Annotated in this window: 50 protein-coding genes and 1 tRNA gene (2 of these 51 cut by a window edge); 20 read left to right on the top strand and 31 right to left on the bottom strand. The window is 63.8% G+C overall.

Translation table 11 applies throughout. The features are described 5' to 3' along the window. Positions 1-341: the 5' portion of an acyl-CoA dehydrogenase family protein gene (locus tag UP06_RS12895; RefSeq protein WP_045002950.1), read on the bottom strand. 1438 nt of this gene lie to the left of the window's left edge; the window shows 341 of its 1779 coding nt (coding positions 1-341); it begins with the start codon at positions 339-341; its stop codon lies off the left edge, out of view. Between the two features lie 241 nt (positions 342-582). On the opposite strand from UP06_RS12895, the gene UP06_RS12890 reads away from it, so the two are divergent. Beyond that, positions 583-657, top strand: a tRNA-Gln gene (locus UP06_RS12890). 25 nt (positions 658-682) lie between these two features. Here the strand turns inward: UP06_RS12890 and UP06_RS12885 are convergent. Beyond that, on the bottom strand, positions 683-1552 hold the full coding sequence (locus tag UP06_RS12885) for an AraC family transcriptional regulator (RefSeq protein ID WP_045002949.1): 870 nt from the start codon (positions 1550-1552) through the stop codon (positions 683-685). A 101-nt stretch (positions 1553-1653) separates the two neighbouring features. On the opposite strand from UP06_RS12885, the gene UP06_RS12880 reads away from it, so the two are divergent. Further along, complete coding sequence (locus tag UP06_RS12880; protein WP_245305461.1) at positions 1654-3189, top strand: carboxylesterase/lipase family protein; 1536 nt, start codon at positions 1654-1656, stop codon at positions 3187-3189. Between the two features lie 27 nt (positions 3190-3216). On the opposite strand, the gene purB is transcribed toward UP06_RS12880, so the two are convergent. Continuing rightward, complete coding sequence (purB, locus tag UP06_RS12875; protein WP_197087209.1) at positions 3217-4611, bottom strand: adenylosuccinate lyase; 1395 nt, start codon at positions 4609-4611, stop codon at positions 3217-3219. Positions 4612-4853: 242 nt separating this feature from the next. Here purB and UP06_RS12870 point away from each other — a divergent pair, with 242 nt between their 5' ends. The 3 genes from UP06_RS12870 (at position 4854) to UP06_RS12860 (ending at position 8499) form a co-directional block, all read left to right on the top strand. Continuing rightward, positions 4854-5909 (top strand): LacI family DNA-binding transcriptional regulator, encoded by a 1056-nt coding sequence (locus tag UP06_RS12870; protein ID WP_045002947.1) that lies wholly within the window; start codon positions 4854-4856, stop codon positions 5907-5909. A 204-nt stretch (positions 5910-6113) separates the two neighbouring features. Then, positions 6114-7472 (top strand): ABC transporter substrate-binding protein, encoded by a 1359-nt coding sequence (locus tag UP06_RS12865; RefSeq protein WP_045002946.1) that lies wholly within the window; start codon positions 6114-6116, stop codon positions 7470-7472. A 94-nt stretch (positions 7473-7566) separates the two neighbouring features. Beyond that, positions 7567-8499, top strand: a complete 933-nt coding sequence (locus UP06_RS12860) for a dihydrodipicolinate synthase family protein (RefSeq protein WP_082081382.1) — start codon at positions 7567-7569, stop codon at positions 8497-8499. 76 nt (positions 8500-8575) lie between these two features. Here UP06_RS12860 and UP06_RS12855 read toward each other — a convergent pair whose 3' ends face one another. Then, positions 8576-9838 (bottom strand): ROK family protein, encoded by a 1263-nt coding sequence (locus UP06_RS12855; RefSeq protein ID WP_045002945.1) that lies wholly within the window; start codon positions 9836-9838, stop codon positions 8576-8578. Positions 9839-10092: 254 nt separating this feature from the next. On the opposite strand from UP06_RS12855, the gene UP06_RS12850 reads away from it, so the two are divergent. From UP06_RS12850 to UP06_RS12835, 4 genes are all read left to right on the top strand, one after another. Further along, complete coding sequence (locus UP06_RS12850) at positions 10093-11055, top strand: sugar-binding protein (protein ID WP_045002944.1); 963 nt, start codon at positions 10093-10095, stop codon at positions 11053-11055. 61 nt (positions 11056-11116) lie between these two features. Continuing rightward, on the top strand, positions 11117-12643 hold the full coding sequence (locus tag UP06_RS12845) for a sugar ABC transporter ATP-binding protein (RefSeq protein ID WP_045002943.1): 1527 nt from the start codon (positions 11117-11119) through the stop codon (positions 12641-12643). Further along, complete coding sequence (locus UP06_RS12840; protein ID WP_045002942.1) at positions 12640-13701, top strand: ABC transporter permease; 1062 nt, start codon at positions 12640-12642, stop codon at positions 13699-13701. The genes UP06_RS12845 and UP06_RS12840 overlap by 4 nt, the downstream gene beginning before the upstream one ends. Before the next feature lie 148 nt (positions 13702-13849). Further along, positions 13850-15199 (top strand): carbohydrate porin, encoded by a 1350-nt coding sequence (locus tag UP06_RS12835; RefSeq protein WP_045002941.1) that lies wholly within the window; start codon positions 13850-13852, stop codon positions 15197-15199. Positions 15200-15285: 86 nt separating this feature from the next. On the opposite strand, the gene UP06_RS12830 is transcribed toward UP06_RS12835, so the two are convergent. Next, positions 15286-16173 carry a VOC family protein gene (locus tag UP06_RS12830; protein WP_045002940.1) on the bottom strand — a complete coding sequence of 296 codons (888 nt, stop codon included), beginning with the start codon at positions 16171-16173 and terminating at the stop codon, positions 15286-15288. 172 nt (positions 16174-16345) lie between these two features. Between UP06_RS12830 and UP06_RS12825 the strand changes: the two genes are divergently transcribed. Next, positions 16346-17533 (top strand): CaiB/BaiF CoA transferase family protein, encoded by a 1188-nt coding sequence (locus UP06_RS12825; RefSeq protein ID WP_045002939.1) that lies wholly within the window; start codon positions 16346-16348, stop codon positions 17531-17533. A gap of 230 nt (positions 17534-17763) precedes the next feature. Here the strand turns inward: UP06_RS12825 and UP06_RS41465 are convergent, their stop codons facing one another. Next, positions 17764-17934 carry a hypothetical protein gene (locus tag UP06_RS41465; RefSeq protein WP_197087206.1) on the bottom strand — a complete coding sequence of 57 codons (171 nt, stop codon included), beginning with the start codon at positions 17932-17934 and terminating at the stop codon, positions 17764-17766. On the opposite strand from UP06_RS41465, the gene UP06_RS12820 reads away from it, so the two are divergent. Continuing rightward, a complete protein-coding gene (locus tag UP06_RS12820; RefSeq protein WP_045002938.1) occupies positions 17933-21052 on the top strand; it encodes a DEAD/DEAH box helicase in 3120 nt (1039 codons plus the stop codon). The genes UP06_RS41465 and UP06_RS12820 overlap by 2 nt on opposite strands. Positions 21053-21065: 13 nt before the next feature. Here UP06_RS12820 and UP06_RS12815 read toward each other — a convergent pair whose 3' ends face one another. The 7 genes from UP06_RS12815 to mdcA are packed head-to-tail and all read right to left on the bottom strand — an operon-like array spanning position 21066 to position 27071. Beyond that, entirely contained in the window at positions 21066-21986 is a 921-nt protein-coding gene (locus UP06_RS12815) for an acyltransferase domain-containing protein (RefSeq protein WP_050031609.1), read from the bottom strand. Next, complete coding sequence (gene mdcB / locus UP06_RS12810; RefSeq protein WP_045002937.1) at positions 21986-22834, bottom strand: triphosphoribosyl-dephospho-CoA synthase MdcB; 849 nt, start codon at positions 22832-22834, stop codon at positions 21986-21988. Before mdcB ends, UP06_RS12815 begins: the two co-directional genes overlap by 1 nt. Then, positions 22831-23466 carry a malonate decarboxylase holo-[acyl-carrier-protein] synthase gene (gene mdcG, locus UP06_RS12805; RefSeq protein WP_045002936.1) on the bottom strand — a complete coding sequence of 212 codons (636 nt, stop codon included), beginning with the start codon at positions 23464-23466 and terminating at the stop codon, positions 22831-22833. The genes mdcB and mdcG overlap by 4 nt, the downstream gene beginning before the upstream one ends. Next, a complete protein-coding gene (gene mdcE, locus UP06_RS12800; protein ID WP_045002935.1) occupies positions 23459-24199 on the bottom strand; it encodes a biotin-independent malonate decarboxylase subunit gamma in 741 nt (246 codons plus the stop codon). Before mdcE ends, mdcG begins: the two co-directional genes overlap by 8 nt. Next, positions 24186-25100: a biotin-independent malonate decarboxylase subunit beta gene (locus UP06_RS12795; RefSeq protein WP_045002934.1), complete on the bottom strand. Its 915-nt coding sequence runs from the start codon at positions 25098-25100 to the stop codon at positions 24186-24188. Before UP06_RS12795 ends, mdcE begins: the two co-directional genes overlap by 14 nt. Beyond that, positions 25097-25414, bottom strand: coding sequence for a malonate decarboxylase acyl carrier protein (mdcC, locus tag UP06_RS12790; RefSeq protein WP_045002933.1), 318 nt, complete (start codon positions 25412-25414; stop codon positions 25097-25099). The genes UP06_RS12795 and mdcC overlap by 4 nt, the downstream gene beginning before the upstream one ends. Before the next feature lie 10 nt (positions 25415-25424). Further along, positions 25425-27071, bottom strand: a complete 1647-nt coding sequence (gene mdcA / locus UP06_RS12785) for a malonate decarboxylase subunit alpha (protein WP_045002932.1) — start codon at positions 27069-27071, stop codon at positions 25425-25427. Between the two features lie 193 nt (positions 27072-27264). Here mdcA and madL point away from each other — a divergent pair, with 193 nt between their 5' ends. From madL to UP06_RS12770, 3 genes are read left to right on the top strand one after another with little or no spacing between them, the layout of a single operon-like run. After that, complete coding sequence (gene madL, locus UP06_RS12780) at positions 27265-27705, top strand: malonate transporter subunit MadL (RefSeq protein ID WP_045002931.1); 441 nt, start codon at positions 27265-27267, stop codon at positions 27703-27705. After that, positions 27702-28466: a malonate transporter subunit MadM gene (madM, locus tag UP06_RS12775; RefSeq protein ID WP_045002930.1), complete on the top strand. Its 765-nt coding sequence runs from the start codon at positions 27702-27704 to the stop codon at positions 28464-28466. Before madL ends, madM begins: the two co-directional genes overlap by 4 nt. After that, the gene (locus UP06_RS12770) at positions 28467-29159 is read left to right on the top strand and encodes a GntR family transcriptional regulator (protein ID WP_045002929.1); all 693 of its coding nucleotides are present in this window, start codon (positions 28467-28469) and stop codon (positions 29157-29159) included. A gap of 22 nt (positions 29160-29181) precedes the next feature. Here UP06_RS12770 and UP06_RS12765 read toward each other — a convergent pair whose 3' ends face one another. The 8 genes from UP06_RS12765 to UP06_RS12730 form a co-directional block, all read right to left on the bottom strand. Beyond that, the gene (locus UP06_RS12765) at positions 29182-29862 is read right to left on the bottom strand and encodes an SDR family NAD(P)-dependent oxidoreductase (protein WP_045002928.1); all 681 of its coding nucleotides are present in this window, start codon (positions 29860-29862) and stop codon (positions 29182-29184) included. A gap of 4 nt (positions 29863-29866) precedes the next feature. After that, positions 29867-31072 (bottom strand): sialidase family protein, encoded by a 1206-nt coding sequence (locus tag UP06_RS12760; RefSeq protein WP_045002927.1) that lies wholly within the window; start codon positions 31070-31072, stop codon positions 29867-29869. Continuing rightward, entirely contained in the window at positions 31069-32493 is a 1425-nt protein-coding gene (locus UP06_RS12755; protein ID WP_045002926.1) for a sodium:solute symporter family protein, read from the bottom strand. Before UP06_RS12755 ends, UP06_RS12760 begins: the two co-directional genes overlap by 4 nt. A gap of 302 nt (positions 32494-32795) precedes the next feature. After that, positions 32796-33944, bottom strand: a complete 1149-nt coding sequence (locus UP06_RS12750) for an amidohydrolase (protein ID WP_045003052.1) — start codon at positions 33942-33944, stop codon at positions 32796-32798. Between the two features lie 103 nt (positions 33945-34047). Next, positions 34048-35136 carry a mandelate racemase/muconate lactonizing enzyme family protein gene (locus tag UP06_RS12745; protein ID WP_045002925.1) on the bottom strand — a complete coding sequence of 363 codons (1089 nt, stop codon included), beginning with the start codon at positions 35134-35136 and terminating at the stop codon, positions 34048-34050. A gap of 74 nt (positions 35137-35210) precedes the next feature. Next, positions 35211-36404 carry a M20/M25/M40 family metallo-hydrolase gene (locus tag UP06_RS12740; RefSeq protein ID WP_045002924.1) on the bottom strand — a complete coding sequence of 398 codons (1194 nt, stop codon included), beginning with the start codon at positions 36402-36404 and terminating at the stop codon, positions 35211-35213. Between the two features lie 32 nt (positions 36405-36436). Continuing rightward, complete coding sequence (locus UP06_RS12735) at positions 36437-37684, bottom strand: MFS transporter (protein ID WP_045002923.1); 1248 nt, start codon at positions 37682-37684, stop codon at positions 36437-36439. Positions 37685-37772: 88 nt separating this feature from the next. Beyond that, the gene (locus UP06_RS12730) at positions 37773-38057 is read right to left on the bottom strand and encodes a hypothetical protein (protein ID WP_045002922.1); all 285 of its coding nucleotides are present in this window, start codon (positions 38055-38057) and stop codon (positions 37773-37775) included. Between the two features lie 359 nt (positions 38058-38416). On the opposite strand from UP06_RS12730, the gene UP06_RS12720 reads away from it, so the two are divergent. Continuing rightward, the gene (locus tag UP06_RS12720; RefSeq protein ID WP_045003051.1) at positions 38417-39625 is read left to right on the top strand and encodes an efflux RND transporter periplasmic adaptor subunit; all 1209 of its coding nucleotides are present in this window, start codon (positions 38417-38419) and stop codon (positions 39623-39625) included. 1 nt (position 39626) lies between these two features. Continuing rightward, on the top strand, positions 39627-42809 hold the full coding sequence (locus UP06_RS12715) for an efflux RND transporter permease subunit (protein WP_045002920.1): 3183 nt from the start codon (positions 39627-39629) through the stop codon (positions 42807-42809). Positions 42810-42950: 141 nt separating this feature from the next. Here the strand turns inward: UP06_RS12715 and UP06_RS12710 are convergent, their stop codons facing one another. The 4 genes from UP06_RS12710 to UP06_RS12695 all read right to left on the bottom strand — a co-directional run bounded on the left by UP06_RS12710 (position 42951) and on the right by UP06_RS12695 (position 45562). After that, complete coding sequence (locus UP06_RS12710) at positions 42951-44231, bottom strand: type II toxin-antitoxin system HipA family toxin (RefSeq protein WP_045003050.1); 1281 nt, start codon at positions 44229-44231, stop codon at positions 42951-42953. After that, positions 44221-44556: a helix-turn-helix transcriptional regulator gene (locus UP06_RS12705; protein ID WP_045002919.1), complete on the bottom strand. Its 336-nt coding sequence runs from the start codon at positions 44554-44556 to the stop codon at positions 44221-44223. The genes UP06_RS12710 and UP06_RS12705 overlap by 11 nt, the downstream gene beginning before the upstream one ends. 119 nt (positions 44557-44675) lie before the next feature. After that, on the bottom strand, positions 44676-44948 hold the full coding sequence (locus UP06_RS42415; protein WP_283806028.1) for an HGGxSTG domain-containing protein: 273 nt from the start codon (positions 44946-44948) through the stop codon (positions 44676-44678). Positions 44949-44971: 23 nt separating this feature from the next. Beyond that, positions 44972-45562, bottom strand: a complete 591-nt coding sequence (locus UP06_RS12695; RefSeq protein ID WP_045002917.1) for a hypothetical protein — start codon at positions 45560-45562, stop codon at positions 44972-44974. Between the two features lie 455 nt (positions 45563-46017). Here UP06_RS12695 and UP06_RS12690 point away from each other — a divergent pair, with 455 nt between their 5' ends. Continuing rightward, positions 46018-47001, top strand: coding sequence for a Bug family tripartite tricarboxylate transporter substrate binding protein (locus UP06_RS12690; RefSeq protein ID WP_045002916.1), 984 nt, complete (start codon positions 46018-46020; stop codon positions 46999-47001). 7 nt (positions 47002-47008) lie between these two features. Here the strand turns inward: UP06_RS12690 and UP06_RS12685 are convergent, their stop codons facing one another. The 4 genes from UP06_RS12685 to UP06_RS12670 form a co-directional block, all read right to left on the bottom strand. Then, entirely contained in the window at positions 47009-49549 is a 2541-nt protein-coding gene (locus UP06_RS12685; protein ID WP_045002915.1) for a branched-chain amino acid ABC transporter ATP-binding protein/permease, read from the bottom strand. Then, positions 49546-50421, bottom strand: coding sequence for a branched-chain amino acid ABC transporter permease (locus UP06_RS12680; RefSeq protein ID WP_045002914.1), 876 nt, complete (start codon positions 50419-50421; stop codon positions 49546-49548). Before UP06_RS12680 ends, UP06_RS12685 begins: the two co-directional genes overlap by 4 nt. Before the next feature lie 30 nt (positions 50422-50451). After that, positions 50452-51696: an ABC transporter substrate-binding protein gene (locus UP06_RS12675; protein WP_045002913.1), complete on the bottom strand. Its 1245-nt coding sequence runs from the start codon at positions 51694-51696 to the stop codon at positions 50452-50454. A gap of 142 nt (positions 51697-51838) precedes the next feature. Continuing rightward, positions 51839-52768, bottom strand: a complete 930-nt coding sequence (locus UP06_RS12670; protein WP_045002912.1) for an IclR family transcriptional regulator — start codon at positions 52766-52768, stop codon at positions 51839-51841. A 220-nt stretch (positions 52769-52988) separates the two neighbouring features. Between UP06_RS12670 and UP06_RS12665 the strand changes: the two genes are divergently transcribed. Genes UP06_RS12665 through UP06_RS12655 form a run of 3 tightly spaced genes read left to right on the top strand, consistent with a single transcriptional unit; the run spans position 52989 to position 55935 of the window. Next, complete coding sequence (locus UP06_RS12665; protein ID WP_045002911.1) at positions 52989-54788, top strand: thiamine pyrophosphate-binding protein; 1800 nt, start codon at positions 52989-52991, stop codon at positions 54786-54788. A gap of 47 nt (positions 54789-54835) precedes the next feature. After that, positions 54836-55540 (top strand): SDR family oxidoreductase, encoded by a 705-nt coding sequence (locus tag UP06_RS12660; protein WP_082078563.1) that lies wholly within the window; start codon positions 54836-54838, stop codon positions 55538-55540. Positions 55541-55551: 11 nt separating this feature from the next. Next, a complete protein-coding gene (locus UP06_RS12655) occupies positions 55552-55935 on the top strand; it encodes a cupin domain-containing protein (RefSeq protein WP_045002909.1) in 384 nt (127 codons plus the stop codon). A 4-nt stretch (positions 55936-55939) separates the two neighbouring features. Here the strand turns inward: UP06_RS12655 and UP06_RS12650 are convergent, their stop codons facing one another. Together UP06_RS12650 and UP06_RS12645 are read right to left on the bottom strand one after the other, a co-directional pair. Further along, positions 55940-56893, bottom strand: a complete 954-nt coding sequence (locus UP06_RS12650; RefSeq protein WP_045002908.1) for a lytic transglycosylase domain-containing protein — start codon at positions 56891-56893, stop codon at positions 55940-55942. 215 nt (positions 56894-57108) lie between these two features. Further along, a protein-coding gene (locus tag UP06_RS12645; protein WP_045002907.1) for a hypothetical protein crosses the window boundary here: on the bottom strand, positions 57109-57242 show its end. Its footprint extends 142 nt past the window's final position; only the last 134 of its 276 coding nucleotides appear in the window; its start codon lies off the right edge, out of view; the stop codon is at positions 57109-57111.

Raw genomic sequence — 57242 nt, 5'->3', positions numbered from 1 at the left:
ATTTCGGTGCAGAGCGCGTTGATCGCAATCGGCAGGCCCTGGCCGCCGAACGCTTCTGGGCCCGACACCGCGTTCCAGCCGCCGTCGGTCCAGCGCTTGTAGGCGTCGGGCCAGCCCGGTGCGGTCGTGACCTTGCCGTCGTCGAGCTTGATGCCGTGCTCGTCGCCGACCCGGTTGAGCGGCGCCAGCACGTCGGTTGCGAACTTGCCGGCCTCTTCCAGCACGGCAGTGACGATGTCGGCGTCGAAATCGCCGTAATGGCCGGCGTCCATGGCGGCCTTCAGGCCGGCGCCATGGTTGAGCGACAGCAGCATGTCAGAGATCGGCGCGCGGTAGGTCATGGCTCACTCCCGAGGACATCATTGGCGCCGTATTCCCATGAAACGGCGGAGGTCTCAACTGCCGGGAGGGACGGGAACGGACCATGGCCGGGACGACACCAGAGTGTGGCGGGAGCCGGCCCCGGCCTGTGGTATTTTGCCCCTCCAGGCGGTTGAAATGCTGCGCCGCTCCCTATAGACCGACTGCGACCAACGGGAATCTGTGGCAGCCGGTTCTTCCGCCGTTCCCCGGGTCGCCTGTTGGGGCGTAGCCAAGTGGTAAGGCAGCGGATTTTGATTCCGCCATTCGGAGGTTCGATCCCTCCCGCCCCAGCCAGAAGCTCCGCTGCATTCCATCAATATCAACGCCGCATCGGCGTCCGACGATCCTTCGACGGGTGCGGCACCTGATCAACGGGTGCGTATGATCGGGCCTCTTGTGCGACACTGCTGAGATATTTCGCCGGCGGTTTTCCAAGCGCCTTTTTGAACATCGTGATAAAGGCCGTCACCGATTCATAACCGAGATCGGCCGAAACCTGCTGCACGCTCGCACCCGAGGCCAGCTCCCGGATGGCGACGATCAAGTGCAGTTGCTGACGCCAGCGTCCGAAGGTCAGGCCGGTCTCCTTGACCACGAGACGTGCAAGACTGCTTTCGCTGAGCGCGACGCGGTTGGCCCATTCCGCCAACGTGCGACGGTCCGCGGGATTGTCCGCCAACGCTGCGGCGATGCGCTTCACACGCGGCTCGGTCGAGAGCGGCAAATGCAGCTGCTGGAGGGGCATGCGCGGCAACTCGCCGAGCAGCACGCTGATCAGGCGCTCCCTCCGCGCGCCGTCATGCTGCATGCCGTCGGATAGTTCGACGATCAATTCGCGCAGCAATGGCGAGATCGAAATGGTGCAGCACCGATCCGGCAGATCGACCAGCTCCGCCTCGATGTAGATGAAGAACAGCCGCGCATTTGTGGTGGCGCGATTGCTGTGCGCCATGCCGCTGGGAATCCAGACCGCGCAATGCGGTGGCACCATCCACAGGCCGCTCGCGACGCGACAGGTGACGCCGCCTCCGAGCGAGACCACGAGTTGTCCCTTGCGATGGCTGTGGTCCGGCACCTCTCCTTTCGACCCGTCTGAATCAACGCGCACGGCAATGACCGGCGCGGACCGGTCGTCCACGTCCAGGTCCAGCCAAGGGTAACGCAGAGGGTAGCGGAGAGGCTGTCTCATCTTTGACGGCTTTTAGCGATCGAATGCAATAACAAGTAAATTAATCGCACGCAAAAGTCGATAGATCTCGGTCAACAGGAGGTACGACCGTGCATGCCTTGATGACGAAAGCAGCCGAACTGGGCCGACAGGTTCGCACGCAAGCCGGTGAGGTGCGTGGTGAGCGCCGAGATGTCAGCGGCGTGCTGGCGTTCAAGGGCATCCCGTATGCCGCGCCACCGGTCGGGCAGTTACGCTGGTGCGCACCGCAGCCGCCGGCGCCCTGGACTGGTGTGCGCGATGCGCTGACATTTGGCGCGGGCTGTCTTTCGGCGCTCGAAAATGATCCTCGGCCGGGGCCGCGCGCTGAGGATTGCCTCACGCTCAATGTCTGGACCGCCGCGAAAGAGGCTGACGAGAAGCGGCCCGTGATGGTGTGGATTCACGGCGGCGGTTTTCAATTCGGCTCCTCCGCCAATCCCGCCACCGATGGTGGGCCATTGGCAGCGAAAGGTGTCGTAGTCGTCAGCTTCAACTATCGCCTCGGCATCTTCGGCTTTCTCGCCCATCCGGATCTCGACGCGGAAGCGCCATCGGGCAATTACGGCCTGCAAGATCAACTCGCAGCGTTACGCTGGGTCCAAGCCAATATCGCCGCCTTTGGCGGCGATCCCGACAACGTCACACTGTTCGGTGAATCCGCCGGCGCCATGGCCGTCGGTATCTTGATGGCGTCGCCGCTCGCGCATGGACTCTTTCACAAAGCCATCGGCGAAAGCGGCGCATTCTGGGATGGCCGGCACGGACCACTCCAAAATTTCGAAGAAGCTCGCGCACGCGGCGTGGCTCTCGCGCGTCAGCAAGGCGATGGGTCGATCGCAGCCTTGCGCGCCATGCCGGCCGAACAGTTGAACGCAGCCGCACCCTGGAGCTTCGAGCTCGACCACGTCACAGCGTCCTTCTCACCAAGTATCGATCATGATGTGGTGCCTGATGTGCCCGCGCAACGCTTCCTCCGCGGGGAGCAGATGCATATCCCCTTGCTGGCCGGCTGGAACAGCGCGGAGGAATTTCCTTTCATGTCGCAATCACTCCCCGCTCAATCGGCGCAAGCTTTTTGCAACTCGGCGGAGAAGATGTTCGGCAGGGAACGGCTACCTGATTTTCTTAAAATCTACCCCGCGGACACCGACGCACAAGCCAAGGCGTCTGCCGCCGCGCTCACGGGCGACATCGTGGTCGGCGAGCAGTGCTGGCAGTGGCTGCGGCTGCATCGGGCAAGCCGTCGCGCGCCGGTCTACGGCTACCACTTCAACTATACGTCGCCCTACACGCCGATTGCGTCGCACGTCACCGAGATACCCTTTGTCTTCGGCACGTTGACGCCGCAACGGGTGATCGGCAGCACCACGTCACCGAATGAGGCGGACCGCGCTCTGGCGCAGACGATCATGGGCTATTGGGTCAATTTCGCGATGCGTGGGAATCCCAACGGGCCTGGTCTGCCGTCCTGGCCGGTCTATGACGAGACAGACGTCGTGCAGATCCTCGGCACGACGGTCGAGGCCCGCCCCAATCCGCAAGCCGCCCGCTTCGGTTTCCTCGGCAGTTTCCGACAGAACGGCATTCTCCCGATGCGTTGGCGCGACGTGCCGTAGACGACAGGAGCCAGTCCGCGTCGCCCGTCAACCTGCGCGCACGAGAGACGGTGCAAGGCCGACATATGTATCCGGCGTGATGTCCTTCATTCGCTGCTTGGTCTCGGCATCGACGAATTCCGGGTCGAGCCCATCGACGAACGCATGCAGATCGGTGAGCGTAATCTTCGCGCCACGCGAGAGCGATTTGAGCGCATCGTAGGCGTTCGGGTAGCCCTTGCTGCGCAGGATCGTCTGGTAGGCCTCGGCGAGCACTTCGGGATGCGCGACGAGTGCGAGGCGGATCTTCTCGGCATTCGGCGAGACCTTCTTCATGCCCGCGCGCAGATTCTCATATCCGACGATGCAGTGCCCGAAGATCGTGCCAAAGACGCGCGCGACGGTCGAGTCTGAGAGATCGCGCTGCATCCGGGACACCGGAAGCTTCCGGCAGCAACCCTCCATGAGCCAGTTGGCAATCTGAAGATTGCCCTCCGCGTTCTCGAAGTTGATCGGATTGACCTTGTGCGGCATCGCGGACGAGCCGACTTCGCCGGCGATCGGCTTCTGCACGATCCAGTCGTCGCTGATGTAGCGCCACATGTCCTGGGTGAAATCCACCAGGATGGTGTTGATGCGCATGAGGACTGCGAAGAGCTCGGCATAGGTGTCGTGCGGCTCGATCTGCGTGGTGAGCGGATTGAACGAGAACGAGACGTGGGCACCCTTGCGCAGATACGTGCCGTCTTCGATGAACGCCTGCGCGAATTGAGGCCAATCGATATTCGGAAACGCCGCGTGCATCGCCGCGTAATTGCCGGAGGCGCCATTGAGTTTGAGCGACAGCTTCAATGCGCCAATCTGCTGGATCTGCCGGCGCAGGCGCTCCTCGAATATTGCGAACTCCTTGCCCAGCGTGGTCGGCGTGGCGGGCTGGCCGTGCGTGCGCGAAAGCATCGGCATGCGGGCGCAGTCGCTCGCGGAATTCTGGATCCACGCCACCGCGAGCCCGAGCGGCTGCATCAGCGCATCGACGGCGTCTCGCAGCATCAGCCCATAGGCGATATTGTTGACGTCTTCCGACGTGCAGCCGAAATGGATCCATTCCACGGCTCCGCCGAGGCCGATCTGGGCGAATTTCCACCGCAGCCACAGCTCGCACGATTTCACGTCATGATTGGTGGCAAGGATGCCGTTCCAGCCCTTGGTCTCGAGCTGCTTGATCGAGAGGGCGTCGTCCTGCACGAATGCATGGATGATGCCTTCGACCGCCTTGGCCTCGGCCTGGTTGAGTTGGAACGGAATGTCCGCGTGCGCGCCGAGCGCCAGGACGTAGCGCACCATGACCTCGACACGGTATTTGATGAGGCCGAATTCGCTCATGATCTGGCGCAGCGGCGCCGTGTAGCGTTCGTACCGGCCATCGACCGGCGAGATATTCATCAGCGCATCCGACATCGTGCTTGGCTTCCGTTGGTTGAACGCCATTCATCCAAAGCGTTTTGTGCGCTGCCGATTATCACGCCGCGTGTCGGCAGGCCAGCACGAGCGTGCGCTGCCGGAAATGTCGTCTTCGGGTGATTTTCGACACCCAGTGTTCACGCTAAGAGATTTTCGTTGAGGACCCGCATGGCTATCACTACCATGGCAAGGCATTGATCAAAAAGCATTCAACCGTGGCCGGGATGGTAGCTGGTTCAAAGAGAGCGCGCGGAGGAAGCGGCCGCGTCAAGCTTGAGGAGGTGGCCCGCAAGGCCAATGTCTCGACCGCGACCGTATCGCGCGCATTCAACGAGCCCGGGAAAGTCTCCGAAGAGGTCAAGCAGCGGGTCAAGGAGGCAGCACGCGCCCTGAGCTGGATTCCGAATGCTGCCGGAAGGGCGTTGGCCTCGCGCAGGACCCATATCGCAGGCGCCATCATACCGACGCTCGACAACGAAATCTTTGCCCACCAGATCAGCGGCATGCAGACCGTCTTCAGCGAACGTGGCTTCACGCTGTTCCTGGGCTGCTCGAACTATGATCCGAAAGAAGGGCTGCGGCAGGCCGACGCAATGCTTGCGCGGGGCGTGGAAGCGCTTGCGGTCGTCGGTGAAAATCATCCTCCCGAGCTGTTTGACGCGCTCAACGCGCGCGGCATTCCCTATGTCGTGACCTACTCCTACAACAAGCTGTCGTCGCACCCGTGCATCGGCTTTGACAATCGCGCCGCCTTCAATCGGATCACCAGCCATTTGTTGTCCCTGGGCCATCGTCGATTTGCCGCCATCTTTCAGCCCGACGCCAACAATGACCGCGTAAGGGAAAGGCTTGGCGGCATCAGGGACGCGCTCGCGGCCGCAGGACTGGAGATTCCCGCCCAGGATTTGATGATGGGCCCCTCGACGCTGGAATTCGGGGCGGCGAGCTTTGCGAGATTGATGGCGCAAGCGATCGACGCCCGGCCGACCGCAATTGTTTGCGGCAATGACAATCTGGCGCTCGGTGCGTTGATGGCCGCGCGGGAATGCGGCCTGGAAGCGCCCAGGGATTTTTCGATTACCGGCTTCGATGATCTTGCGATTTCATCGCGCTTTTCTCCCAGGCTCACGACGATGAAGGTCGACAACCAGCAGATCGGTATATTGGCAGCCAACGAGCTCCTCGCTGTGATCGCAGGCGAGCAAGGGCAGGTGCAGTCCCGGGAAATCGTGCCCGATCTGAAAATCCGGGAAAGCGCCGGCAAGGCAGCGGGCCGTTAGGCCCCCAATAACCGCGGCAAATTCCGTCCTTTCGATAAGCGCGCAAAGGCTCGGCAAGAGGGTCGCTTGACAGCTTGTATGTAAGCGCTTACATGGGCCCGTTTTGAAAGCCATAAAGAGCAACCGGCGGGCCCCTCGCTGGGCTGGGACGGAGAGGAAACGACAATGCGGAATAGCCTTTTGCGGTGGGTCAGAAACTGTTCGATGGCGGTTGCTCTGCTCGCGCCCATGATGGGGACGGCGAGCCCGGCAGCGGCTGAGGAGAAACTCGTCGTCTGGTGGAACAAGGGCTACTACAAAGCCGAGGAAGACGCGCTGCTCGCTGTCATCAAGAAGTTCGAGGCCAAGACCGGGGTGAAGGTCGAGCTGTCGCAATATGCGACGCAGGACATGATGCCGAAGCTGGTGGCGGCGCTCGATGCGGGCAGTCCGCCCGACGTCAGCTATGCGGACACCTACCATTTCCAGGGCGCCGGCAAATGGGCATCCGAAGGCAAGCTGGTGGATATCGGCTCCATCCTCGAGCCGATCAAGGGCGAGTTCACACCGGCTTCGCTCGAAACGGTCATGCTCTACAACGACAAGACCAAGGCGAAGGCCTACTACGCCTTCCCGTTGAAGCAGGCGACGCTGCATCTGCACTATTGGAAGGACATGCTCGAGGAGGGAGGTCTCAATGAGGCCGACATCCCGAAAGACTGGAAGGGCTTCTGGTCGTTCTGGTGCGACAAGGCGCAGCCGGCCGTGCGCAAGGCGTCCGGCAAGCGCATCTATGGCATCGGCCATCCGATGGGCGTCGACGCTACCGACAGCTTCATCTCGTTCCTGGTGTTCATGGACGCCTACAACGTCGTGCTGGTCGACGACAACGGCAAGCTGCTGGTCGACGATCCCAAGGTGAAGGCGGGCCTCGTTGCCGCCATGAAGGACTATATCGAGATCGCCGCGAAGGGCTGCACGCCGCAATCGGCGACGAGCTGGAAGGATCCCGACAACAACGTCGCCTTCCACAACAAGACGACGATCATGACCCACAATTCGACGATTTCAGTGCCCGGCAAATGGCTGGACGACGCCAACAACGAGACGCTCACTGCCGAGCAGCGGGAGGAAGCGAAGAAGAACTATTACGAGCGCATCCGCACCATGGTCTGGCCCAACAAGCCGGATGGCACGCCGGTCCACACCCGCGCGTCCGTGGTGATCGGCCTGATCTTCGAGCAGGCCAAGAACAAGGAGCGGGCCAAGGAGTTCGTCTCATTCCTGTTGCGCGACGAAAACCTCCAGCCCTATGTCGAAGGCGCGCTCGGCCGCTGGTTCCCGGTCAAGGTCGCCGGCCAGAAGTCCGCCTTCTGGGACGGCGACGTGCATCGCCGCGCCGAGCGCGACCAGTTCTTCGCCGGCGTCGGTGGTTATGAGATGAGCAAGAACTACAAGTTCACCACGCTCTACAACGAGAACGTCTGGATCAAGGCGGTGAACGCCATCGTCACCAACAAGGTGCCGGTCGAAAAGGCCGTCGACGATATGATCGCGCGCATCAAGGAAGTGGCCGGCAATTGATCGCCAGGGCGAACAGTTACGCTCACGCGTTGCAAAGACGCGTGAGCGGCAGGCTCCTGCCTGTCAACGATTTCAACGTCTCGGGAGCTGATCTGTGACTGCAACCATCAAAGGCATCATTCCCGTGATGCTGACACCGTTCACCGAAGCCGACGCGATCGACTATGCGGGCCTCGAGAACCTCATCGAATGGTACATTGCCAATGGCGCGGATGCGCTGTTTGCCGTGGCCCAGTCGAGCGAGATGCAGGCCCTCAGCCTCGATGAGCGCGTCGCGCTGGCGCGTTTCGTCGTGCGACAGGCGGCGGGCCGGGTGCCTGTGATTGCGTCCGGCCACGTCAGTGAATCGCGTGACGATCAAGTGGCCGAGCTGACCTCCATCGCCGCAACCGGCGTGGACGGATTGGTCCTGGTGACGAACCGGTTCGATCCGAGGGGGCAGGGCGGCACGGTCTTCATGGACAATCTGCGCGGCCTGCTCGATGCGCTGCCCGCCGATCTTCCGCTCGGCCTCTACGAATGTCCGGCACCGTTCCGCCGGCTGCTGTCCGACGACGAGCTGGGGTTCTGCGCCGAGAGCGGGCGTTTCGCGATTCTCAAGGACGTGTCGTGCGATCTCGAGACCGTGAAGCGCCGCGTGGCGCTGACGAAGAATTCCTCTCTCGCCATCGTCAACGCCAATGCGGCGATTGCCTTTGACGCCATCAAATACGGATCTGCTGGTTTCACCGGCGTGTTCACGAACTTTCACCCTGACCTCTACAAGTGGCTGCTGACCGACAGCACTAAACATCCGGCTCTCGCGGACGATCTCTCCGTCTACCTCGCGCTCGCGGCGATGGCTGAGCCGATGGGATATCCCAAGCTGGCGAAGCTGTACCATCAGAGGCTCGGCACGTTCTCATGCGTCCGCAGCCGGACCGTCGACTTCGACATCCGCGAGCGCTTCTGGGCGCTCGACGCGCTGCTCGACAAGATCATGCAGGGGCAGGCGAGCTTTCGCGCCAGAATTGCGGCCACGCGCTGATCGTCAGCGTCGATTCCTCAGGCTCCAGCCGGGACTTGCGCGGAGGGAGCTCCAATGAGGAGGCGGCTTCCCGTGCTCACTCGGTTGCCTCCATGTGGTTTCGGTCCACGACCCGCAGCGTCCGTCGCACCATGCCGTCGACAATGACCGCCGACCCGCTAGGACGCAGATGGATCGCCGTGGACTTGAGCAGCCATGGCAACACCGCTTGCTCCAGCCGTTCCTCATAGGCGTGGCGCATCATGTCGAATGCCTGAAGGCCGGGTCCCGCCAGGATGACATGGTGTGGGCGCAGCACGGATATCGTTGCCGCGACCGCCTCGGCAAGCGCGCGACCTGCCTGCTGGAATAGATGCTCGAGGCGCGGATCGCCGCCCAGCGCCCGCTCGCGCAGCAGAGCCATCTGCGCCTCGGACGGCTGCTGCGAGTCCGCCGGCGGCAGGTCGAGAAAGGTGCGGGCGTCGCGGTAGAGCGCATAATCGGCAAGATAGGCCTCGATGCAGCCGCGCTGGCCGCAGCGGCATTGCGGACCGTCCGGCGCCACCTTGACATGACCGATCTCGCTGCCGGCGCCCCCGCGCGCTTCACCATCGACGACGACGCCCATTCCGATGCCGTGACCGACCATGATCGTGGCTGAGAGGCCCTCCGCCAGCGCCGGCTCGGCGGCTGTGAGGGCGAGCGCAACTGCGACAGCGTCGTTCGCCACCACGACCTCGACCCCGAACGCCTCGCGTGTCGGCGTCGCCAGATCGACGTCGGTGATCGACAGCGCCGGACTCCACAGCGTCCAGCCGGTGTCTGCGTTCACGATGCCCTGCAGCGCAAGCCCGATTCCCAGCAGTTGATGGCGCGGCGTCGACGTCGCATCCAGCATTGCATTGATTTGCGCGATCACGAGATCGCGCAGTGCGGCTGCATCGAGAGCGCGCGTCGGGAGTGCAAGTCGCGACTGCGCCAAGCCGGCACCGCTGAAATCGGCGATCAGCGTCTCAATGAGGTTCATGCGCAGGGAGACCGCGATGATGCGCCCGAACTCCGGGTTCAGGGTCAGCAGCACGGCCGGCCGGCCACGGCGGCGGCCATTCAGCCCGTCCGCATCCTCTTCGTCGGGATCGTCGGACCATGAGGATGCCGCTGTCTCCGTCTCGCACAGCAATTCTTCCGCGATCAGTCTCGATGTCAGGCCGGAAACGGCGGGGAAGCTCAGTCCCGTACTTCGGGCGAGCTCCACACGCGGCAACGGCCCCTGTCGTCGCAAGACCTCGACGAGGCGGCCGCGGTTCGAACCGCGGGCCATGCTGGAAACACGTCTCGGCGGCTCAATTTGGTCAACCATGTTGCCACTTTAATTCGACAAGTGAAATTAATAAGAGCGTGTTACGGCCGTGTGATCGAAAAAGCACATTCCGGGCGCGTTGTTATCAGCCATATTTACTATCATCGTACCTCATGTACTATTTATGCTCGAAGAAGGAGCTAGTACATCCTGATTTTGGTGTTTTGCTCTGCGACATTTCTTCGCCGTGTAAATAAAATAAGGCGCAAAAGCGCTGTGAGGCCCCTCAGTGGGGCGACCAAAGGGAGGTACACATGAACGGATCAATCAAGAAATTGATAGTGCCGCTGCTCGCGACCGTCGCGCTCGCGACGACCACGGGGATGGCGCAGGCCCAGCAGAAAAAGACCATCGCGCTGGTGACCAATGCCGCGGCTGATTTCTGGGTCATCGCCGGCCGCGGGCTCGAGAAGGCTCAGAAGGAGCACCCCGAATACGATATCCAGTTGATCGTCACCAACGAAGCGACCGCGGCGGGCCAGCGGCGCGAGCTGGACGACCTGCTGGTGCGCGGCGTCGCCGGCATCTCCATCTCGGTCGACGATGCGCCGCACGCAACCGAAGAGCTCAACAAGGTTGCGGCCAAGACCGTGCTGATCACGACCGACAGCGACGCGCCGCAGAGCAAGCGTCTCGCCTATATCGGCACCGACAACGTCGCGGCCGGGCGGCAAGCCGGCGAGGAGTTCAAGAAGGCGTTGCCGAACGGCGGCAAGATCGCGCTGTTCGTCGGTACGATGGATGCAGACAATGCCCGCGAGCGCGTGCAGGGGATCAAGGAAGCGATCGCCGGTACCAAGATCGAGCTGGTCGACATCTTCACCGACCAGGTGGACTCCGCCAAGGCCAAGGCGAACATGGAGAACGTGCTCGTCAAATATCCGGACATTGCGCTGCTGTCCGGGCTTTGGAGCTACGAGACGCCGCTGATCTATGACGCGGTCAAGGCGGCGGGCAAGGCCGGCAAGGTAAAGATCGTCGGCTTCGACGAAGATCAGCGCACGCTGCGGGGAATATCCGACGGCACAATCGAATCCACTGTCGTGCAGCAGCCGTACGAATTCGGGTATCTCTCCGCCACCAACATCATCAAGACGCTGAACGGCGACAAGTCCTGGATTCCGGCTGACAGCAAGCTGATCGTGCCAACCCAGGTGATCAGCAAGACCAACGTCGCGGAGTTCACCGCTCATATGAAGGAGCTGCTGAAGAAGTGACTTTTAGTGCCTTTCGACGCCCGGCTGGCACAGCCGCCGGGCGTCGAGTGGGAGGAAATGAATGGCGGAAATCCTGTTCGAACTCGCCGGGATCAGCAAGTCCTATCCCGGGGTCATGGCCCTCGACGATGTCAGCCTGCGGGTATACCGCGGCGAGGTGTTGGGGCTGATCGGCGAGAACGGCGCCGGCAAGTCGACGTTGATGCGCGTGCTGGGTGGCGTGATCGCGCCGAGCGCGGGCGTGATCCGTATCGGCGGCGCCGACCATGCCCATATGACGGTCAGCGAGGCGACGCAGGCCGGCATCGCCTTCGTGCATCAGGAACTGAACCTGTTCGAGAATCTCGACGTTGCCGCGAACGTCTTCATCGGACGCGAGAAGCTCGTCGGTGGCCCGCTGAAGCTGGTGAACAACGCGGAGATGCGCGCCCGCGTGACGCCGCTGCTGGAGCGGCTGGGCGCAGATTTCACCCCGGACACGTTGGTCGACAATTTGTCGATCGCCGAGCGTCAGATGGTGGAGATCGCCAAGGCGCTCTCGATCGACGCCCGCGTGATCATCATGGACGAGCCGACCTCCAGCCTGACGATTTCGGAGACTGAACGCCTGCTGGAGGTGATTGCCGATCTGAAGGCGCACGGCATCGCGGTGATCTATATCTCTCACCGGCTCGGCGAGATCATGACCTGCGCTGACCGCGTCGTGGTGCTGCGCGACGGGCGCACGGTGGGAGAGCTGGCGCGGGGCGAGCTGAGCCATGCCGCAATGATCCGGCTGATGATCGGCCGCGACCTGAAAGCGCTGCATACGCCGCCGAAACGGCCGCCGCAGCCGGGCGGCTGCGACATCGTCGGCCTCGTGACATCAGCCTTTCCCGACCGGCAGATTGATCTTTCCGTGCGGCATGGCGAGATCCTCGGACTGGCAGGGCTCGTGGGCGCTGGTCGCACCTCCCTTGCCCGCGCGGCCTTCGGCATTGATCCGCTGCTGGGTGGCGAGATCAGGATCGACAACGCGCGCGTCGATGTCGCATCGCCGCGAGACGCGATCAGGCAAGGCATCTATCTGATGCCGGAGGACCGCAAGAAATCCGGGCTCGTGCTGGAGCTGCCGATCCGGGAGAACGTGACGCTGGCGAGCCTGCTGGATCATGCGCGGATGTGGCTGGTCAGCGGCGCGGCCGAGCGCAAGGTCGCAAAGGAGCAGGTGAGGCGCCTCTCCATCAAGGCACCGAGCATCGATATGGAGGCCGTGACGCTCTCCGGTGGCAACCAGCAGAAAGTCGTGCTGGGCAAGTGGCTTTCGATGCAGCCGCGCGTGATGTTCTTCGACGAGCCGACCCGTGGCGTCGATGTCGGTGCCAAGAGCGAGATCTACGCGCTGATGCGCGAACTCGCCGATCAGGGCGTCGCGATCGTGATGATCTCCTCGGACATGGAGGAGGTCATCGGCGTCTCCGACCGGGTCGCGGTGATGCATGAAGGCAGCGTCAGCGGCGTGCTGGAGCGCTCGCAGTTCAGCGAATACAACGTGTTGCGGCTCGCGATTGGCCAAGCGCTGGAAACCTTGGAAGCGGCCAGGCCATGATCAAGAAGGAATTCGGCCTAGGCCTGCTGCTGGTGGTGATTGCCGCCATCACGGGCGCGATCAATCCGGCCTTCTTGTCGCTGGTGAACTTGCTGAACATGGCCAATCTGATCGGCCTGTTCGGTGTGTTTGCGCTCGGCGAGGGGCTCGTGATCATCACCGGCGGCATCGACCTTTCGCTCGGCTCGATGTTCGCGCTGCTCGGCGTCGTATTCGTTGATCTTCTGACAACTTATCAGGTTCCTTGGCCCTTAGCGCTGCTGGCCGTGTTGCTGGGCGGGCTGGCGCTGGGGGGCATTCAGGGTTTCCTGATCACCCGGTTGAAAATGCAACCCTTCATCGTCACGCTGTGCGGGTTGCTGATCTATCGCGGCGCCGCGCGCTACTATACGTCCGACTCGACACGGGGCTTCGGATATGGCGACGAGGCCGGGACACTGGGCAACATTGCCTCCGGCAATGTGGCGGGCATCCCGAACACCTTCATACTTCTGATTATCCTTGCGCTGGTGCTCGGCGTGCTGCTGCACCGCTCGGTCTACGGGCGCTGGCTTTATGCTGTCGGCAAGAACGAGGAAGCGGCGCGCTTCTCCGGCATCAACACGAATCTCGTGATCGCAACCGCCTATATCATCAGCGGTGGGCTCGCCGGAGTTTCAACGGTCCTCTTCGTGTTCTACACGAACTCGGTGTCTCCGAGCTCGTTCGGCAATTTCTACGAGCTCTACGCGATCGCGGCTGCCGTGCTGGGCGGGTGCAGCCTGCGCGGTGGCGAGGGCTCCATTCTCGGTATCGTGCTGGGGACAGCGCTGCTGCAAGTGTTGCAGAACCTCGTGAATATCCTGGGCATCCCCAATTCTCTCAACTTCGCGGTGATGGGAACGGTGATTCTGATCGGTGTGTTGGCGGATCAACAATTGCAGGCCCGAAGGCGGCGCAAGCTGGCGCTGGCGGGCATCGCCCGCACGGCGCCGAAACCGACGCTTGTACAAGGACAACAGGGCGCATCATCGCGCGGCGTGGACGCGTTGCCGGCGAGGACGGGCGACCAGGTATGACGGATCCAGGCTCCAGTTGACACAAGACCGCTTCGTCGGCGGCCGGCGGCCGTGTGTGCTGGGGAAGGAGCACGTTCCAGGCTCGAGGGCTTGGGCAGGAGCGTGAGGCAAGAACAACAAAGCCTGAGACTGCGGGAGGACGAGAAAAATGTTGCGCAGGTTTGTAAACATCGCTGGTGCGTGCGGTGTCGGGATCGCCTTTTCATCGCTGCTTGGCGGTGCAGGACATGCGGCCGATTTTTCGACGAAAGCTGCACCTCTTCCTTATGCGGAGACCGACGATTTCTGGACGAGACCGTATCTGTTCGGCGATCTCGGCAGGACGCAGCTGAAGGAGAAGGGTATCGATCTGGGCCTGACGCTGGGCAACGAATCTGTCGGCAACGTCACGGGTGGAAGCAAGAACACCGCAGCCAACGCCGGTCAGCTGTGGTTTGGCGCGAAGTTCGATATGGGGAAGCTTGCCGGCATCCAGGGCGGCACCGTCGGCCTTACGCTGGTCGACCGCTTCGGCCGCAATCTGAACGACCAGGCCGGCATTCCCGCCTTGCAACTGACCAACGAAGTGTTCGGCCGCGGCAACATTCTGCGCCTGACCCAACTCTACTATTCGCAGAAGCTTTTCGATGACCGCCTTGAACTCAAGGGCGGCCGTCTTCCCGTCGGCTCCGACTTCTTCTTCGGTCTGTGCGAGTTCATTAACCTGACCTTCTGCGGCGGCCAGCCCGGCAACATCCAGGGTGGGTACATCTATAACTGGCCGGTAAGCCAGTGGGCCGGTGTCGTCCACTACAAGGTGGCTCCGGAATTCACGGTGTCGGTCGGCGTCTACGACGCCAATCCGAATTATCTGACGACGGACCAAGCGACCACCTACTTCTTGCCGGGCATCCCCTCATCAAACCCCGCCAGTGGCGTGATGGTGCCGGTGGAGTTGGTCTGGACGCCCAAGGGTCCCCTAACCGGGACCTGGAGACTTGGCGGCTGGTATGACAGCGCATCGACCATCGATGGTGGCCTTCCCGGTATCATCTCCACCATCCCGGGCGTCGGTGGCGTCCCGGATCAAAATCTTGGGGATCAGAGAGGTCGCTTCGGCGTCTACGAGTCGATCCTGCAACGGTTGACTGTTGACGGTCCCGGCGCGGTGGGTTGGTACACCTTCCTCAATACGACTGTCGCCGATCACCGGACGTCGTACCAGGACTACCAGATCGCCCTCGGCTTCCGGCATACCGGAACGTTCGCTTGGCGTCCCCAGGACGAAGTCGGCTTCGCCGTGGGCACCACCCACGTGAATTCGGCTGCGCTGAGCCCCAATGCCGACGGCAACGAAGTTCCGATCGAAGTCTGGTACGGCTGGCAGGCGACCGGCTGGCTGAACCTCAAGTTCGATGCGCAGTATGTGATCAATCCCGGCGGGCGCGGCTATAACGCCGCGGGCGTGAAGACCGACAACGCCGTGGTTCTTGGTATGCGCACCGAGGTCCACTTCTGATGTGACGCTCACCCGTCTGGCAACATGCGGCGGCCCCGCTCGGCGGAGCCGCCCGGCAACCGAGACTCGCGGGACTTGGCTATTGCCTATCCCTCGTACTGATCCGGCCCCATCGCCCACGATGCCTGATCGTGGCCGTACGCGTAATTGCGGTTGTTGACCACCGGATTGCGATTGACCATCGGCCGCATGAACATCGGGTGGGTCGCGCTGCGCACCTCGTGCTCGACTGTGAACAGTGGCTTGCCGCTGCCGAGATCGACGATGTCGCAGAACCGGTACTGATACTGATTGTCCTCGCGCGAGATCAAATTGCGCGCGAGCAGCCTGCGGTACGGGCCGGAGAAGTCGGTGATGTACATTTGCACATGGTGGCCGTCATAGTCGCCCTGCGGCCGGTCGCTCTCGCGGAACAGCAGGTGCTGGTCGCGGCCCGTCTTCACCGCTGCAACCGTGCCGTCTCCATTCCACAAGTCCGTGGGCATGCCCATGATCTCCGGATAGAAGGCGCAGATCGCTTGCGCCGTCCCGACAGGCACCTCGAACTCGACATAGGGGATACCGAGCGTGATGCGCCCGAAGCGCGCCGCGTCCGGTTCATAACAGCGCAGGCGGTTGCCCCACGGACAGGTCGCCTCGACATAGCCATTGTGCTCGGCGAATTTGAACGCCGTGCCCTCGAGCTTCTTGGCGACTGACGCCAATCGTTGCAGCAACGCTTCACGGCCCTCGATGACCAGCCCGACATGGCCGCGCAGCACCTGCGGTCTGCCGCCTGGCAGGTGAAACTGGCTCCGTCCGGCATTGATCCACATGTTGGTGTCGGACACCATCAGATAGGGATCGCGGGTGAGCCCGAGCCCCGCGACGTAAAACAGCGCGGCGAGGCGCTGATCCGGAACCTGGATGTTGACGTGCTCGAAATGAATGGCGTTGCCGAGATCTTCTGCGGATCGATCGAATTGTTGCGGCATGGATCTACGCTTCTGGCTGGAGGAACGGACTGATCCATACTAGAGCAGAATTTCCGCCAGCCGAAACGGTTGGATGATGACATCTTGAAGGCAGGGCATCTGTGCGCTGCACCTTGCCGTGGCAGGCATTCCCTGTAATCTGACCGGAAAGATAGAGGGAAAGAAGAGATCGATGGGGGGAGTTCTGGAGGGCGTGCGCGTCCTCGATTTCGGGCGCTATATCGCCGGGCCGTATTGCGCGACACTGCTGGCCGAATTCGGCGCCGAGGTCATCCGCGTGGAGAAGCGCGACGGCAGCGAGGATCGCTTCGTGGCGCCGGTCGGCGAGGGCGGTGAGGGCGCGCTGTTTCTCCAGGTCAACCGCAACAAGAAGTGCATCACGCTCGATCCGATGAAGCCGGAGGGCCAGGAGGTGATGCGCCGCCTGGTGGCCACCGCTGACGTCGTCGTCGCAAATTTGCCGCCGCAGACCCTGCGCGCGATGAAGCTCGATTACGACTCGTTGAAGGCGATCAAGCCCGACATCATCCTGACGACGGCAACTGCCTTCGGCGGACCGGGGCCATGGTCGGACCGCGTCGGCTTCGACGGCGTCGGCCAGGTCATGTCGGGTTCGGTGTACATGACCGGTGCAGGCGATCCGCCCTACCGCGCCGCGGTGAACTGGGTCGATTTCGGAACCGCGCTGCATTGCGCGTTCGGAACGCTCGCCGCGCTGATCGAGCGCGGCAAATCCGGGCGCGGGCAGATCGTCGAGGGCGCGCTGCTTGCGACCGCATTGTCCTTCACCAACGCCACGCTGATCGAGCAGGCGGTCATCGGCGTCAATCGCGTTCCGACCGGCAATCTCGGCCAGACGGCCGCGCCCGCCGACATCTACCGGACCAAAGACGGCTGGGTGCTGTGCCAGGTCACCGGACATCCGCTGTTCAAGCGCTGGGCCAAGCTGATGGGTGAGGAGGAGCAGTGGCTGAACGATCCGCGCTTTGCCGACGACATCAGCCGCGGCAACAACGGCCCCATCATCAGCGAACGCATGGCGCGCTGGTGCAGCGAGCGCACCACGCAGGAGGCTGTCGATACCCTGGGCAAAGCGATGATTCCGACCGGGCCGGTTCTGAGCCCGCAACAGGCGCTGGATCATCCGCACATTCGCGCCGCCGGCTTCTTGCAGGACGTCGACTATCCAGGCTTGCCGAAACCAGCCCCGGTCGCGCGCGCCGCCGTCCGGCTGTCGGAAACGCCGGGTGAAATCGCGACGCGTCCGCCAATGCTCGGTGAGCACACCGATGTTGTGCTGGCCGAACTCGGCTATGACGCGGCTGCGATTGCGGCGCTTCGGCAGAGCGGCATCATTTAGTCGCGAAGTTCTGGCAAGGTAGAACAAGGGTAGAAATAGGCGCGCACGTCTGCTAGACGACGCTTGTCCTCGCGCAATTGTTCGCGTTTGCCGGCAATCGGCACGCCGCGCGCGAGTTGATGGGAGGCGTGCGCTCGCACGGCAGATCCCATATGCATGACGCCGCACTGCCGAATCGACATGAGTTCGGCGCGCGTGCGATTGACGATCGTTGACGACCAGAAACGGATTCACGTGCGGCATTCCAAGAAAACGCGCCCTGCCAAGAGCTCGACAAAGAACTCGACAAAGAGCTCGGCAAAAAAGAACTCGCCAAAAAAGAGTTCGCCAACGAAGAGTTTGCCAAAGCAGGGCAAGGGCTCGCAACGCGCCACGATCTCGTCATCGTCGCCGCTCGGCATGATGGCGCTTCATCTGCTTGCGCAATGGAAGCAGTCTGGCCGCAGCGGCCTCGTGTTCCTCGCCGAGAGTGAGAACCGGGCGGAGCGGCTCGGTAGCGTCATTCACGCGCTCGACCCGTCCTGCGAGGTCCTGGTGTTTCCGCGCTTGAACACCTTGCCGTTCGATCAGTTGGAGCCGTCTCGTGAAATCGCAGGGCGCAGAGCCGCGGTCCTGAGACGTCTGGCGAAATCCAAACGGCCGATCTTTCTCGTGTCGACGGCGGAAGCGGTAATGGAGCGCCTGCCATCGCCGGCGAGCCTGTCGCGCCTGCATATGAGTTTGAAGGTCGGCGGTGCGTTCTCGGAAGCCGAGCTTCGCGTGCGTCTCGCGGCGCTGGGTTACGATTCTGATGACGAGCCGGATTATCCGGGCGGCGTGCTGTTTCACGGGCAGACGTTCGAGATATTTCCGGCCGGTGCGCTGGGTCCGTTCCGGGTCGAGCATTCGGGGCGCGCGATCAATCGGATCGTGGCGTTCGACCCGAAAGAGCACGAGATCATTTTCGAGACGAAAGAGCTCCTCGTCGATCCCATGTCGGAGCGGCTCGGCTTCGCCGGCAAGCGGGACAAGCGCGCGACGCTGTTCGACTATTGCGGACGCGCCAAGTGGATCGCGGATTCGGGCGTCCCGCTGCATGCCGACGGCTGGCTGAGCACGATCGAAGACGCCGCGGGCCGCGTCGAGCGAGAGCGCGAATATCTGGGGCCGCGCGACTGGAAGCAGGCCACCAAGGGCATGAAGGTGTTGGCACGGACGGCTCCGTTCCAGCCCACGCCGGAATTCTCGAAGCTGACATCCTCTCGGAAAGCCTTTCGTGCCTTCGTCGAGGAGACGCGGGGCGATGGTTCGCGCCTGGTCTTCATCGCGGCGCAGGAGGAGGATCTGCGTGCGATGGAGCGGATGAGCGGCGTCAAGGCGGAGCGTCTTTCGGATTGGGACGAAGTGACGAGCAGCCGCAACCGCGAAGTCGCAATGCTGGCCGATCTCGATGCGGGCTTCGTCGTGCCGGGGAAAAAGGCTCTTGTCGTGGTGACGGCGTCCGACGTGCTCGGGAGCAGGGCCCATCACCCGCAGCCGATGGCCAAAGCCTGGAGCACCGCTTTCGACCATGCCGATGTGCCGGAACAGGGCACGGTGATCGTTCATCTCCAGCGTGGCCTCGCCGTGCTCGATGGCTTGCAGACTGTGAACACGGGCGGCGGCGCGTTGCGGGAGATGGTCAGGCTGTCGTTTGCGGGAGACGATGCGGCGCTCGTGCCGCCGCCCGATCTGGCCCTGATGTGGCCTTACGCGGCGGAGCGGGGCAAGCTGGCGCTCGACAAGGCGGATGGGAGCCATTGGTGGGCCCGCCGCACCGAGGCCGAGCGCGAGATCCAGATCGCCGGCAAGGTGCTTGCCAAACACATCAGCCAGCGCCGCCGGCGGCGGGCTGCAAAGCTGGTCCCAACGGGTGCGGTCTACGAGAAATTCGTTGCGCGCTTTCCCTATTTCACGACGGCCGATCAGGCCAAGGCGATCCGTGACGTCCTTGATGATCTCGCGTCCGGTCACCCGATGGACCGGGTGATCTGCGGCGACGTCGGATTCGGGAAGACCGAGGTGGCGCTGCGGGCGGCAGCCGCCGTGGTGCTGTCGGGAAAGCAGGTGGCGATCGCAGTGCCGACGACCGTACTGGCGCGGCAGCACGTCGCGACGTTCCGCAGGCGTTTTGCTCCGTTCGACATCGAAGTGGGGATGTTGTCGCAGGCCGTGTCAGGCGCCGAGATGCGGGAGACGAAGGAGGGCTTGCGAAGCGGCCGGATGAAAGTCGTGATCGGAACCCAGGCTCTCGCCGCAAAGGACGTGAAGTTTGCCGATCTCGGCCTCGTCATCATCGACGAAGAGCAGCATTTTGGCGCGGCCGAAAAGGCAAAACTCTCCGGGCTCGCCAAGAATGTTCATACGCTCTGGATGAGCGCCACACCCATTCCGCGGACCCTCGCCGCAGGTCTCGCCGGCTTCAGGGATTTGAGCATCATCGCCTCGCCACCGCTTTATCGGCTCCCGGTCGCAACCAAAATCGCTCCCTTGTCGGATGCCGCGATTGCTTCGGCGTTGCTGCGGGAGCAGAGGCGCCACGGGCAGAGTTTCCTGATCTGTCCGCGCATCCAGGATCTGGAGCCCATGCTGGCACGGGTGCAGGCGGTGGCCCCCGATCTTCACATCGTCTGTCTCCATGGCAGATTGCCTGCCGACGAGATTGACGACCGCATGATGAGCTTCGTCGAGGGCAGGGCCGATGTTCTGCTCGCCACCAACATCGTCGAGAGCGGCCTCGATATCCCGCGTGCCAATACGATCGTGGTCTGCTGGCCCGAAAAGTTCGGCCTTGCCCAGCTTCACCAGCTGCGCGGCCGGGTGGGGCGTGGCGGAATACGCGCCTTCGCATATCTGTTGACCGAGTCGGCCTCCGAACAGTCCGAGAAGCGGCTCGCTGTGCTCGAGGAGTTTAACCGGCCGGGCGCGGGTTTTGCCATCAGCGAGCGCGACCTGGATCTCAGGGGCGCAGGCGACCTGTTTTCGGAGCAGCAATCCGGCCATGTCCAGGTCTTCGGACCCGTGCTCTACAGCCATCTCCTGAAGATGGCGTCGGAGAAGGTCGATGACGGACGGGCCGCGGTTTGGGTGCCCGACCTCAATCTGCCGGTCGCGGACATGCTTCCGGAGACTTACGTGCAATCCGAGCCGGTGCGGCTCGAACTCTATGCCCGTGCCGCACGGTGCCGCAGCGAGGACGAGCTTGACGATCTGGAGGAGGAAACCTCCCGCCGGTTCGGCCAACTGCCGCCGGGGGCCAGCGACTTCTTTGCAGCAGCAAGACTGAGGCTCGCTTGCAAGCGCCGAGGCATCATCCGCCTGGACGTTGGCCGCGAGGCGGTGGCCGCGACGTTCCTGCCCGGGCGATTGCGGAAATCCAAGGGGAAGTCCACGGGGCGGTCGCTGCAACGCGACGGCGATCGTGTCGTCTACCACAGCCCGATGCGCGATGCGCCGTTCGACAGGGTCGAGGAATTATTCGATCATCTCGACGAGGCGTGATGACGGAAGGCTACTATTCGGATTCAATCCAGTGGCGCAGGCCCTCGATGGTGCGAAATCCATCGGCGGCGTAGCAGCGGATGTCGGGGAGGAAGGCCTGCATCATTTCGGCGAGCGCATGTCCCGGACCGAGGTCCAGCACCCTGCTGACCCCCAGCTCTGCCAGGGCCTCCAGCGTCGCCGACCAGTCGATGGGGCGCGCGACCTGGCAGGCAAGCTTTGCTGTTGCATCGCTTGCGGAGAAGATGCGCTCGCCGTCACCTCCGGCGAGCAGGATCCGCTGGCTTGCGATCGGGACGCGCCTGCTGGCGTCGAGCGCCTGTTGCAACGGTTTGCAGGCGCGCGCGAGCCGTGACGTGTGCGATGCGATCTTCACTGCGAGAAGACCGCTGCGTGCGGCGCCCTGTCGGATTGCCGCCTCGCAGAGGTCGATCACATCCTGCTCAGAGCCTCCGATCACGACAAGACGATCGGGATTCCTGATCGCGACCTCGCAGCGATATGTATCGAGCAGGCGTTCGAGCGTGATCTGGTCAAGGCCGCGGACATAGCCGAGGCGACCATCCGGTCCGGCCGCACTGTCCATCAGCTGCGCGCGAACGTCCGTCAACCGCAACGCTTCCTCGGCCGTCCATATTCCGGCAATGCTCCAGGCCGCCATTTCGCCGACGCTGTAACCTGTGACGGCGGTTTGCTCGGTCAGCAGGTCGGCAATGCAGGCGTGGATCGCCAGCGTCGATGTGACGGTCAGGATCTGGCTGACATGGTTGGCGGATAGCTCGTCCGTGCCTCGCGTCCTAACAAGATTCCGCGGATCTTCGCCGAGACAGGCGGTTGCCGCAGCAAAAACTGGCGCTACGGCAGGTTGATCGGCGACCAGATCGAAGATCTTGTCCGAAAGCGTACCTTGTCCGCCGCAGAGCAGTGCCAGCATCAGCGTTCCAGCCGATCGACAAACAGGGCCATGGCGAGCAGATCCGCCGAGCCGCCCGGACTGAGATTGCGCGCCACGAATGCGTGATGAATATCGACGGCGCGCGTGCGCCACCCGGCAGACCCGACGCCTCCGGCGGCGAGGAATGCCGATGCACTGGCTTGCGCGAAGCGCAATCCCTCGGGCCCGCCCCGGTGCAGCAGATTGGTGTCGGCAACATTGGCGATCAGCGCCATGCATGTCTGAATGCGCACTGCTTCCTCATCACTAGGCGCGCGCGTTCGCGCTGCACGCAGCGCGGGCAGCGCGATGTCATAGACCGACGGAAAGCCATCGGCAGCTTCCGCCCTGGCGCCGCCGGCGCCGTAGCGCCGCGCCGCCACCGCGCCATGGCTGCGGAGCGATATGGGGCCGGACAGGATGTCGTCGCCCCAAATTTGCGATACCGCATCGCCGAGCGTCTTGCGAAGGCCGGCCGCACTGCGAAAGCCGGCCGCGGCGCAGAGCAGGCCCAGCCCGAAGATCGCGCCGCGATGCGTGTTCACACCTGCCGTTGCCGCGAGCATGGCACGTTCGGCGGCGACTCCGATCGCGCGCAGCCGGCTCATGCCGGCGCCCTCAGTGCCGGCGACCGCCAGATCGCGGAAGAATGGAGCGAGGGTATCGGCACTTCGGCACAGCAGCTCGGCGTCCATGTCGCTGTGCGCGCCGTTGTCGATGTGGCTGACGAGCCCCGGCTTTGGATGGGTCTCAACTTCGAGCTTGAGACAAAGCGACGCGAGATGACCGATCTGCTCCGCATGGAGCTCGCGGCCCGGCAGCGCCTGCCATCTCAGCGCAATGGTCATGGCGTCCCGCCTGCGAGAAAAGCAGCTCTCGTCATGCTGTGGACGCCGCTCAATCCCTTCACGAGAACGTCGTCCGAATCCGCGCCTGTCAGTTCACGCCATTGCACGCCGCCCGCGGTGCAGATGATCTCTCCGTCGAGCCGCATCGGCGCCAGGTGCGCGATGCCGGCGATCTCGAGGGGCAGGGTGCTCGCCTGCGCCGGCCACAGCAGGTCGAGGTCCGAGTGATCCGAAAGATAGGGCAGGCCGGTGAGATGTTGCCACGCCAGGCTGCCAAACGTCCGCGTCTCCGGACACAGGCGGACAAGGCGGTCGATCGTGTCCTGCCACGTCGAAGGGGCGGACGCTGCCGCGTCGGCCAGCAGTGGAGGCGGCTTGCGTTCGATGATCTCGCCGGCATCGAGCGCGATCGCGATGCGCCGCTTGCCGTGAGACGGCGGCAGCGGCAGGCCGAGCGGAATCTTTCCCGCGGGATCGCTGCAGCCTGGCCGCCGCACGATGAGCGGACGGCCGGCACGCGCCCAGCCTTCGACGATCACGTGCTCAGCGAACTCCGGATGCCGCGCCATCACCGCGGTCCAGGCTGCCGCGGAAGTCTTCACCATCGTATGGCGTTCGAGAGCTTCAGCCATGTTGCCCCCCCTGATGCAGGGCCGTAGCGAGCGCAACGACCCGATCGGCAATCTCGGCTGCCTTGAGACGTCCACCTCGTACGGCGCCAAGCCGGGCGCGATCATCCCGTCCTGCCGGGCGCGCCAGCACGGCCGCAAGCTGCGGCGCCAGCGGCGCAGTTTCGTCCCAGACGATTTGAATGCCGCCGGTGCGGACCATGTTGTCGAGCCCGGGCGCGAACACCGGCGTCGCTTCCGCCTTGGCCTTGAGGACCTCGATCGGAAGCTTGGTGACCCGCGCCATCGACGGCAGATCCATCACGGCGGGATGCGCGCCGGGAAGCGCCACCAGCGTGCCGGTGGACAGCGCGGTGGCGATGAACGCGCCGGCCGCGCTGCCGCCGTAGAGCAGGCCGACAGTGCGGTGACCCTCTGCCTCCGCCAGCAGCAGGGCCTTGGCGAGATGCGCGAGGTACTCGCTGAGGCCGAGCAGCTCGTCGCGCCGGCTCATGCGCTGGCTGGCGGAATCCACCAGGACCAGGATCGGAGCCCGGTCTTGCGATCCGATGATCTCGATCACATGCCCTGCGAGCACGATCGCTTCGTCCACGCCAAGGTTCTGTCCTTGGGTGATGCCGAGCACGTGGATCGGCCTGCCATCAGGCAGCGTCGCATTTCCGGCAAGGATCGCACCGGCAATTTCGATGTCGCTGCCGTTCGGAAACAGGCTGGCCAGAATCTCATCGCGCGTCATCGGCGTTCTCCCTCTTGCCTGCCGCGCGAAGGAACGCGTCCGTTGGAAGAGCAGGGATTTCGGTCGGCGCATCGAGCCCGAGCGCCTGCCAGATCTCGACGGCGTCCTTCGCCTCGCCGAAACGTTGCAATCGCCGCTCGAGGCGCTTCTGCTCGGCTTCGAGAACCGCCTCGTCGTATCCTCGCTTGCCCCTGAGCGCTCCGATCGCAGCCTGGCGAAACGCAAGCGCCTCGTCGTCGACGAACATGTCGGCGCCGCCGATGAGATAGCGGTGCTTGCCGCCCATGGTGCGCCAGACCAGCGCACGGTCGCGCGAGTCGAACTCCTCGATGCCTCTGTTGGTCTCGATCACCTCGGGGCCGCTGACGCTGATCCGCCCCTGCTCCGACACGATCAGGCGCGAGCAGGTGCCGGCGATCAGGCTGCCGCCGCCGTAGCATCCGGCGCGTCCGCCGATCAGCCCGATCACGCTGATGCCCGCGCGCCGTGCCTCGACGACCGCGCGCATGATCTCGGCGATCGCGAGCTCGCCCGCATTGGCCTCCTGAAGGCGCACGCCGCCGGTGTCGAACAGGATCAGCACCTCCTGATGAAGTGCGCACGCTGCGCGCAAGAGTCCGGTGAGCTTGGCGCCATGGACTTCACCGAAGGCGCCGCCCATGAAGCGTCCCTCCTGTGCGGCAACGAGCACAGGGGAGCCCTCCAGGCGGCCGCGTCCGACGACGATGCCGTCGTCGAACTGCTCCGGCAGGTCGAAGATCGAAAGATGCGGACTGGTCTCCCGCAACTCGGGGCCGATGAATTCTTGGAAGCTATCGGTATCGACGAGAGCGTCGATGCGCTGCCGGGCGCTCGCCTCATACCAGCTCAGCAAGCCAGTGTTGGCTGTGGCGGCTGTCATTGTTCCGGCTCCTCGATCTTGCGGACGCCTTGCGCGAGGCGTAGCGCGACCGTGTCGGGCCGGGCTCCGCCATCATTGATGGAGATGCGCAAGCCACCGGCCGACCGGCGCGCGGCGAAGTCGCGGACCACGGCGTCCCATACGAGGCCGAAGCCATGGGCCGCCGTCGCGATCTCGATCGTGCAGACATCGGCCGGTGAGGTCCGTTCCAGCAGGACTTCGAGATTGCCGGAGGCGACGACGCCGACGATCGCCTGCGTGCGGGTGCCGCCGGCGCTGTTCGGGGAAGACAGTCTGAAGCTGAGCTTTTCCATGCAAAACTCCTCACCAATTGCGGAAGCGACTGGGCGGACGGTAAAGGCCGCCGGATGCCAGCATGAGATCCTTGATCGAGCGGGCCGCCAGCAGACGCCGGTCGGCGTCGAGCGGGTCGATGCCGAGATCTTCGGGGCGCCGGATCACACCGCGCTGCCTGAGCTGCTCGACCAGTTTTGGATCGCGGGCCCTCCCGATGTCCGTATATCCGGCAACGCCGCGTATCGCCTGCTCGCGCTCGTCCTTGGTCCGGCACATCAAGAGATTGGCGATACCCTCTTCGGTGACGATGTGCGTGACGTCGTCGGAATAGACCATCACCGGCGCGAGATCGAGGTTGAGCGCGCGCGCCAGTTCGAGCGCGTCCAGCCGCTCGACGAAGAGCGGGGCGTTGCGATCGCCAAAGGTCTCGCCAATCTGCACCACCAGCTTGCGGCCGCGGCGCAGTGCCGCGGGGGCGTCGGGCGCCGCCTCGGCGCCGGCCTTGAGCCAGGGTTCGCTCGGGTGGCGGCGGCCCCGCGGATCGGAGCCCATGTTGGGCGCACCGCCGAATCCGGCGATGCGGCTGGTCGTCACCGTCGAGCTGTGGCCCTCGAGGTCGATCTGGAGCGTCGAGCCGATGAACATGTCGCAGGCATAGAGGCCCGCCGTCTGGCAGAAGGCGCGATTTGATCGCAGCGACCCGTCCGGCCCGGTGAAGAAGATATCCGATCGCGCGGCGACATAGTCCTCCATGCCGACTTCCGATCCAAAGCAGTGGATCTGCTCGACCCAGCCGTTTTCGATCGCCGGGATCAGCGTTGGATGCGGATTGAGCGCGAAGTGCGTGCAGATCTTGCCCTTGAGGCCGAGCTTCTCGCCGTAGGTCGGCAGCAGCAGCTCGATCGCGGCGGTGTTGAAGCCGATGCCATGATTGAGCCGGCGCACGCCATAGGGCGCGTAGATGCCTTTGATGGCGAGCATCGCCGTCAGGATCTGGGTCTCGGTGATGGCAGCGGGATCGCGGGTGAAGAGCGGCTCGACATAGAAGGGACGGCCGGCCTCGACGACGAAATGCACGAGGTCGCCGGGAATGTCGACCCGCGGCACCTTGTCGACGATCTCGGTGACCTGCGCCACGACGAGACCGTTCTTGTAGCTCGTCGCTTCCACGACCGTCGGCGTGTCTTCGGTATTGGGGCCCGTATAGAGGTTGCCGTCCTTGTCGGCGCTCACCGCGGCGATCAGCGCGACGTTCGGGGTGAGATCGATGAAATAGCGGGCGAACAGCTCGAGATAGGTATGGACGGCGCCGAGCTCGATCTTGCGGCCGAACAGCATCTTCGCGATGCGCGCCGCTTGCGGACCGGAGTAGGAAAAGTCGAGCCGCCGCGCGATGCCCTTCTCGAAGATGTCGAGGTGCGCGGGCAGAACCACGCCCGACTGCACCATGTGCAAGTCATGAACCTCGGCAGGGTCGAGGTTCGCGAGCGCGGAAGCGAGGATGTCGGCCTGCTTCTGATTATCGCCCTCCAGGCACACCCGGTCGCCTGACCTGATCACCGCCTTGAGAAACGCGGGCAGGTTTGGGAGCGGGACGGTCTTGCCCTTGGCGTGCCGACGGCCGGCCGCGAGGCGCTCTCCCAAGACGGCCTTTTGCATACCCCAATCGCTCATCTCGGCTCCTTGGCATGCGCAATCAGTTTCAATGACGTTTAGTGTATGCGTATTGCCTTCGAAAGTCAACCGGTGTATGCACTAAGCCATAAGCGATGGATATTCGCATACATAGGAGGGAATTTAAGATGCGATTGCATACAAAGCGTCCGTATCCAGGGGTTGGCTCCTCGCTCACCGAGAGGAGGCGCCCGTGACAATTTCCGGCGTTGCACTGCTCGCGATCTGCACCCTTCTCGGCGGCCTGTTGGGAGACCTGCTTGGTGTCGCCCTCGGCGTGAAGGCCAATGTCGGCGGCGTCGGCATCGCGATGATGTTCCTGATCGCGGCCCGGCTTTGGCTGATGCGGCATGGCCAGCTCAGTCACGGGCTCAAGACCGGCGTCGAATTCTGGGGCAGCTTCTACATCCCGATCGTGGTCGCCATGGCGGCGCAGCAGAACGTTGTCGCTGCGGTCAAAGGCGGACCGGTCGTCGTCATCGCGGGAATCGGCGCGGTCATGGTGTGTTTCGCGATGGTGGCCCTGATCGGCCGGCTCAGCGGCCGTGTCGAGACGATGGACGAGATCGAAGCGCGAGAGGCCGAGGCACTCGCGGCGCCTGTACCTCACTTCAAGTCCGGGAGGATCGGATGAACATGATATCTCACGTTCTCGCCGCCAATGCGCTGATCACCGCTTTCGCGGCCGTGGGGATCCTGATGTGGATATCCGGAGCAATTTCGAAATACCTCACCTTCGGGCGGATCCACGCCTCCGCGATCGCGATCATGCTCGGCCTTGCCCTGGCCTTTTTCGGGGGGCTGGCCACCGGTGGCGAAAAGGGTGTGGCCGACTTCCCGGCGCTGGCCGGGGTCGGCTTGATGGGAGGCGCAATGCTGCGGGATTTCGCCATCGTCGCCACGGCCTTCGAGGTCGACGTCGTCCATGCGCGCAAGGCTGGCGCGATCGGCGCGATCGCGCTTGGACTGGGAACGGTCGTTCCGTTCATCCTTGGCGTGTTCGTTGCCGCGGCGTTCGGCTATACCGATGCCGTCTCGATGACGACGATCGGTGCGGGCGCGGTGACCTACATCGTCGGCCCGGTCACGGGGGCGGCGATTGGAGCATCTTCACCGGTTATTGCGCTCTCGATTGCGACCGGTGTATTCAAGGCAGTGATCGTTATGATCGGTACGCCGTTCGTGGCGAAGATGATCGGCCTGAACAATCCGCGCAGCGCAATGGTGTTTGGCGGCTTGATGGGAACGGTCAGCGGCGTGTCCGGCGGGCTTGCGGCGACCGACCGGCGTCTGGTGCCTTATGGTGCGTTGACGGCGACATTCCACACCGGATTGGGATGTCTGGTCGCGCCGTCGATCCTTTACTTCGCGGTGCGCGCGATCGTAGGAGAGTGAATGGCGGGTTTGTTCAAGGTCGCAACCGAAGCCGAAGACGATGGGGGGCTGCTCTCCGATCGGATCCGGAACGCGCTCACCGACGAGATTGCATCCGGTGCGCTCGTTGCCGGGTCGGCGCTCGAAGAGCAGCAGCTTGCCGATCGTTTCGGCGCTTCCCGCACACCGGTGCGGGAAGCGCTTCGCCAACTTGTGGTCGGTGGCCTCGTCGAAGTGCGCGGGCGTCGCGGCCTGGTCGTTGCGCGGATGACGCCGGAGCGTATCATGGACATGTTCGAGACCAGCGCCGAGGTCGAGGCGATGTGTGTCCGGCTCGCGACCTATCGCATGACCCCGCTCGAGCGCAGCGATCTGATCGAGCTTCACGACAGCTCGATGGCGATGGTCGAGGCGCGAGACGTCGATGCCTACGATGCTTTCAACCGGCAGTTCCACGAAGGCATCTACCGCGCGACGCACAACGCATTTCTCGCCGAGCAGGCGCAGGATGTCCGTTCGCGGCTCAGTGCCTTCCGCCGCACGCAATTGCGGCAGGGCGATCGCATTCGCAGGTCTCGGGACGAGCATGACGCCATCATGCAGGCGATCGCCGAAGGGGATGGCGATACGGCTTCGCGCAGAATGCGTGCGCACATGTTGAATGCCGCCGCAGCGCTTCGGCGTTACATCGACGATCGCCTCGGACCAGGCTGATCGTCGGCGGCCGCCGGCGAATTCAGAGCGAGCTGCCGCCGCAGATGACGAGTTGCTGGCCCGTGATGGCCGCAGCGTCTGCTGAGAGCAGGAATGCCACGGCGCCTGCGACTTCCTCCGGTTGAATGAAGCGGCCGATCGGCGGCAGTTTTGGCGCGACATTGGCACGCGTCGGATCCTTCAGCATCGGCGTCTCGGTCGCGGCCGGCGCGACGACATTGACCGTGATACCTTTTGGCGCGAGCTCGATCGCCCAGGACCGCGCGAGCGCGACCAGTGCTGCTTTTGTCGCGGCATATTGGCCGCGGCCGGCCGCGCCCGATGCGGTGCGGCTGCCGATGAAGATGATGCGCCCGCCCTGCGGCAGGCGCGGCGCGAAGGCGTTGGCGAGACGCTCGGCGACATCGACATGCAGCCGCCACATCGCGGCGCCGTCGTCATGGCTGAGCGATCCGAGTTCGCCGACCTTGAGCATGCCTGCGGCATGAACGAGCGCAGTCGGCGCGAGGTGCGCGACGGCGTTTGCAACGCCGTCGACATCGTTCAGGTCAAGCGACAGATGATCAAACGCCGGATGATCGAACGGCCCGGGGCGGCGGCTGATCCCGGTGACGCGCCAGCCGTCGCGCAGCAGTCGCTCGACGATCGCAGCGCCAATCCCAGAACTGGCGCCCGTGACGAGCGCGTGCGGCCTCTTGTCCATGATCTCAGTCCCGCGTCACCCAGGGTTCGGTCACGCGCACATATTTGATCGCGCGGCGATGGAAGGTAAAGGCCATGTGGATCGCACCGTCGGCGGTCTGCTTGACCGAAGGATAGGACAGCTCGCGGTTGGTCTGGTCGCGCGAATTGTTGGTCATGCAATAGCCGTCGCCGGTCTCGACGTTGCGTCTGGTCCAGCTCCGTCCGCCGTCAGCCGAAATCGCCAGTGTCATCGGCGCCCGTGGCGCGCCCCAGAACGCGGTGCGTCCGTCAGCCTTGCCGCCGTCGCCGGCGAGAACCGGCGGAAGGTCGTCCTCGATTTCGTCATAGAGCGAGAGGCGGCGCCCGGTCGCATCCTTGGCGCTGGAATCGTTGAAGACCAGCGCGAGATGGCTGTTGCCGAGCCGCGTGACCTGGATCGAGGAGTTGTTGTTCGGAAGCGAGGTCGCCACCGGCGCCGACCAGCTGCGGCCGTGATCGGTGGACCGGCTCTGATAGATGTTGTCCGCCCAGCGGCTGCGGTACAGCGCGATCAGCGCGCCGTCGTCGAGCCGCGCGATGCTCATATGCACGCAGCCGCGGCTGCCGGGGACGTCGACATCGCGCCAGGTCGCACCCGCATCGGACGAGATCTTCACCGCGCTGGTGTCCTCGTCGCCGTTCCATTTCTTACCCGGCGTGCTGTGGCAATAGAACACCGGCAAGAGCCAGTCGCCATTGTCGAGTACGACGATCGGCTGCCGGATGAAGGTGCCGCGGCCGCGATGCTCGGGAAACAGCGTCTCGATCGGGCCCCAGCTCTTGCCATGATCGCGCGAGATGCGGCGGCGGATCAGCGCGGTGTCCTGGTTGCCCGCCAGTTGCGCCGTCCACATCAGCCACAGCGTGCCGTCCGGGGCAGGGAACAGCACCGGGTTCTGCTCCGAGCGGCCGCTATCGTCGGACAGCTTCTCCGCCCGCGACCATTGCGTCGCGCCGCGGGGAAGCCGCGAGAAATAGACCGAGATGTCCGACATGCCCTCCTGCGTGCCGCCGAACCAGACGCAAGCCAAATCGCCATTGGCGAGCGGCATCAGATTGGCCGCGTGGTTCTGCACGCAAGGCGAGGGAATGAAGGCGTCGAACCGGTCGGGATCGCCGGCAGCCTGGCGAACGGCGCCGTCGGCCGCGATCTCGATGTCCGTAATCGCGACCTCGGTATCGATGGTCATGTCGAAGTCCTTTCCACCAATGTTGGCTGCGCAGGCTGTGCCGGGGCGGGCGTGCGGCCCAGCAGCAGGCGCTCGAGTGCCATCACGGCCAGCGGCGTTGCGGCTGCGATATACATATTGTCGATGCCGAAGGGGTTGCCGAGCACGTACCAGATCGTGGTCGAGACCGCAGCGCCAATCAGGCCGGCGGTGGCGCCGCGGTTGCTGGCAAACAATGGCAGATAGAAGCCCATCATCGCCACCATCGTCACCGACAGGCGCAGTGCGCGCGTGAAGAACGACAGCTTGAGGATTTCAGGGATGAAGAAGACGAACACCAGCGGTGCGATGCCGATCACTACCGAGAACACACGCGTCATCTTCAGCTCGCGCTCCGGCGTCGGTTTCCAATAGGGCACATAGAAGTCGCGCACCACAAGCGAAGCGATCGCGAGCGCCACGGTGCAGACGCTGACGAAGATCGAGGCGACCAGTGAGGTCGTCACGAAGGCCGAGGCCAGCGGCGGCATCTTCTCCAGGAACACCGGCAGCGCGTAAAGGCTGTTCATGTCGGGATAGAGAAATTTCGCGGCGACGCCGATCAGCGCGAGCAGGAAGCCGAGCGGGAGGCAGAACGCCGCCGCATAATAGGTCGCCTTGCGGGCGTCGTCCGCGCTTGGCGTCGAGGAGATCGCCTGCACGATGAATTGCGTCGAGAAGATTGCGCCGACCGTGCCGAAGGTCCAGGCGAAGATGGTCGTGAAGCCGATCTTGCCGTCCCAGCTGAAATAATAGGCCGGCAGCTTGGCCTGGATCGGCGCGATGCCGCCGGTCAGCGACATCGCAACGGAAAAGATGATGATGATGCCGACGACCTTGAAGGCGCTGTGCAGGATCGTCACCCAGGCGACGCCCTTCAATCCGCCGAACACGTAGTAGAAGGTCGAGACCACTGCGATGACGCACATCGCAACGGGCATGCTGACATGCAGCGCGGTGACGATCGCCGCCGCCCCGCTGACATAGTTGCCGACATTCACGAGCAGAAGTGCGTAGATCATGATCACGGACACCGTGAGCATGGTCGACTTGCCGTATTTCTGCGCGATCGCGGCCGAGATGGTGTATTCGCCGGAATTGTAGAGCTTCTTCACCATCAACACGCCGAACAGCAGGAAGCCGAGCGAGGCGCCGAGCACGGCCCATCCGGCCGCCATGCCGGACTGAAACGCTTCCTGCGCGGTGCCGACGGTCGATTTGGCGCCGACGAATTCGGACATCATCAGCACGCCGACGACCACGGCCGGCATCGCGCGCGAAGCGGTCATGAACTGGTCGCTGGTCTTGCTGCGCAGCCTGAACGTGAGCCAGGACGTGAAGGCGATGTAGGCGACGATCATCGCGATGATGAGCGTGCTGTCGCCCGTGAGGATGGCTTGCATCGGTGACGTTTCCTCTGGTGACGCGGACGCGGTGTTGTGACCCCGCTTTGCCCGATTGGCGCGTGTTCGGAATGCGAACAAATGTTGTTGATGATTATTAAACCCGCCCGGGCGCCGTGCGTCAAGCGCACGCCCGCGAGCCGGCGGCGCGACGCATCCCGCCGGCCGGCATTGCTGCAGTATGTTCAGAGGGTTGCTGGTGAGAGCGTTTTCGAGCGAAGTGGATGCCGGCTCGCGTAACGAAAACGCGTCAAAACAAGAGTCTAGAGCCCCGTTCCGATTCTATCGGAACGGAAATGACTCTAGTTCGCCGACAGCGCCGTCCTGGCGACCTCGGCCATCCAGCCGGATGCGACCGGTAAAATCGCGTCGTTGAAATCGTAGCGCGGGCCGTGCAGTTCGGCGCCGTCGCGCAAGGGTCCATTGCCGATCCAGACAAAAGCGCCGGGGCGCTGGGCGAGGTAGAACGCAAAATCCTCGCCGGCCATGCTGGGCGCGAGATCGCGGCGCACGCGCGCCTGCACCTTGTCGGCGGCCATGCGCGCGAGGCCGGCTTCCTCCGGCGTGTTGATCACCACGCCGACGCCCATGACGATCTCGGGCGTGACCTTGACGTCAAAGCTGGTCGCGATGCCGGCGCAGATCTCGCCGATCCGCGCGACGATGGTGTCCTTCACGGCATTGCGGTGATGCCGCAGCGTGCCGCGGATGGTGACCTTGCCGGCAACCTGGTTCGGCGCCGTGCCGCCCTCGATCGTGCACAGCGAGAGCACGGCGGTGTCGAGCGGATCGACGCTGCGTGAAACGATCGATTGCATGGCGACGATCAAATGCCCCGCCGCCATCACCGGATCGCGCGTCAGATGCGGCATGCCGGCGTGTCCCGCATGGCCTTCGATGGTGATGGTGACGCGCCCGCCGGAGGCCATGACCACACCGTCATGCACCGCGATGGTGCCGGCCTCAAGTCCCGGCCAGTTGTGGAAGCCGAACACCCGATCCATCGGGAAGCGCTCGAACAGCCCGGCCGCGACCATCGCGCGCGAGCCGCCATAGCCTTCCTCGGCCGGCTGGAAGATGAAATCGACCGTGCCGCTCCAACTGGTGTCGGCCGCCAGCAGCGCGGCGGCGCCGAGCAGCGACGCCGTGTGCCCGTCGTGCCCGCAGGCGTGCATCACGCCGGGATGTTTCGAGGCGTAGGCGAGCCCGGTATCCTCGGTGATCGGCAGCGCGTCCATGTCGGCGCGCAGGCCGACGCGGCTCTGCGCAGACCCTCGCGTCAGTGTCGCGACGATGCCGTGGCCGCCGACACCGGCCTCGAAGCCAATGCCGAGCTCGGTGAGCTTTTCCTGCACGAAGGCGGCGGTGGCCTTCTCCTGGAGAGACAGCTCGGGATGCGCGTGAAGGTGCTGGCGCCACGCGGTCAGTTTCTGGTGCAACTCGGGGGTCAAGGCGTGGCTCTTTCCGATGGTGTCAGCTGCTGCCAGCATAGCGGATTATCCGCCCCCTGCATCAAGCGCCTTGGAATGCCTCGCGTGCAGCAACGCGTGCCGCTTAAGGCGAAAGCTTCGCCAGCCCCTTCCAGTCAAAGCTGATACCGTGGCCCAACCGCGCCGGGGCCAGGGCCTTGCCGTCCTCCAGCACCAGCGGATGCTCGATGTACTTGTCCAGCCCGAAACCGTGCGCTTCGAGATAGGAGCGGTTCGGGCAGGCCGCGAGCAAATGCACGGTGATGTCGTGGGCGCCGTGGCTGGTGACGGGCAGGTTGAAGGCCTCCGCCAGCCGCGCGATCTTCATGAACGCACTCACGCCGCCGCAATTGGTCACGTCGGGCTCGGGATAGGAAACCGCACCCGCGACGATGTAATTCTTGAACTCCCACAGCGAGCGCAAATTCTCGCCCGCCGCGATCGGCACGCCGCCGGCCTGCATGATGCGCGCATGTCCCGCGACGTCGTCGGGGATGATCGGCTCCTCCAGCCAGGTCAGGTCGTACGGCACGAAGGCACGGGCGGCGCGGATGGCGTCCTCCACCGTCCACTTCATGTTGGCGTCCGCCATCAACGGAAAGCCGTCGCCGAGATGTTTGCGCATGCTAGCTACGCGCGCGACGTCGGATTTGAGGTCGGGCCGGCCGACCTTCATCTTGATGGCGCGAAAGCCTTTTGCGAGATTGCCGTCGGTCTGCTTCAACAGCGCCTCGACCGAGAGATCGAGATCGATGCCGCCGGCGTAGCACGGCACGCGCGCATCAAAGCCGCCGAGCAACTGGTACAGCGGCAATTTCGCGCGCCGCGCTTTCAGATCCCACAGCGCGATGTCGAGCGCGGAGAGCGCCAGCACTGCCGGCCCGCCGCGGCCACCATAGTGCAGGCCCCACCAGACGTGATGCCAGATGGCTTCTGTATCGTCGGCCTCACGTCCTTCGACGAGCGGCGGGATCTCGCGTTTCAAAATGTCGGCGACAGCGCCGCCATTGCGTCCCACCGTGTAGGTGTAGCCCACGCCCTCGGCGCCATCGGCATCGCGGATGCGGCAGGTGATCAGCTCGAACGCCGCGATCTCGCCATGGGTCGAGTCGGAGAGCGTGACGGGGAGGGGGATCCGATAGAAGCCGGTCTCGATCTCAGCGATGCGTGGCATGTAGCCTCCCTGCGTTTTCTTTGCAGGCTAGGCCGGCGTGCGCTGCTCGGCAAGCGCGAGCAGCGCAACGCACCTCACCGCATCGTCGCAAGCTGCACGGCCAGCGCGCAGGCGCGATCGTATTCGTCGAGATTGATCCACTCGTCGATCGTGTGCGCCTCGTTTTGACCGGCGCCGAAGGTCACGGTCGGAACACCATGACGCACCATCCAGTTCGCATCGAGGCCGCCATTGGCGGCGCGGACGGCCGGCGTGCCGCCGACCGCGGACACCGCCTCGATCGCGCGTTTGACGACGGGGAGGTTCTCCTTCATGCGGAACGGATAATAGTCGGTCTCGGCCTTGAACTTGACCTTGCCGGACTTGCCTTGCGTGTTCGTCACCTTCTTGGCCGCCTTCTCGAACGCCGCCTTGTAGGCCTTGGTGATCTCCTTGAAAAATTTCCCGTCATGGCTGCGGCTTTCGCCGCGCACATGCACATAGTCGGTGACGACATTGGTGGCGTCGCCCGCGGGGCGGCCCTCGCCGCCGGTGACGGGGCCGACATTGCTGGTGCCTTGCTGCTTGCCCTTCACCACCTTGCCGAACCAGCCGCCGGCCTTCACCTCGGCAAGCGCGAGCGCCATGATCATGGTCGAGGAGATGCCGCGCTCGGGCGCGACGCCGGCATGGGAGGCGCGACCAAAGATCTCGACGTTCCAGCGGTCCGCGCCGACGGCGCCGATGGTGACGTTGGAGGCGGAGCCGCCGTCATAGTTGAAGGCCATCGTGGGCGAGCCGAGCTCGTCGAGCTTGACGTGGCGTGCGCCATAGAGCCCGCTCTCCTCGCGCACGCAGAACAACAGCGTAATCGGCGGATGATCGAGCTTCTGCTTTTCGAGTTCGGCCGCCAGCGTCACCAACACGCCGCAGCCGCAGCGATTATCGCCGCCGAGCGCGGTCTTGGCGTCGTTGACGATCTTGCGGCCGGATTTCTTCGGCTTGGCGCCGGCGCACAGCGGCACGGTGTCCATGTGGGTCATGAACATGATCCGCGGCTGGTTGTGCAGCGCGCCGCGGCCGGGCAGGTCGACGATGAGGTTGCCGGTCTCGGTCGGCACCGGAATGCGCGTGTTGGCATCGTCGAGCCGGATCGCCTTGGCCGGCACGCCGCTTTCCTTCAGCGCGGCGGTGAGCTCCCGCCCGATCGCCGCCTCCTGTCCAGTCACGCCCTCGATGGCGAGGAAGCGCATGAGGCGGTCGGTGGCGGCTTTGGTGTCGACAGGCATGATTCATTCCCTTGATGCACGAACCGCCCATCCTACGAATTCGCCGACGTATAAGTCAAAAAGATCATCACCCCGACGACAAGCGCCGCCGCCATGAACAGCAGCACCGCCGGCAGCCCCGCGAACGCTGCCACCGCGCCGGTGATCGACTGCATCAGCGCCGCGCCGAGGAAGAAGGCGAGGTTCACCGCGGCGAGCGCCTTACCCGCAACTTGCGCGTCGACCAGTTGCCGCGACATGCCGAACAGCAGCGGCTGCGCGGAGGTCGCCAGCCCAATCAGCACGAACAGCACCAGATCATATTGCGGCGGCATGACGGGTACGCCGAACAGCCATGCAACCGTATAATGCGGCGCGCCGAGCGCCATCAGTGCGAGCAGCACGGCTCCGACGAGGTGCGTGCTGGCCACCAGCTCGCGGCGGCGGCCGAGCCTGCGATCGATCATGCCGATGCACAGCGGGCCTGCGATCATCGCGAGCGTGAACGCGCCGAGCTGGTTGCCGGCCTCGACCCGCGACAAGCCCTTGACCTGCATCAGCCACGGCCCGCCCCACAGGCCGCGCAGCACCAGCGAGGTCGCCAGCGACACCAGCGCCAGCGCGATCAGGCCGCGCAGCGGACGCGACAGGCCGAGCCGCAGCACCTCGATCATCTGCGCCAGCGGCGAGGAAGTGTCCTTGTGCTCGGCCGTCTGGTTCGGCACCAGCACAAACACCGCGAGCGCCACCACGACGCCGCCGGCTGCTGCGATCCAGAACCCGGCGCGCCAGCCATAATGATCGACCACGAAGGCGAGCGGACTCGACGACAGCAGCATGCCGATATTGCCGATCGACAGGATCGCGCCCGACCACAGCCCGAAGCGCGCCGCCGACAATTGCTTGGCCGCGAGCGTCATCGGGCACATCAGCATGCCCGAGGTTGCTATCCCCAGCATCAATTGCCCGAACGCAAAACTCTCGGCCCCCGTCGCAAAGCCCGACGCGATGGCACCGACAATGGTTCCCCCAAGCAGGCTGAGCGACACCGGCCGCACGCCAAAGCGATCCATCGCGGCCCCGACCGGGATCTGCGAAGCGGCAAAGGCAAAATGATAGACCGAGGTGAGGCTCGCCAGCGCCTGCGGCTCGATGCGGAAATCCGCGGCCATCAGATCGAGGCTGATCGCGGGAATGGTGCGCAGCAATGTCGACAGCATGTGCCCGCAGGCAAGTGCGACCAGCGCAAAAATCAGCGCGCGGGTGGTGTTCCCCGCGTCGTCGGTGGCAGCGGTCTCCATAGGCGTCCCGTCCCGAGAAGGTTTTGGGAGGGGTTACATGATTGGCAGACGGGTGCCAATGGGGAGGGCAAGATAAGGCGCGCGATATTCAGTAGCTGCATTCCAGTTTACTCAGGCACAAATTCAATTGCTCGAGTCTGTAAAAGTCCTCCGTTGCAATGAAGACGAGAAGCCCGAGCAGAACCATGGCCGCGATGTTCGAGCGCATGCTGGTGCTATTCTCGACGACGCGGCGATCTTGTTCGAATTTCGAGAGATCGAGCATGCGCAGAATATTGTCGGACTGCGCACCATCAACTCGATGTCTGCCGTCTCCGGATCGCTTGCGAAACGGGATGATGTTTTGCTGGTGGCTCTGCTGACTGGCCCTCATCTTGCGCCTCAAACGACAATTTGCGTTGCCATCAAGATGTCGATGATAAGGCCCCACTTGAGATCAGCGTTCGTTAAAATTCTTGATCGCTGGCGCAATTTGGCGTGATGCCGCGAGAATCCTTAACGTCTGTCCATATCGTTTCTGTCTGTTTCTTCTCTTCCTGATGATCGTTTTCGATTCGTCGGCTCCATCCGCGCGATTGCATTTCGCGACGAGCGAACATGACGAATTGTACAGAAAGTTGCACGCGATCGTTATTTTGACGCTGTGAACCCGTCCGCGATACTCCAACACCAAACACGTGCAAGCAGCAGGTTCACCTGAAAGCAGGCGCAAGCAACGAAATGGCCATGGATATGACAAGGCGACCGAAGCTCAGTCTCACGCTGTTTGGAATCTTTGCAACAGCCGCGGTGGCCGGCGGCGCATGGTATGAGCTCGTCGGGAGCGTCAAGCCCGTCGCGGCATCCGCGCAAAGCAGCTCCAGTCAGCCTGCGGCCAAAATCCCCGTGACCTCGTTCGAGGTGAAGAAGACCGACTTCCCCGTGCACGTCTACGGTCTTGGAGTCGTCTCGCCGTTCAAGACGGTGACGATCAAGAGCCGTGTCGACGGTCAGATCACGAAGGTGTCCTTCAAGCAGGGGCAGATGGTGAAGGAGGGCGATCCGCTCCTCGAGATCGACCAACGTCCTTATACCGCGGCTCTGGAACAGGCGGTGGCGAAGAAGGCGCAGGACGAGGCCAATCTGAGGAACGACCAGTTGAACTTGCAGCGCTTTCAGACGCTGGCGAAACAGCAATTCGAGACCCAGCAAAATCTCGATACCCAGCAGGCGCTGGTCGATCAGGTGACTGCGCAGCTGAAGGGTGACCAGGCCACCATCGATAATGCGCAGACCAATCTCGGTTACACCTCGATCAAGGCGCCGATCAGCGGACGAATGGGTTTCCGGCTGGTTGACCCCGGCAACATCGTGCATGCCGCGGATACGACGGGGATCGTCACCATCGCCCAGCTGCAGCCGATTGCCGTGCAGTTCACCGAGCCGGAAGAGCAATTGCAGGCCATCGACAAGGCCTTTAAGGCCGGCGAGGTGCCGGTCGAGGCGCTGACTTCGGACGGAACCAGGACGCTGTCGCAAGGCAGGCTCGTGGTCATGGACAATTCGGTGAACCAGGCCACCGGGACCATCAGCCTGAAAGCGCGTTTCGACAACAAGGACAACGCGCTGTGGCCCGGCCTGTCCATCACCACACGTATGCTGGTCGACACGCTCAAGCAGGTCATCGTCGTGCCACAGGATGGCGTGCAGCACGGGCCGTCCGGTCTGTTCGCTTATGTGATCGGCGACGATGGCAAGGTCAGTGCCAGGCCGATCAAGATCAGTCAAAGCGGCGACGCAAATGCCGTGGTCTCCGAAGGCCTGAACGTCGGAGACAGGATCGTGGTGGCCGGGCAGTCGCGCCTGTTCGATGGCGCGCTGGTCGACGCAAAGCCGGTCGGCGCTTTGGCTGCGCCGATGGCGGATGCCAATAGTGGCACCAAAACCGGGTCGGCGGACTGACATGGCTGGCGGTATCTCGGCTCCCTTCATTCGCCTTCCCATCGCGACGTCGCTGCTGATGGTCGGCATTGTCTTCGTCGGAATCATCGCATATCCGCAATTGCCGGTGGCGCCGCTGCCGGAAGTCGACTTCCCCACCATCCAGGTTTCCGCCAGCCTTCCCGGCGCAGATCCCGAGACGATGGCGTCCTCGGTGGCGCAGCCGCTGGAATCGCAATTCGCCCTGATTCCCGGCGTCTCGGAGATGACGTCGTCGAGCCAGACCAGCTCGACCCAGATCGTTCTGCAGTTCGATCTGTCGCGCAACATCGACGGCGCGGGATCCGACGTGCTCGCTGCGATCAATGCGGCGAGCGGGCAATTGCCCAAGAACATGCCGAGCACGCCGACCTACAGAAAGGTCAATCCGGCGGACTCTCCCATTCTCACGCTTGGCGCGACGTCGACGACACTGCCGATGACGCAGGTGTCGGACGAGATCTACACCAAGCTCGCACAGGCGATCAGCCACATCAGCGGCGTCGGCCAGGTCAGTGTCGGCGGACAGCAGGCGCCGTCGATCCGTGTCCAGATCGATCCCGCCAAGCTGGTTGCCAAGGGCCTGTCGCTGGAGGACGTGCGCACGCCGCTCTCGGTCATCACCGTCAACAATCCCAAGGGAACGCTCAACGGCGACACCCGCACCTACACCGTGTATGCCAACGACCAGTTCACCAAGGCCGAGGCCTGGGACGACATCGTCATCTCCTACCGGAACGGCAGTCCTGTCCGTGTCGGCGACATCGGCCATGCCGTCAGTGCGCCGCTGGACAATACCCAGTACGGCTGGGTCGACGGCAAGCCCGGCGTGTTCCTGGTCATCTTCAAGCAGCCCGGCGCCAACGTCATCGATACCGTCGATAGCGTCATGAAGCAGCTGCCGCATCTCCAGGCGGGCATCTCGCCGGCCATCAAGATCTCGGTGCTGTCGGACCGCACGCAAACCATCCGCGCGGCGGTGAAGGACGTGCAGTTCACGCTGCTGCTCACGATCGGCCTCGTCGTGATGGTGATCTTCGTCTTCCTGCGCAGCGTGTGGGCCACCATCATCCCGTCGATCACGGTGCCGCTGGCTCTGCTCGGCGCCTGCGCGCTGATGTGGATGGCCGGCTACAGCCTCGACAATCTGTCGCTGATGGCCCTTACCATCGCAGTCGGCTTCGTGGTCGACGACGCCATCGTGATGCTGGAGAACATCACTCGCTACATCGAGGAAGGCGAGACGCCGATGGCCGCTGCGATCAAGGGCGCGAGCGAAATCGGGTTCACGATCATCTCGATCTCGGTGTCGCTGATCGCGGTGCTGATCCCGCTCTTGCTCATGAGCGGCATCATCGGCCGCCTGTTCCGCGAATTTTCCGTGACGCTGGCGATGACGATCGTCGTGTCGGCCTTCGTGTCGCTCACGTTGACGCCGATGATGGCATCGCGCTTCCTCAAATCGCACGACGAGGAGCATCACGGCAGGCTGTACATGCTCAGCGAGCGGATGTTCCAGGGCCTCGTGGACGGCTACGAGCGCGGCCTCGACCTGGTGCTGCGCTTCCGCTTCGCCACCTTGATGGTGTTCTTCGCCACGATCGCCCTGACGGTCTATCTGTTCGTGATCATCCCCAAGGGGTTCTTTCCGCAGCAGGATACCGGGCTGATCACCGGAATCGTCGAGACTTCACAGGACGTGTCGATCGCGGACATGGCCAGGCACATGCAGGAGATCGGCACGATCGTGCTGAAGGATCCGGCGATCGATCACGTGGCCATGCGCATGGGCGGAAGCGGCAACACGCTCAACGACGGCACGATGTACATCACGTTGAAGCCGCGCGATGACCGCACCGCCTCGGCCGACCAGGTCATCCGCCGCTTGCAGGGCCAGACGGCGAAGGTTCAGGGCTCGCGCCTTTATCTCCAGTCGGCACAGGACGTCCGCGTCGGCGGCCGGGCCTCCCGGACGCAATTCCAGTTCACCTTGCAGTCGACCGACATGGACCAGCTCAACACATGGGCGCCCAGGCTGCTCGACAAGATGAAGGGGATGCCCGAGCTGCGCGACGTCGCATCCGACCAGCAGACATCAGGCACGACGCTGACGCTGTCGATCGACCGCAACCAGGCAGCGCGTTTCGGGATCACCCCCGACGTCATCGACGCCACGCTCTATGATGCCTTCGGGCAACGGGAAATCGCGACCTATTCGACCCAATTGTCCACCTATTACGTCGTTCTCGAGGTGCTGCCCTCGCTCCAGAAAAATCCGTCCACGCTGGAGCAGATCTATCTGCATTCGCCGACCACGGGAGGCGAGGTGCCGCTGTCGGCGTTCACGAAGTGGACCACGGCTCCAGTGCGGCCGCTGGCGATCAATCATCAGGGCCAGTTCCCGGCGGTGACGATCTCCTTCAACCTGGCGCCCAACGTCGCGCTCGGCCAGGCGACGCAGGCGATCGAGGCGATGGAACAGCAGCTGAACGTGCCGGCTGCCGTCACCTCCACGTTCGCGGGAACGGCGCAGGCGTTCCAGCAGTCGCTGTCTTCCGTGCCCTTGCTGATCGTCGCGGCGCTGGTCGTGGTCTATCTCATTCTTGGCGTGCTCTATGAGAGCTACATTCATCCGCTGACGATCCTGTCGACCTTGCCGTCAGCCGGCGTCGGCGCTCTCGCCACACTCCAGATCTTCCATTTCGACTTCAGTCTGATCGGGCTGATCGGCCTCGTCCTGCTCATCGGCATCGTCAAGAAAAACGGCATCATGCTGGTCGACTTCGCGATCGTGGCGGAGCGGGATCACGGCATGTCGCCGGTTGAGGCCATTCGCCGCGCCTGCCTGCTGCGCTTCCGTCCGATCCTGATGACGACGATGGCGGCGGTGCTGGGCGGCGTGCCGCTGATGCTGGGCCACGGCACCGGCTCGGAGCTCCGCCAACCGCTCGGCTACGCCATGGTCGGCGGTCTGCTGGTTAGCCAGGTCCTGACGCTCTTCACCACGCCGGTGGTCTATCTTTATCTCGACCGCGTCTCACAATGGCTCAGTCCGAAACGACACGCGGGACAGGATCACCAGGACATGGGCTCTCCCGACGACGGCGATCTGGACATCGTCGACGAGGTCGCCCTGAAGAAATCCAAGGTCCTTGCAGCAGAGTGACGGTTCGGAATCGGCTCGGTGCTGCGGGGCCCATCGTCCATGATCGAGTGGCGCGCTTTGCGAGGTGCGCTGGGTTCCGCTCACGTGACGGTGCGTTGACGATGCGATGCTGCGCGGCTCCGACCAGAATCTACGCTTGTCTCATGCGGCGAGCTTGACCAGGGCTTCCGGCGCGTCGATGAAGGCGAAGGCGTTGAGGAATTGCCGCCTCCACAGGAAGTTGCGGTCGACCTCCGAGAGCGCTGCCGTGTCACACGCGTCTTTCCAGAATGTCTTGATCGCCTTGATCTGTCCGGCAATGAGCTCGGTTGCCTCATGGAGGTCGAGAAGGAAGAGTGGCGCAGCCTGCAGGCAGATCGTGATCTGGCTGGTGCGTTGTTCTCCGGTGATGAACATCGCTTGCGTTGCCTCTCCCCCGTTCCTGGCTTGCGGGCAGATGTCGTAGGCGGGCGTCAGCGCGAGTTCCTTTCCATCCCAGAATGCCGCGTGATTCCGGGCATGATCGTCCGTGTTGCCGCAGAGTATGTTGAATACAATCCGCCCGAAAAGTTCGCGGAGAGTTTCCTTGGGCGAGGTGAACCTGTGGCGCACGATCGTCGCGAGGTCCTCATAGCTTGCGTAACGCGCCATCATTTCCTCGAGTTCGAGCAGTGTCAGCGCGGACACCATCGCGCGGCGCTGCCACTCGGCCCCGGTCCTTTCTCGATCGAAACGTTCAATCAGCAGAACGTCCTTTCCGGCGGCGCGGTCGAGGCTGACGGGGGCCGCGGCAAGTCCAGCCTTTGCTGCAAGTCGCATGGCCACGAACTCCGCTTTCACGACGTTATAGACGTCGTTCTGCGATGAGAACTTGGCGATATATTTTTGAATGTTCGCAGTAATCATTGTTTTCGGCCGGGCGCCGCCGATCGAACTTCCGTGCAGAAGGGCCCGATCAAGCTCCTGTGTGAGCGGCACACCTCGTTCGACCAGCGTGGTCGCGGCCTGAAGTTCTGCAAGCGACGCTGCCGAAGCCTCTCGCGGGATGTAGCTCTCCGCCGAGAGCTGAAAATCCAGCGCGCCGATGCGGTCCGAGCCGGATTCGAGGAGATAGGTCAGCTCATCGATTTCGCCGGTATCGACGTCCTTGCCGCTCTTTCCGAATTTCCTGTTGAAGATGACGCGGCGGCCCCAGGCGTCCGGCGCGGCATCGCGGATGCAATTCGGCATCATCAAGCCCGGCGTCAGTGAAAGTGCGCCGCTCCGCAGCGGCAGCTCCGGGTCATAGAGCGAGATCGCGTCGTTGCGCGCGAGATAGCTTCGTCCGTAGTTGAAGTGGAGCTGGTTGCCCGCCGCAAACAGTCGACCGGCGACCACAGGTGTGGTCGCGCCCGGCAGCCAGACCCAGACGAAGGCCTCTGTCGGTTTCTTTTCAGAAGTCATCATCGACCGTCTCTGGGGACGTGCGCACGGATTTCGGCAAGAGCTTCATCACAGCGGAGTTCGCGGCGAGGGCGCTCGTCAGAGCCCGCTCGTCGCTATCGAACAGCGGGACGCCCGCGACGGCAGCGGCTTCGAAGACGGCGCCCAGCGTGCAGCCGAGATCGCCGTTCTCGACACGCCGCAAGAGGCCGCGCGAAAGGCCTGCCCTGATGGCGAGCTCTTCGGCCGTCATCTTCCGCTCGATGCGCGCCTTGTGAATGAGCTGGCCCAGCAGGACAGCCGCATCCTTGGCATAGCGGGAATAAGGTCTCGCTTTTTTTGGCATCAATGATCCATTAATCGATCGTATGGGGCTAAGCGATCCGCTTATAGACCAAACAGGTCGACCCGTCAATTGACTGGTCCATAATCAGACCATATGCTGCAAAATGGTCTATTAATGGCTCATTTTCGCTGGGCCGGTCTCTTCGGGGGACAGTCTGACATGATCTCGATCAGCAGCGTTCGCGTCTCGTCCAGCAACGTCCGGATCGGCCTCTGTTCTGCGATCCGGTCTCGTGTGAAGGCGCCGTGCGTCCGCGCATTCTGATTTCCCATCGGTGCACCAGATCCCCATGCTCCGCCGTGCATGCGGCAGCGCGTCTTGCCGTGCAACGCTGGCGCGCGACAGGTCTCGCCGTTGCGTGTCCGCGCGCCGCAGCGCGGGCTCGTCTGCATCGGGCCGGTGTTGCGGGCGTGGCTCATGCGGTGACGGCCGCCGCGTCCGCCAGGCCCGGCTGCGCCGCGATCAGGCTCGCATGTTGTGTGAAATTGCCGACGACGGCCTTGCCGCCATCCTGCACCGACAAATTCCGCACCGTGATCGCGCAGGCGCCGTTGCTGCGATGCCGGCTCAGGGCCTCCATCTGGGCTGCGTAGGTACGAGCCAGCCGGGTCAGCGCACGCGTGAGGCTCTCCTGCTGCGGTACGTCGTCGGTGCAGGCGAGACGACAGGCGCAGCGCATCGTCGCGACGTGAACGCACACCATCTGCGCCGCCAGCGAGTCCTTGGGCGCGATGCTCTTCAGCATCGAGATCATGTAGGCGAGATTGCCCTGGTCCGGCCGCCGCGCAACCGCGCTGGCCTTCGCCAGCTGGCTCAAGAGGCCATGCAGCGCGTCGCGGTCGACGGCGCCGAGTGCCTCGGCCAGCAGTCGCTCGCCGGCTTGCGGATCGGGGTGGTCGATCAGGATGCGCCTGCGGCGGAGTTTGACCTTGGGGCTTGCGATGAGCGCGGCGCGATCGCGTGCTACGATGGGCACCGTCTCGCTCTGTGTCTGGGATGTCGTCATGCGATGTGTCCTTTGCCGGTGCAGGCACGCGGGACCTCGCGGCGAGCGAAGCCAATCGCGCCTTGCTGGGTGGCGGTTACGATTTTTCAGATGCTGATGGGAGGTTACGCGCAGCCGGGTTGAGGCGCCCATGATCAGGAGGTGCCGCGGGCACCGACGATTGTCGCGATGATGCCATCATGCCCCTGTTTTGCCCGACGGGTCAAACGGGTTTTCGGGATACACGAAATCACCTTCCGCGCAAGTCCTTGTTTCGACTGGTGTTGTCTACTGTGTATGGGGTTGTTTTCGCGCTTTTGCTTGGATTCCGCCGCTGACCTGCCGTGCGACGGAATGCGCGGCGGTGCTGATGCGGAAACGCGATTGCGAAAATCGGTGCGGCCGCTCATCATGATCCCCGAACGCGTCGCACCAACAACAAGCACAGGCGGCACTGAGGTCCGGGGAGAGAACGAATGCAACGAACGGCCCGCCTGTTGGCGCTCATCGCCGGCCTCTGCGCCTCTGCGCTGTCGACGCAGGCCATCGCGCAAAAATATCCGGTGCGGCCGGTCAAGATCATGGTCGGCTTCAGCGCCGGCGGTCCGGTCGATGTGGTCGCGCGCATCATCGGCGACCGGCTCGGGGCCAAGCTCGGGCAGCCCTTCGTGGTCGAGAACCGTGCCGGCGCCAACGGCATGATCGCGGCCGAGGGCGTGGCGCATGCGGACGCCGACGGCTACACCATGCTCGCCTGCAACTCGTCCACGATCGCGCTCAACAAGACGCTGTTCAGGGATATCCGCTACGATCCGGAAAGAGACTTCGCGCCGCTCACCACCGTCGTCTCGGCGCCGCTCGTGCTGGTGGTCAATCCGGAGAATCCCAAGACCGCTGATATCAAGACCGTCGCCGATCTCGTCGCTGCGGCGAAGGCCGCGCCCGGCGCGCTCGCTTACGGCTCGGGCGGCAACGGCAACCTCGCGCATCTCGCGATGGAGCTTTTGAGCGAGCGCGCGGGCATCAAGATGATCCACGTGCCCTATCGCGGCGGCGCCGCCTCCGAGGTCGGCATCCTTGCGCAGGAGGTGCTCGCCGTGTTCGATCCGCTCTCCGCGGTGCCGCTGGTCAGGGGCGGAAAGCTGCGTGCGCTTGCGGTGTCTTCGGCCGAACGGCTGCCGTCGCTGCCCGATGTGCCGACGGTCGCGGAGGCCGGCTATCCCGGCTTCGATCTCTCGTTCTGGGTCGGCTTCTTCATGCCGAAGACCACACCCGCGCCGATCCTCGAGACGCTGCACCGGGAGATCGTCGCGGCGGCCAAGGATCCGACCGTCGAGGAGCGGCTCGGCTCGCAAGGCGTGGTGAGTGTGCTCAGCCCGGCCGAGTACACCGCTAAGATCGCGAAGGAGACCAAGGAGCTTGCCGAGGTGGTGGCGGCAGCCAACATCAAGTCTGATTGAGACGTCGCTACAGCCACAGGATCTGCTTGCGATAGCCGAGATCGTCGAGCAGCGGCGCCGCTGGCCCCTGGTGGAACACTGCGCCGCGCTCCAGCGCGAAGACGCGGTCGGCGAGCGCCAGCACGAGGTCGAGATTGTGCTCGACGATCACGATCGACATGTGCCGGCGGAGCTGGTCGAATACTTTGAAAAGTTCGAGCGTCACAGCCGGCGCAAGCCCCTCGAACGGCTCGTCGAGCAGGAGGAGGCGGACATTGCCCGACATGGCGCGGGCGACCGCGACCATTTGCTGCTCGCCGCCGGAGAGATAATCGGCTGCGATGTTCATGCGCTCCTTCAGGCGCGGGAAATATTGCAGGATCTGCTCCTCGTTCCAGACCACGCCGTCGCTGCCGTCGGTCTTGCGGGCGAGACGCCCGAGCGCGAGGTTTTCGCGCACGGTCATGCCAGCAAACAGCCCGCGGCCCTGCGGCACATAGCCGATGCCGCGCCGCGCGATGTCGGGAGCGGGGACGCCAGCGATATCCGCGCCGCGATATTCGATCGTGCCGGATGCCGCCGGCACGAGGCCGGCGATGGTCTTCAGCAGCGTCGACTTGCCGGCACCGTTGCGGCCCAGCAGCGCGACGATCTCGCCGTCGCGCACATCGAGCGCGGCGTCGGTGAGGATGTGGCTCTTGCCGTAGAACGTGTTGACGCGGTCGAGCCGCAGCACGGTCTCGTGCCCACCGGACGCCTCGTCGCTGCGCCGATGCTCGACGGCGGGAATGCCCTTGCCGGTATAGATCTCCTGCACGCGCAGATCGGCCCGCACCGCGCTTGGGCAGGCGGACATCAGGACTTCGCCCTGATTCATCACGGTGACCACCTGCGAGAACCCGAGCACGCGATCGATGTCGTGCTCGACGATCAGCACGGGGATGTTCGCCGCGATGTTCTTGACGAGATTGGACACCCGCTCGCGCTCGGCCGCAGCAAGCCCTGCGAGCGGCTCGTCGAGCAGCAGCACTTGCGGTTTGGAGCCGAGCGCGATGCCGAGATCGACCAGTCGCTGTCCGCCATAGGAGAGCTCGCCGCCTTCGATCTCCTCGATGCCTTCGAGCCCGAGGAATTTTGTCAGCGCGACCGTCTCGGCATGGATGTCCTTGTACGCGTCGATGTCGTTCCAGATGTTGAAGCGCATCGGGCGGCGCGCCTGGAGCGACAGGCGCAAATTCTCGTAGATCGAGAGCCCGCGAAACAGATTGGTGATCTGGAACGAGCGCGCCAGCCCTTGATGGCAGATCAAATTCGCCGGCACGCCGGCAATGTCGTTCCCCCTAAGGCGGATGGTGCCTTGATCAGGTGCGTAGAGGCCGGAGATCAGGTTGAACAGCGTGGTCTTGCCGGCGCCGTTCGGCCCGATCAGTGCGTGGATCTCGCCGGCGGCAATGGTGATGCTCGCATTCTCCACCGCACGGATGCCGCCGAATTTTCGCGACACGCCGCTGACCTCGAGCACCGTGCCCGTCAGTGCCTCCGGCCGCAAAAAGTCCGGCAGCGGCAGGCCGTCATAGATCTTGCGCCGGCTCATCGCAGCGGATTCTTCTGGTGCTGGGCGGAAGCGGCGCATCACCAGCGAACCGATGCCGACGAGGCCACCGGGCGAGTACATCACGAACGCCACGAAGGTGAGGCCGAACCAGAACAGCCAGTCCGACGTCCAGATCGAGAACAGTTCTCTGAACAAGATGAAGAACACCGCACCGAGCGCAGGTCCGAGCAGGCTGCGCATACCGCCGATGACGACCATCGCCAGCAGTTCACCCGCGAACGGCACCGAGACGGCTTCGGCAGAGACGAGATAGTTCAGGAACGCAATCAGCGCGCCGGCGAGACCCGTCACCACGGCGGAGATCACGAACACCGCGAGCTTGTAGCGCTCGACCGGATAGCCCTGAAAGCTCGCGCGCAACTGGTTCTCGCGGATCGCGACCAGTACATGCCCGAACGGCGAGCGCACCAGGCGCATCAAGACATAGACCACGACAAGCCCGATCGCCGCGACCACGATGTAATAGCTGAGCGCGCTGTCGAAGCTGATGGGTCCGATGCCGCCGCGCTTCAGTCCGCCAAGCCCGTCCTCGCCGCCGGTCAGGCTGGTCCAGCGGAAGGCGGTGGTGTAGACGAGCGCGGCCAGCGCAAGCGTCAGCAGCGAGAAATAGACGCCGCGCCGACGCAGGATCAGCACGCCGATCAATGTCGATGCGATCGCGACGACCACCATCGACAACAGCAGCGGCAGCCAGATCTCACCGGGGAAGAAGCGGAGCTGGATCAACCCTGCTGCATAGGCGCCGATGCCGAACCAGGTGCTGTGGCCGAACGAGACTAGGCCGGTATAGCCGATGCAGAGGTTGAGGCCCATGGCCGCGATGGCAAGCCCGAGCATCCAGGTGCCGGTATTGAGCGATAAGCCAAGCGCCCGCAGCAGGAAGGGCAGCGTGATGACGGCAACAGCTGCGATCAGCAGCGGCCTCAGCCTGTCGATGGTCGAGGCGCTCCTCATTCGAACTTCTCGATGCGCTCGCCGAGCAAGCCGCGCGGGCGCACCAGCAGCACCAAAAACATCAGAATGTAGATCGAGGCTTCACCCGCGGCCGGCTCGAAATGAATGGCGATGCCGCGCACGACGCCGACGAGGAGAGCCGCGATGATGACGCCCCAAAAGCTCCCGAGGCCGCCGATCACGACGACGACGAAGGCCACCGTCATGATATCGGCGCCCATCGCCGGATGCACGGTCGTGATCGGCGCGAAGAAGGCGCCGCCGAGCGCGGCGAGACCAACGCCGAGCACCACGATTGCGGTCATGTAGGGCTGAAGCCGGATACCGAGCGCAGCCACCATGTCCGGCCGCTGGATGCCGGCGCGCACCACGCGCCCAAACGAGGTCTTGTGCAGCAGCAGCCAGACACCGACCATGATCGCTGCGACCACGGCAAGGATCAGCAGGCGATAGCGCGAGAACAGGAAGTCGCCGACGATGACCGACCCGCGAAAACTTTGCGGGATCTCGGTCGAGACGGGCGCCGCACCCCAGATCATGCGGATCGCCTGCTCGGCGACCATCGCAAGCCCGAAGGTCACGAGCAGGCTCAGGATCGGATCGGCCGTGTAGAAGCGGCGCAGGATGAAGCGCTCGAAGAGGATGCCGAGCAGGGCAACCGCGAACGGCGAGACCACGACGGCAGCGCCGAAGCCGAGACTCTTGGTCAGCTCGACGCAGACATAGGCGCCAAGTGCGTAGAACGCGCCATGCGCGAGATTGACGATGCCGCCGACGGAGAAGATCAGCGACAGCCCGAGCGCGATGAGCAGATAATAGCCTCCGAGCACGAGGCCATTCACCACCTGTTCCAGCAAGAACTCGAACTGCATGTTGCGTCCGCCTTGGCGTGCGCGCGCGCGTCAGGCCTTCATCTCGCAGGGATTCTGTTCCCTGGTCGGATAGATCGTCTCGAGCGGATCGTTCGCGGCCGGCACCGCATCGCCCAGCACCAGCATGTCCCACTGGTCCTTCATCTGGTCCTTCGGCTTGACCGTGAACGGATAGGCTTCCTGGACGAGCTGATGATCCCAGGCGCGGAAATAGGCTTTTCGCGCTTTGCCGATGTCGAACTGGGCCTGCTTCTCGAAATAGCCTATCAACTCGCCGCTGTCGGTCGACTTCGTGGTGTTGATCGCTTCGGCGAGCAGCTTCAGCGTGACGTAGTCGATCCAGGCATGGTTCTCTGGCGGTTTGCCGTATTTCTTGCTGAAGGCCGCGACGAAGGCTTGCGACGCCGGATTGTCCAGCGTGTGATACCAGACGGTCGGCCAGGTGCCACTGAGATTGCCCGCGCCTGCGGCCCAGGCGTCGCCGGTGTTGAGATTGAAGCCGACCAGCGGATAGGGGAAGCCGAACTCGGCATATTGCTTAACGAGGTTGGTGACCTGGTTGCCGGCGAGGTTGCAGCAGACCACGTCGGGTTTTGCCTGGCGCACCTTCAGCAGATAGGGGCTGAAGTCGGTGACGTCTGTTGCGATCAGCTCGTCGCCGATCAAATTCGCGTCGTGCGCGCCGAAGAAGGTTTTTGCCGCCTTCAGCAGGTCGTGACCGAAGATGTAGTCGGCCGTGAGCGTGAAGAACTTCTTGCCCTTCACCATGCCCTTCTGCGACAGCGCGGTGCCGACCGCGTTCACCATCACGGTGTTCGGGATGTCGCAGTGGAACGAGTATTTGTTGCAGTTCTTGCCGCGCAGCGCATCCGAGCGCGCGCCGGTCGAGAAGAACACCTTCTTGTTGCGCTCGGCCACCTGCATGATGATCAGCGAGGAGGCCGAGGAGATTTCGCCGAGCAGCACCACCGCGCCGTCCTGCTCCAGCATGCGCTGCGCCTTGGTGGCGGCGGTGGCGGGGTTGATCGAGTCTTCCGAGAGCAGGTCGATCTGCTTGCCCAGAATGCCGCCCGACGAATTGATCTCCTCCGCCGCGAGCTTTGCGCCCAACTGCGCGTAGCTGCCGATCACGCCGAGAAAGCCGGTCAGCGGTGTCAGATGCCCGATCCGGATCTTCTCCGTCTGGGCCTTCACGATGGCGGGAAACCCAAGCACGGACGCGCCAGCGAAGGCTGCGCCCGCCTGCAACAACGTCCGTCTGCGGTAGCGGATCATGTCTGTCTCCTCCCCGGGGGCATCGCGTGCCTCCCTTCAAAACCGGCTATCCGGTATTGTGAGAGACCTTTTTCTAATGCTGGAGGATAATCCCGAACGCGCTCGCCGGTGTCAACCGGCAAAATCGCCGCTTGTGCGCGTCTCAGGCTTTTTGCGGGATCGTCTTCCGCGCGGTGCGCTCTGCAGCGTTCTTGGCGCCGAATTCGGCCGACAGGCGGTCGGCCGCGGCCTGCACGACCTGCGCGCTGGCGTGCAGCGCCTGGTTGGAGAGCCGCCAGATCGGGCCGGAAATGCCGAGCGCGCCGATCACCTGTCCGGTGAAGTCGGTCACGGGCACGGCGACGCAGCGCACTTCCATGTTGAACTCGCCGTCGTCGAAGGCAACGCCGGTACGTTGCACCTCGGCAATCTCGCGCATCAGTGCGCCGACATCGCTGATGGATTTTGGCGTCGACGGTTTCAGTTCGACGCGATCGATGAACCGCGTGAGCTGCTCGGGGCGGAGTGAAGCCAAAATGATCTTGCCGAGCGCGGTGCAATGGGCCGGGCGCACCACGCCGACGCGATCGGTCAGCTGGAACGCGCCGGGGCCGCTGGTGCGCGCGATGACGACCACGGCATCGCCCATCCGCACTGCAAAATGGCTGCTTTCGCTGGTCTGGCGCGATAGCTCCTCCAGCACGGGCGTGGCGACATTGACCATCTCGATCTCGTCGAGCGCACTTGCGGCGAGCGCGAACAGCGGGCGGCCGATGCGGTAGCGCTTGTTGTCCTTCTCCTGGCGAAGGTAGCCGAGCGAGACCAGCGTCTTCGCCAGATGAAAGGTCGTCGAGTTGTGCAGGCCGACCAGCTTGCTCAGCTCCGCAAGCCCAATCCCTTCGCGATGGCGCGCCACCTCTTCAAGGATGGAGAAGGCGCGGCCGAGCGACTGAACCCCGCCGACGCGCTGCTTGTCGTCGGCCTCGTCGTCGCCATTGGCTTGCGGCACCGGGATGAGTTTGGCAATCGCGACCTTGCGCGGGCTTGCGGGCTTTTCGCCGGTGGTAGGCTTGGTGCGCGATCTCAAGGACAAGGCCCCCTCTGGTGAATCGTCTGGCTCCGTTCTTGCGACAGTAGCACGCAACCTGCACGGCCGTCGGCGCGGAGCCTCGCGTTCCCTCACATCGACAGACTACCACAATATAAATTGACGTACAGCATTATGAGAAATAGGGTGCCCGCGGCCCAATGATGACCGGCCGCGTTTCCGCATCGGTACACAAGACGTCTTCGGGCCGAGAGGGAGACGGTTGATGTCGCGAAATATGCTCAACGGCGCCCAGGTCATTGTCGATTATCTGATCCAGGAGAAGGTGCCGCAGGTGTTCGGGCTCTGCGGCCACGGCAACATCCAGTTCATCGACGCGCTGTACGAGCGCTCCTCAGAGATCAAGACGATATCCGTGCATCACGAGAGCGTCGCCGGCTTCATGGCCGACGTCTACTACCGCGTCTCGGGCAGGCCGACCGCGACCTTCACCTCCTGCGGACCGGGCTCGGCCAATTTGCCGATCTCGCTTGCGAATGCCTACCTCGATTCCGTGCCGTTCATGGCGATCACCGGCAATGTGCCGACCAGCCAGTTCAACCGCGGTGCGTTCCAGGAGATGTACCGGCACTATCAGGCGGACTTCCCCTCAACGGTACGCACGATGTGCAAGAAGGTGTTCCAGCCGACGCGCGGCGAGATGGTGCCGCTCGCGGTGCGGCAGGCCTGGAAGACGATGGTCACGGGGCGACCGGGGCCTGTGGTGATCGACGTGCCCTACGACGTCTTCATGGAGGCGGCTGCCGAAGAAGCGCCGAAGGCTGCCGATTGGAGCGCCAACATCTCCAGCCGCTGCGGTGCTGACCCCGAAGGCGTCGAGAAGGCGGTCGACATGCTGCTCTCGGCCGAACGGCCGGTGATGCTGGTTGGGCAGGGCGTGCGCTATGGCGGAGCGGCGGATGAATTGCGCAAGCTCGCTGAGCGGCTCCAGATCCCGGTGGCGGCATCCGCGAGCGGGCTCGGCGCGCTCGACGTCAATCATCCGCTCGCGCTCGGCCTCGTCGCGCGCGCCGGCCACTATCAAGCCAATCACGCGACGCGTCAGGCTGATGTGCTGCTCGCGCTCGGCGTCCGCTTCGACGACCGCACCTCGAGTTCGTGGATTCCCGGCTATTCCTTCACGATCCCGCCGACCAGGCTGATCCACGTCGATATCGATCCAGAGGAGATCGGCCGCAACTATCCCGTCGCGCTTGGGCTGATGGCCGACGTTCGCACCTTTCTGCGCCAGGTGCATGCCGAGCTCGATCGCCGCGACAACCTGTTCAAGAAGTCCGACGCGCGCAAAAAATGGCTGGCGCAGATCGACACCTATCGCAAGGAGTGGGACAAGTTCGTCGCGCCTGGCTTCTCCGACGACACCACGCCGATCAATCCGCAGCGTGCGGCCGCCGAGATCGACAAGGCGCTGCCGGAGGATGCGATCCTCGTCTCCGACATCGGCGTGCACCACAATTGGCTGCTCAGCTTCTGCAAGCCGAAGCGGCCGGATTCGCTGATCGGCTCGATGGGGTTCGGCCCAATGGGCTTCGGCGTCGCCGGCGTGATGGGGGCGAAGTTCGCCGCACCCGATCGGCCCTGCGTGTCCGTCTGCGGCGACGGCGCCTTCTTCATGCATGCCAACGTGCTCGGCACCGCGGTCGAATATAATCTGCCCGTGGTCTGGGTGGTCTGGAATAACTACGCCTATGCCTCGATCCGCGGGCTTCAGCGCGGTTATCTCGGTGGCCGCGAGCTCGCCACCGACTTCAAGCATCCGGAGACGGGCCAACGTTACAATCCCGACTTCGCGGCGATGGCGCGCTCCTGCGGCGTTGAAGGCGTACGGGTCGACCGCGCGGGAGATCTTGGCGAGGCGATCCGCAAGGGCATCGCCGCCAACAAGCCCTATCTGATCGACGTCGATATCGCGGCCGACATCAACCCAGTCGGCGCCGGCGTGTGGGAATTGCCGGGCCTCGGCCAAAGCAAGGCCGGCATCGGGACGCGCTTCCAGCCGGGCTGATCGCGCGGTTCTTAAATCGTCAATCAAGAAAATTACGGGAGATGGGAATGACGCTCGCAGGCAAAAAGGTCGTCGTGGTCGGCGGCTCCTCAGGCATCGGCCTCGCCACGGCGGAACTGGCCAAGGCGCAAGGCGCCGAAATAGTCATCGCCTCACGCAGTGCTGCAAAACTTGATCCCGTTGCCGAGCGGCTGAAGGTGACGGCCATTCCCACGGATGTCACCAGCGACCAAAGCGTCGCCGATCTGTTTCGCCGCACCGGTCCGGTCGATCACGTCGTGCTGACAGCCGCGCAGTTGCGCACCGGGCCGTTCAAGACGGTCGCGATGGAGGATGTGCGCGCCACCATGGAAGGCAAGTTTTGGGGCGCCTGGCGTGTCGCACGTGAGGCCAACATCCGGCCGGGTGGCTCGCTCACGCTCGTCACCGGCTTTCTCAGCGTCAGGCCGCGGCCGAATTCGGCGATCGTCAGTGCGGCCAATGGCGCGCTGGAGTCGCTGGCTCGCGCGCTTGCGCTCGAGCTTGCGCCGGTGCGCGTGAATGCAGTGTCACCCGGCGTGATCGACACGCCGATCCGGGCGGCAATGCCGGAAGCTGCGCGGAAGGAGATGTTGGCGAAGACGGCTGCCGCACTGCCGGTCGGCCGCGTCGGCATGGCCGAGGACATCGCTCAGCAGATCGCAAGCTTCATGACCAACGGCTTCGCCACGGGTTCGATCGTCTATATCGACGGCGGCGCGCTGGTGAATTAGGGAGCACGATCATGGCCGAGGAAAGCAACGGCGCCTTCATCCGTAACATTGCCGAGGTGCCCTGGCGCGAATTCCCCAACCATTTTGGCGGCGCGCTGTCGAAGCCGCTGGTGATGGCGGAGACGGCGGGTTCGCACCACATCGACTACCGCATCTCGATGTACCAGCCGATGGCCTATGTCGCGCGGCATCATCACAAGGTGCAGGAGCAGGTCTATCACGTGCTCGACGGCGAGGGCCTGATGGAGATCGCGGGCAAGAGCCATGTCGTGCGCAAGCACGACGTGATCTTCCTGCCGCCCGGCGTCGAGCACGCGATCTCGAATTCCGGCCTGACCGATCTCGTGTTTCTGGTGGTGACCTCCCCGGTCACCGATGACGAGAAGCCGGTCTGACGGCTCAGCGTTCGGTGGATGCGACGCGGATGGCGCGGCTCTTCGCGTTCTTTCCGGCCGCGCGCGCTGCAATCATGCTGCGCGCCTTGCCGTGGGCGGAGCCGCTCTTCCTGAGCAAGGATGCGAACCGCTTGCGTGCACGATTTGCCGAGAGCCGCGCCGCCAGTTGCTCGGCCTTGCGAATGATATTGGCGACCGCGGGCGTCAGTTTGACCGGAACCCAGGCGACGTCTTTGGTCTTGGACAGGCTGCCGATACCCTCGCAAGGCGCTTCGCGCGGCAGGTCGATCCGGATCGCCAGAGCTTCCGAGCGCTCGGTCCAGTCCTCAGCCCTGGTGCCGGTGATGATGCGGACATAGTCGCGCGTCTCGCGTGGCAGCTCGCTCTCCTTCGCGAGCCACTTCTGGATGCGGCCCGGACCTGCGTTGTACGCGGCTGCCGCAAGGCCGAGATTGCCAAAATCGTCGCGGAGCTTGCGCAGAAATTTCGCCGATGCGGGCAGCGCCTTCATGGCATCGAAGGGATCATCGAGCCCGACCTCCGCGGCCGTCTCTGGCATGAACTGCGCGACGCCCTGGGCGCCGGCCTGGCTGACCTCGTCGGAACGAAAACGGCTCTCCTGCCAGAGCAAGCGGGCGAAGAAGGGGACGGGAATGCCGCTCTCCTCGGCCGCTTCCCGGAGTGCGTGACAGAATTGTTCAGTCGGTGAAACCGGGGCCTGAGCGGGGGTTTCGACCGCGCGCGTCGGCTCGGTCGTCTCTTCGTACGACGCCCGCGCATTCGCGAGCGCGATGGCCTGCACGCTTGCGAGGAAGAGCTCGACGAGGGGGACCGGCGAAGGTGCGCGATCGGCTTTTGGCGCTGCATTGTCGAGATGTGAGGCTTGCCAGGACGGCGGCGAACCGACGTCGCACATCAGAATCAGGAACGCAGCGCAAGCCGCGACGAGAAATCGCATCTCGGTCAAAGTCCTCGAACTGTGGGGGAACGACCAGCGCATGCGCCGGTGAGAAGGACTTCTTAACCGTAATTGCGGCGAAGCTGCGATTCCGGGAGACCGCCGGTGTTAGTACGGTATTCCCTTTGCGGAAAATACGGCGTCAGCCCCGCGGATCTACGGGAGCCGCGGGGACATGCAATATTGCGAGCGGTCATGCGGGAGGCGTGTGGAGCTTACGCCTTGGGAAAATCCTTGCGCATCGCGATCTCGGCGGCATCGCCGGGCGACAGCACGGTCTGCTCGAACGCTGCTTGCGGCCTCGTCATGATGTCGTAGAGCGAGATGCCCTTGATCGGCTTATCCATGA

This window comes from Bradyrhizobium sp. LTSP857 (genome assembly GCF_000938285.1).
Taxonomy (GTDB): domain Bacteria; phylum Pseudomonadota; class Alphaproteobacteria; order Rhizobiales; family Xanthobacteraceae; genus Bradyrhizobium.
Note: the sequence above shows the minus strand (reverse complement) of the source record. Positions and strands in the feature narration are given on the sequence as shown.

Bases quoted from the DNA above. Each gene is read 5' to 3' on its own strand.
- UP06_RS12665 (WP_045002911.1), top strand. From the start codon at position 52,989: ATGTCGCGAAATATGCTCAACGGCGCCCAGGTCATTGTCGATTATCTG.
- UP06_RS12845 (WP_045002943.1), top strand. From the start codon at position 11,117: ATGGCGGAAATCCTGTTCGAACTCGCCGGGATCAGCAAGTCCTATCCC.
- UP06_RS12715 (WP_045002920.1), top strand. From the start codon at position 39,627: ATGGCTGGCGGTATCTCGGCTCCCTTCATTCGCCTTCCCATCGCGACG.
- UP06_RS12720 (WP_045003051.1), top strand. From the start codon at position 38,417: ATGACAAGGCGACCGAAGCTCAGTCTCACGCTGTTTGGAATCTTTGCA.
- UP06_RS12820 (WP_045002938.1), top strand. From the start codon at position 17,933: ATGATGGCGCTTCATCTGCTTGCGCAATGGAAGCAGTCTGGCCGCAGC.
- UP06_RS12740 (WP_045002924.1), bottom strand. From the start codon at position 36,404: ATGCCTGTCGACACCAAAGCCGCCACCGACCGCCTCATGCGCTTCCTC.
- mdcG (WP_045002936.1), bottom strand. From the start codon at position 23,466: ATGGCTGAAGCTCTCGAACGCCATACGATGGTGAAGACTTCCGCGGCA.
- UP06_RS12770 (WP_045002929.1), top strand. From the start codon at position 28,467: ATGGCGGGTTTGTTCAAGGTCGCAACCGAAGCCGAAGACGATGGGGGG.
- UP06_RS42415 (WP_283806028.1), bottom strand. From the start codon at position 44,948: ATGCAGACGAGCCCGCGCTGCGGCGCGCGGACACGCAACGGCGAGACC.
- mdcA (WP_045002932.1), bottom strand. From the start codon at position 27,071: ATGAGCGATTGGGGTATGCAAAAGGCCGTCTTGGGAGAGCGCCTCGCG.
- UP06_RS12835 (WP_045002941.1), top strand. From the start codon at position 13,850: ATGTTGCGCAGGTTTGTAAACATCGCTGGTGCGTGCGGTGTCGGGATC.
- UP06_RS12730 (WP_045002922.1), bottom strand. From the start codon at position 38,057: ATGAGGGCCAGTCAGCAGAGCCACCAGCAAAACATCATCCCGTTTCGC.
- UP06_RS12765 (WP_045002928.1), bottom strand. From the start codon at position 29,862: ATGGACAAGAGGCCGCACGCGCTCGTCACGGGCGCCAGTTCTGGGATT.
- UP06_RS12685 (WP_045002915.1), bottom strand. From the start codon at position 49,549: ATGAGGAGCGCCTCGACCATCGACAGGCTGAGGCCGCTGCTGATCGCA.
- UP06_RS12690 (WP_045002916.1), top strand. From the start codon at position 46,018: ATGCAACGAACGGCCCGCCTGTTGGCGCTCATCGCCGGCCTCTGCGCC.
- mdcC (WP_045002933.1), bottom strand. From the start codon at position 25,414: ATGGAAAAGCTCAGCTTCAGACTGTCTTCCCCGAACAGCGCCGGCGGC.
- UP06_RS12880 (WP_245305461.1), top strand. From the start codon at position 1,654: ATGACGAAAGCAGCCGAACTGGGCCGACAGGTTCGCACGCAAGCCGGT.
- UP06_RS12680 (WP_045002914.1), bottom strand. From the start codon at position 50,421: ATGCAGTTCGAGTTCTTGCTGGAACAGGTGGTGAATGGCCTCGTGCTC.
- mdcB (WP_045002937.1), bottom strand. From the start codon at position 22,834: ATGACCATTGCGCTGAGATGGCAGGCGCTGCCGGGCCGCGAGCTCCAT.
- UP06_RS12675 (WP_045002913.1), bottom strand. From the start codon at position 51,696: ATGATCCGCTACCGCAGACGGACGTTGTTGCAGGCGGGCGCAGCCTTC.
- UP06_RS12655 (WP_045002909.1), top strand. From the start codon at position 55,552: ATGGCCGAGGAAAGCAACGGCGCCTTCATCCGTAACATTGCCGAGGTG.
- UP06_RS12695 (WP_045002917.1), bottom strand. From the start codon at position 45,562: ATGACGACATCCCAGACACAGAGCGAGACGGTGCCCATCGTAGCACGC.
- UP06_RS12855 (WP_045002945.1), bottom strand. From the start codon at position 9,838: ATGGTTGACCAAATTGAGCCGCCGAGACGTGTTTCCAGCATGGCCCGC.
- UP06_RS12870 (WP_045002947.1), top strand. From the start codon at position 4,854: ATGGTAGCTGGTTCAAAGAGAGCGCGCGGAGGAAGCGGCCGCGTCAAG.
- UP06_RS12865 (WP_045002946.1), top strand. From the start codon at position 6,114: ATGGCGGTTGCTCTGCTCGCGCCCATGATGGGGACGGCGAGCCCGGCA.
- madM (WP_045002930.1), top strand. From the start codon at position 27,702: ATGAACATGATATCTCACGTTCTCGCCGCCAATGCGCTGATCACCGCT.
- UP06_RS12885 (WP_045002949.1), bottom strand. From the start codon at position 1,552: ATGAGACAGCCTCTCCGCTACCCTCTGCGTTACCCTTGGCTGGACCTG.
- UP06_RS12735 (WP_045002923.1), bottom strand. From the start codon at position 37,684: ATGGAGACCGCTGCCACCGACGACGCGGGGAACACCACCCGCGCGCTG.
- mdcE (WP_045002935.1), bottom strand. From the start codon at position 24,199: ATGACGCGCGATGAGATTCTGGCCAGCCTGTTTCCGAACGGCAGCGAC.
- UP06_RS41465 (WP_197087206.1), bottom strand. From the start codon at position 17,934: ATGCCGAGCGGCGACGATGACGAGATCGTGGCGCGTTGCGAGCCCTTG.
- purB (WP_197087209.1), bottom strand. From the start codon at position 4,611: ATGAATATCTCGCCGGTCGATGGCCGGTACGAACGCTACACGGCGCCG.
- UP06_RS12755 (WP_045002926.1), bottom strand. From the start codon at position 32,493: ATGCAAGCCATCCTCACGGGCGACAGCACGCTCATCATCGCGATGATC.
- UP06_RS12795 (WP_045002934.1), bottom strand. From the start codon at position 25,100: ATGACAGCCGCCACAGCCAACACTGGCTTGCTGAGCTGGTATGAGGCG.
- UP06_RS12840 (WP_045002942.1), top strand. From the start codon at position 12,640: ATGATCAAGAAGGAATTCGGCCTAGGCCTGCTGCTGGTGGTGATTGCC.
- UP06_RS12850 (WP_045002944.1), top strand. From the start codon at position 10,093: ATGAACGGATCAATCAAGAAATTGATAGTGCCGCTGCTCGCGACCGTC.
- UP06_RS12760 (WP_045002927.1), bottom strand. From the start codon at position 31,072: ATGACCATCGATACCGAGGTCGCGATTACGGACATCGAGATCGCGGCC.
- UP06_RS12705 (WP_045002919.1), bottom strand. From the start codon at position 44,556: ATGCCAAAAAAAGCGAGACCTTATTCCCGCTATGCCAAGGATGCGGCT.
- UP06_RS12710 (WP_045003050.1), bottom strand. From the start codon at position 44,231: ATGACTTCTGAAAAGAAACCGACAGAGGCCTTCGTCTGGGTCTGGCTG.
- UP06_RS12815 (WP_050031609.1), bottom strand. From the start codon at position 21,986: ATGCTGGCACTGCTCTGCGGCGGACAAGGTACGCTTTCGGACAAGATC.
- UP06_RS12745 (WP_045002925.1), bottom strand. From the start codon at position 35,136: ATGCCACGCATCGCTGAGATCGAGACCGGCTTCTATCGGATCCCCCTC.
- UP06_RS12660 (WP_082078563.1), top strand. From the start codon at position 54,836: ATGACGCTCGCAGGCAAAAAGGTCGTCGTGGTCGGCGGCTCCTCAGGC.
- UP06_RS12830 (WP_045002940.1), bottom strand. From the start codon at position 16,173: ATGCCGCAACAATTCGATCGATCCGCAGAAGATCTCGGCAACGCCATT.
- UP06_RS12650 (WP_045002908.1), bottom strand. From the start codon at position 56,893: ATGCGATTTCTCGTCGCGGCTTGCGCTGCGTTCCTGATTCTGATGTGC.
- UP06_RS12825 (WP_045002939.1), top strand. From the start codon at position 16,346: ATGGGGGGAGTTCTGGAGGGCGTGCGCGTCCTCGATTTCGGGCGCTAT.